This is a genomic window from Sphingomonas antarctica (genome assembly GCF_965137005.1).
GTDB classification, from domain to species: domain Bacteria; phylum Pseudomonadota; class Alphaproteobacteria; order Sphingomonadales; family Sphingomonadaceae; genus Sphingomonas_O; species Sphingomonas_O antarctica.
The window spans coordinates 53374-109164 of sequence record NZ_CBCRXM010000006.1 but is presented as its reverse complement, the minus strand read 5'-3'; the positions used below and the strand labels follow the sequence as shown (position 1 = coordinate 109164).

Genomic DNA, 55791 nt, shown 5'->3' with positions numbered 1-55791 from the left:
CGCGTAATTTGCTATCAATGGCGAGATCGAAGAGCGCTCGATCCCGCAGGCGACCTTCGCGGTCTAGAAAGAATCGAACCGCCCAAATTTGTTTTTGTGTGAGGGGGCGTTTGGTTCCAACAGCCTTGCCCACATTCCATGCGGGGCGGTTCTGTATGACTGGATCGTAGTGCGAGTGTCCCACGACGTTTCTCCACGGCCATGATTGGCCGCAGATACAACTCTTCCAGGTTTCGCCGGTTGGGCCCTTGCGAGCAACGCAGCCACCGGTCGAATGGACTGGCTTTGTCTTTCGAACAGAGCATTGGTCTGGGCATGCCCGCGTCGAGTCGGGCGCGCACCCGGTCCTTGGTCGACCGGGCTTCAGGTCGTGCGGAGGTGCATCGTGCGCCCTCGCAATGGAGACCTGTAATGACCGATAACTTCGACGAGGATCTTGCCTCGGCAGCTGTGACCACCCCGATGCGCGCCGCGCCGACCAAAGCCGCTACCGTGGCCAAGCTTCTTTCACGCAATCGCGGCGCCACCCTCACGGACATCATGACGGCGACACAGTGGCAGCCGCACAGCGCCCGCGCATTTCTTTCCGGCCTGCGAAAGAAAGGGAAAGTGCTCATCAAAGAGGCCCGGAAGGACGGCGAAACGTCTTACCGCACGGAAGCCTAGGCGTGGTCGCGCGGGAGTCATTGGCTGGCTTGGCGATGATGTCGCCACCCCAGCTGCGAGCAGAGTGGCGCCGCCTGCACCGAGGACGGCTGCTGCCCGATGGTTTGAGTGCTGATCTTGTCTGTCGTGCTGTCGCTTGGCGCATGCAGGAGCGCTGTCATGGAGGGCTCCCGCCTGCGCGTGTGCGCGAGCTCGCCCGCTTGGCAAAGCAGATTTGCGACGGGGGTGCTATCGAACTCGAAAGGGAGTGGACGGTGAAACCAGGTACGCGCCTGGTTCGACAATGGAGAGGTCGCACCTATCGGGTCCTCGCGCTTGATCACGGATTCCAGTTTGAAGATCGCAATTATTCCTCGCTGACACCGATCGCGCGCGAAATCACCGGAGCCGCTTGGTCAGGACCGCGCTTCTTTGGCTTGAAGCGACGAACCGGCCAGAACCTCGTCGCACGTGATGACGATGAAGCGTAAACACGAACCGGCAGCGAGTGGTGAGCTGCGCTGTGCGATCTACACCCGCAAATCGACCGAGGACGGACTGGAGCAGGCGTTCAACAGCCTCGATGCGCAGCGCGAAGCCTGTGCAGCCTATATCCTCAGTCAGCGTCAGGAGGGATGGCTGCCTTCGGCGGAGATATACGACGACGGCGGGTTCTCGGGCGGGAGCATGGATCGCCCGGCACTGAAGCGACTCCTGGCAGACATCCGAGCCGGCAGGATAAACGTGATTGTCGTCTACAAAGTCGATCGCCTCACACGAAGCCTCGCTGACTTCGCCAAGATTGTGGAGGTATTGGACGAGGCCAGAGCTTCGTTCGTCAGTGTGACACAGGCTTTCAATACGACCACCAGCATGGGGCGACTGACGCTAAACGTGCTCCTTTCCTTCGCGCAGTTCGAGCGCGAAGTGACGGGTGAGCGCATCCGCGACAAGATCGCAGCGTCCAAGGCTCGGGGTATGTGGATGGGCGGCAATGTGCCACTCGGCTATGAAGTTCGAGAGCGTAAGCTCATCATCGATCAAGATGACGCAGCGACCCTGCGCATGATCTTCGAGCGCTATCTCGCCCTTGGCTCGGTTCTGGCCTTGCAAGCTGAGCTTGCCGCTAATGATCTGCGTAGCAAGGTGCGTATCAGTCGGCATGGTCGCGCTTACGGCGGAGCTCAGTTCAGCCGCGGCTCGCTATATTTGATGCTGAGAACCGCATTTACCTCGGAGAGGTGACGCACAAGGGCAGGTCTTATCCTGGCGAGCATACCGGCATCATCGAACCGGCATTGTTCGCCAAAGTGGCGGCAATGATGGAGCAACATCGCGTCGATCACGACTGGGGTACCAACTCGACTGACCCCAGTTTACTGGCTGGCATCATCTGGGATGGGGAGGGCAGGCGGATGTCTCCAAATCATGCCACGAAGAACAGTCGCCGATATCGATACTATGTCAGCCGGATCGATCCGGCTGCGCCACCCAGCGTCGCATCGCGCGTGCCCGCAGGCGATCTTGAGGCGGTAGTAACTACACGGTTGCGCGCCCTTCTAGCGGCTGCGTTAAATGCCGAACCGGATGATGAATCAATTCAACGCGCAACCATATTGGATGCTCTGGCGACAGGAGCGCCGAACAAGCAGCGGGCAGCCCTGCTGGCCTGCATCAGTCGCATCACGATTTTTGAGGAAAGCGTCCGATTGGAGTTGAGCGCGACTGCCGTCGCGCTCCCCGAAGTGTCTACGATCGAAGCTCGACTTGTCCGGCGTGGCAAAGAGGTGCGCCTGGCACTTGCGCCGGATGCCGGCGGTGATCGCCTTCAAGATGCATCGCTGATCAAGCTGATCACCAAAGCGAATGCCGCTCGGGTGGCGCTCGATCGCTGCGAGCATAAGACGCTGGCCGAACTCGCAGCCGAACAGGGCTACACCCGCGATTATTTTACGGTGTTGCTCCGCCTCAGCTATCTCGCCCCGGATATTACGGCTGCCATTCTTGATGGACGGCAGCCGGTGCAGCTCAACCGCCAGCGGCTGGCCCGAGCCGCAAACCTGCCAGTTGATTGGCAAGCTCAGCGCGAGATGCTGGGATTTGCCTAACGCGATCGCCCCAGAAGCGCACTGTGATGCGCATCGCATCCGCCGACCTTCAAAACGCCCTCTAGATAAAAACAGCTGCGATCAGCCATCATGCCAGAGCGGCATTGGTCTCTCGGCACGGCGACCGATGTAAGGCACTCGCAAAATGGCGCAGATCTGCGCCATTCTTGGGCCTACGCCGGATTGGATTACTGCTCACCTGAGCAAATACAGAAAGAGTGGTGCCCAGGGACGGGGTCGAACCGCCGACACTGCGATTTTCAGTCGCATGCTCTACCAACTGAGCTACCTGGGCGTACCCTGCGGGCCGCGTTCGCCAAAGCGAGACGCGCGCCATTAGCGGGGGCGGGAAAGCCTGTCCAGCACGGGTCGTCCACGCCGTCCGATGCCAGGTGATTCACACGGATTCACAAGGCCCAATCCCATTTTTTTCGCGCCGTCATTCATCGTCATCCTCGTCGTCCGGCTCAATCGTCCAAATGCTCGTAAAATCTGGTTTTTCAAGCACCTCGCCAGTTGCGCGAAGCCGATATGATCCCGCTTGGGCGGGCAAGAAGTTTCGCGTGTCTGGTGGAAGAAAGAAGCTCTCCCCTGAGCGTGAGTCCCCTAGGGCCAAGTTTATTCCTTCCGCATCTGCCCGTTCAACGATTCCAAAGAATTGCTCTTGCGTATCGCCGGTAGCCGCTCGGCGAGTAATGCCGACGAGCACAACTGATCCAAGCAGCTCCGCAGCAAACCCGTCGCTCCATTCAGGTTTCTCGTCGCCCATGCAGACAACCTATGCTCACGGCGGCATTCCAGCAACGACCGCTAACCACCCAATTCCAGACCTTAGCGCCCCATCGTGAGCAACCCGCGCGTCCCGGCACTTGATCGGAGGTCAGCGCCCGTCCTTGACCGCGCGGGCGATCGCCCGGCCGTAATTGGTCTTGCTGAACAAATCGGCCCGCGCCATCGCCTGGGCCTCGGTGATGAAGCCCTGCTGGAACGCGATTTCTTCGAGGCAGGCGATCTGCATGCCTTGGCGGTGCTGGATCGTGCGGACGAATTCCCCGGCTTCGAGCAGGCTGTCATGCGTGCCGGTGTCGAGCCAGGCGTAACCGCGCCCCATCTGTTCGACGTACAAGTTGCCCGCTTCCATATAGAGGCGATTGAGGTCGGTAATCTCATATTCGCCGCGCGCCGAGGGTTTGAGGCTCGCGGCATAATCGACGACGCGGTTGTCATAGAAATACAGGCCGGTAACGGCGGCGTTGCTCTTGGGATTGGCGGGCTTTTCCTCGAGCGACAAAGCCTTGCCGTTCTCGTCCAATTCGACGACGCCGTAACGCTCCGGATCCTCGACCTGATAGCTGAACACCGTCGCGCCTTCGCGCCGCGCGGTGGCGCTGGCGAGCAACGCGCCGAGCCCCGCGCCGAAAAAGATGTTGTCGCCCAGGACCAGCGCCACGCGGTCGTCGCCGATGAAGTCGCGACCGATGGTGAAGGCTTGCGCGAGCCCGTCGGGGCTCGGCTGCTCGGCGTAATTCATGTTCAGCCCGAACGCGCTGCCGTCGCCGAACAGATTGCGGTAATTCCCCAAAAATTCGGGGCTGGAGATGATCAATATGTCGCGAATGCCCGCGAGCATCAGCACCGACAGCGGGTAATAGATCATCGGCTTGTCGTAGATCGGCAGCAGCTGCTTGTTCACCGCCAGCGTCGCGGGGTGGAGGCGCGTGCCGCTGCCGCCCGCGAGGATAATGCCCTTCATGCTTTGCGTCCGATCAATTCGTCGAGGATGTCGTCGAGTGCGTCCTGCCACGGGCGCGGCGCGATGTGAAAATCGCGGGTGAAGTCTGCGGTGTCGAGTTGCGACCAGGCGGGGCGCGCGGCGGGGGTCGGGTATTCGGCCGTGGCGATGCCGTTGACCTGCGCCGACGGACCACCACGCGCGGCGCTGCCGGCGAAGATCGCGCGGGCGAATTCGGCCCAGTCGGTCTCGCCCGCATTGGCGAAATGCCATGTGCCGGAGGACTGGCCGGCGGCGAGGGCGACGGTGACGGCGACCACACCGGCGGCGAGGTCGGCGGCGGCGGTCGGCGCGCCATGCTGGTCCGCGACCACGCCGAGTTCGTCGCGCGTTTCGGCAAGCCGCAACATGGTCTTCACGAAATTATTGCCGTGCGCGCTGACCACCCACGCCGTGCGGACGATGGCGTGACGCGCCCCGCTCGTCCGCACCGCCAGTTCGCCGCCGAGTTTCGACGCGCCATACGCGTTGCGGGGATCGGTCGCTTCGCCGGGGCGCCGCTTGCCCGGGGTCGCGCCGTCGAACACATAATCGGTCGAAATCTGGACGATGGGGATGTCGGCCGCTTTGGCCGCGGCGGCGAGTGCTGCGGGGGCGAGCGCATTGACCGCCCAAGCGGTGACCTGATCGCTCTCGGCCTTGTCCACCGCAGTGTAAGCACCGCCCGACACGATCGCCGCATATGGCTGCGCCGCGACGGCGGCGGCAATCGCGGCGGTATCGGTCAGGTCGAGCTCGTCGATATCGATCGCGTGGACTTGCCAGCCTGCGGGCCATGCGGCGCGTTGCAGTTCGATGCCCAACTGACCCTTGCCGCCAGTGACGAGGACGGTGTTCACAGCGCGTTGATCCAGCCACCGGCCAACCATAAAACCGAAGCATGTCGCCCCTGCGCAGGCAGGGGCCTAGATAGACCCTCCACGCGCGGCTTCCCGCCGATAGGGGAAATCATCTGGACCCCTGCCTGCGCAGGGGCGACAGGGTTGTGTTGGGTCGCCATCAACCCGCCAAACCCCGCCGCGCCGCCGCCGCATGTTCCTCGATCAACCCGCGCCACCAGCCCTCATTCTCCAGATACCAGCGCACCGTCTTCTCGATCCCGCTCTCGAACGTCTCCTGCGGCTGCCAGCCGAGTTCGTCGCCGATCCGGCTGGCGTCGATGGCATAGCGTTTGTCATGGCCCGGACGGTCGGCGACATGGCCGATCTGCGCGGCATAGGACTGGCCGTCGGCGCGCGGGCGCAGCCGGTCGAGGATCGCGCACAGCGTCTGCACGACCTCGATATTCTGCTTCTCGTTATGCCCGCCGATATTATACGTGCGGCCGACCTCGCCGCGCTCGAACACCGTGCGCAGCGCGCGGACATGATCCTCGACGTACAGCCAGTCGCGCACCTGATCGCCCTTGCCGTAAATCGGCAGCGTATCGCCCGACAGCGCCTTGGCGATGACCAAAGGAATCAGCTTTTCGGGAAAATGATACGGCCCGTAATTGTTCGAACAATTGGTGATGAGCACGGGCAGGCCATAAGTATGGCCCCAGGCGGAAACCAGGTGATCGCTGCCGGCCTTCGACGCCGAATAGGGTGAACGCGGGTCGTAGGGCGTGTCCTCGGTGAACAGCCCCGTGTCGCCGAGCGAGCCGTAAACCTCGTCGGTCGAGATATGGTGAAACCGGAACGCCGCCTTCGCGTCCCCTTCTAACGTCTGCCAATAACGCCGCGCCTCGTTGAGCATGTTGAACGTGCCGACCAGATTGGTCTGAATGAACGCGCCCGGCCCGTCGATGGAGCGGTCGACATGGCTTTCGGCGGCGAGGTGCGTGATCACGTCGGGGCGGAAATCGGCGATGGCGGCGGCGACCGCGTCCGCATCGCAGACATCGCCGTGGACGAAGTGATAGCGGTTGCTGCCCGCCACCGGCGCGACGGTCGACAGGTTTCCGGCATAGGTCAGCGCATCGAAATTGAGGACGTGATGGTCCGAATCGTCGATCAGATGGCGGACCAGCGCGGAGCCGATAAAGCCGGCCCCGCCGGTCACGAAAATGCGCATCTAAATCTCCAGCGGCGTCAGTGGACGGCCGTCATAATCGAATGGCGACGTCCAGCCGGCAAGGCGCGGCAGCCCGGCGTCCTTGGCCGACAGCTCGGGCGTCGTGCCCGCCGGCAAGGGCCAGTCGAACGCGATGTCGGGATCGTCCCAGGCAATGCCGCCGTCATTCGCCGGGGCATAAGGCGCGGACACCTTGTAGGTCACTTCGCAATCGGGCTCGAGCGTCACGAACCCGTGCGCGAAACCCACGGGAACGAACAATTGGCGGCCGTTTTCGGCGGTGAGCTCGGCGGCGACCGATTCGCCATAGGTCGGCGACCCGCGCCGCACGTCGACCGCGATGTCGAGGATACGGCCGCGAATGCAACGCACCAGCTTGGCCTGTCCGAACGGGGGCGTCTGAAAATGCAGGCCGCGCAACGTGAAGGCGGGCGCCGAATAGGAGTGATTGTCTTGGACGAAGCGGCACGTGATGCCCAGCGCGTCATACGCCGCCTCGCTATACACTTCGGTGAACCATCCGCGCGCATCGCCGAATCGCTTCGGTTCGATCAGCCGCACAGGTCCGTCAGTCGCAATCATCGATGCCCATTCCCCGGAAATCGCCCCTAGTCCGCGGCCCTTATGATTCCTACCCCGCGCGTCGCTCGATGCGGTTTGTCCCAGCGTGGGACGGTTCGGGGTTAATAGATCGAAAAGTCAGGTTGGAACGTAACCCAGCCAGAACTATTTAAAGAATAACGAAAAAAACGAATCTACGGGGTCGCACCACATGAAAAAATATTTACTCGCCGCCGCCGCTCTGACCGCGCTTCCTGCCGCCAACGCCAGCGCTACGACGATCATCATCTACAATTGGTCGATTGGTGCCAATTTGATTGGCGGCGTTACGGTCACGACGCCCGCGATCAGCCACGGCGCAATCTACATCAACCAGTTCCATTATACTGGTCACGACACGAACGGTAATGTGTTCGACCAACTGACCAACTGCGTCGATCTCGAACATTATGTCGCGACGGGGACATACACGCTCGGTTCGATCAGCTCGCGCATTCCCGACCTGACCAAGCTGCGCCAGATGCTGACGTTCATCGGCACCACCACCGGTATCGTCGCCGGTGACAGCGGTCAGCAGAAGAACATCGATGCGGCGGCCATGCAGCTGGGCATCTGGGAAATCCTCTATGAGGGCGGCAATTCCAACTATAACGTGACCAGCGGCAACTTCCGCTCGTCGTTCGCCGGCTATGTCAGCCAGGCCGATTTCTCCGCCGCGCAGACGCTGGCGAACAGCTGGCTGGGCAACACCACCAGCGGGTTGTGGACCGCCCCCGCCGGCAAGACGCTCGGTTATCTCACGAACCCCAACCTCCAGAGCCAGGTCTATCTGCGCGACCTGGAACAGGGCGAAAAGGGCTTGGGCGGCGGCCCCGGCGCGGTCCCCGAGCCTGCCAGCTGGGCGCTGATGATCTCCGGCTTCGGCCTGGTCGGCTGGACCTCGCGCCGCCGCCGTGCCGGCCACATGGTACGCGCTTTAGCGTAGTCCCCTCATTCCCCGCGCCTTGGGCTACTCGGCGCGGGGGGTGAACTTCGACTTGGCGGGCAACATCGGCTTTCAAGATCGCGCGCCCCGTGCCATGCGCCCGCGCGTGGCAAAAAGCGTCGGACGGAACGCCGTCTATAATTTGATCGGATCGGCATTGCCGCTGGCGTTGAGCCTGGCGACGGTGCCTGTATATTTGAAACTCGTCGGTCCGGACCGTTATTCGGTCTTGGCCATCGCGTGGCTGTTCCTCGGCTATTTCGGACTCTTCGATCTCGGGCTCGGCCGCGCCACCGCGTATCGCATCGCCGCGCAAAAGGATGCGCCGCCCGAAGACCGCGCCATCACCTTCTGGACCGCGACACTGATCAACCCGATGATCGGGGTGATCACCGGCGGCATCTTGTGGATCGTCAGCCACTGGTATTTCACCGGCGTGTTCAAGGTCGATGCGGCGTTGCGCCCCGAGATTCTCGCTTCGGTGCCGTTGCTCGCATTGTCGGTGCCTATCGCAACGCTGACCGGGACGCTGACCGGAACGCTGCAGGGGCGCGAACAGTTTTTGAAGATCAACATGATCTCCGTCACCTCGACCGCGTTGTTCCAGCTCCTGCCGCTGTCGATCGCGTATTTCCATGGGCCGTATCTGCCGCTGTTGCTTGGGTCGGCGACGTTCGCGCGGTTGCTGGCGGTGGCGTGGTTGTGGTGGGAATGCCACCGCGAAGTCGGCCGTGGGTTCGCCCCGCGGATCAGCCGCGAGCGGTTCAACGACCTGATCGGCTATGGCGGCTGGGTCGCGATTTCGTCGCTGATCGGGCCATTGCTGGTGGTCAGCGACCGGTTCGTCATCGGCGGGGTGCTCGGGGCGCTGGCGGTGACGCATTACACCGTGCCGTTCCAGTTGGTTCAGCGCATCCAAATCGTCCCTTCCGCCATCACGTCGGCACTGATGCCGCGCATGTCGGGCAGCGATGCGGCGGCGCGCGAGCGGCTGGGCGATATGGCCGGGCGCATATTGGAGGCGTTGCTGACGCCAGGACTGCTGGTGGCGATCCTGCTGTTCGAACCGGCGATGAAATTGTGGGTCGGCAGTGGCCTTGGCGGCGAAATGGCGCCCGCGGGCCGCGTGATGATCGTCGCGTTCTGGGTGTTTGCGCTGTCGAGCGTGAAGATCACTCTGCTTTATTCGTCGGGCCGTCCGCGCGCGGTCACGACGGCCTATGCCATCGAAATTCCGCTCTATTTCGCGGTGCTGTTCGCGGCGATGCACGGTTATGGCCTGATGGGCTGCGCGTTCGCCTTGCTGTTTCGCTGCGGCATGGATCTGGTGGTGCAGGGCTGGTTGTTCGAAAAACGGCTGCCGGGCCTGCGGACTTTCACCAATTTTGCGCTGTTGATGGTCGGGACATCGGTAGCGGCATTGATGCTGACGACGCCGCGGCTGGGGGCGGTGCTGGCAGGGGTATTGGTTATCGCTTCGGCGATCCTCGCGGCGCGCAGCCTGCCCGCCGAGGCGCGGACGATGGCGCTGGATATCGTCCGGCGCAGGCGTGCGGCATGACCCGGCTGGCGGATCGCGCGCTGATCCGGTTGTCGGGTGACGATGTGCGCGGGTTTCTGCAGGGGCTGGTGACCAACGATGTCGCGCGGCCGCTGCCGGTGTGGGCGGGGTTGCTGACACCACAGGGCAAGGCCTTGTTCGATTTTATCGTGTCGGCGGATGGCGAGGATTTACTCGTCGATTGCGAGGCGGATCAGGCGGCGGCGCTGGCCAAGCGGCTGACCCTGTACCGCTTGCGGCGGGCCATCACCGTGGCGGTGGTCGACGATCGCGCGGTGCATTGGTCGGCGGAAGGTGACGGCGATCCGCGCGTGCCAGCTTTGGGTCGGCGCTGGATCGGCGAGGCGGAAGGCGCCGATGTTTCGAGCAGCTACCGCGCCCACCGGCTTAGGCTGGGTGTGCCCGAAGGCGTGGCCGAATTGGGGCAGGACGCGACTTTGTGGCTCGAATGCAATGCCCGCGAACTGAACGGCGTGAGCTTCACCAAGGGCTGTTACGTCGGGCAGGAGAATACCGCCAGGATGCACCACCGCGACAAAGTGCGGCGGCGCGTATTGGTGCTGCCGGCGGGGACCGCGCCAAGCGAGCGCGTGCGGGCGAGTTATCCCGATCTGGGCCTCGAAGTCGCGCATATGCGGATGGAGGATGTGTCCGCCAATTTGCTGCCCGGTTGGGCGATTGAGGCAAGTTAAGTCACTGCAATTCCGGTCGTTTCACCCCCAGAACTTGGAACGCGGGGCCGACCCTGTCGTTATCTCACCAGGCATAAAGCCGATGGAGAGATGCAATGGGTGACCAGAACAATCAGGGCAACGACCCGCGGACCGGCGACAGCAATTCGGCGCAGAACGCCGGCAACACGACCAGCCAGCAGAATCAGGGTTCCACGGACCAATCGGGTTCGGGCTATGGCAATCATGGCGCGACGGGCCAGTCGGGGACCGGCAGCTCCGGCCAGCAAAACCAGGGCAATAACGGCATGCCCAATGACGATGAATCGCGCGGCGGTCCGCCCACCGGCGAACAGGTGGATGACGGCGGCAATTTCGGCGGATCGTCGAACGACACCGGCGGGCTGACCAGCGACCAGGGTGCGCGTTCGGGGCAGGGCGGCATGCAGCAAGACGCACAAGGCGCGGCCTCGGGCAGCGACATGGACGACGAGGACAGCGACAATTTGCAGGACCAGAATTCGTCCGGCGCCGTCTGAATTCGCACATAAGTAGACAAGCCAACGCCCCTGTGGTTGGGATTTCCGTCCCAACCACAGGGGTTTTACTTTGCTCGACAGGCTGAAAGAACTCGAAGACCGGCGTGAGGCCGCGCGCATCGGCGGCGGGCAAAAGCGCATCGATGCGCAGCATGCCAAGGGGCGGCTGACGGCGCGGGAGCGGCTCGACGTGCTGCTCGATCAGGGTTCGTTCGAAGAACTCGACATGTATGTCGAACATAATTGCGTCGATTTCGGCATGGAGACGCAGAAGATCTCGGGCGATGGCGTCGTCACTGGCTCGGGGACTATCAACGGGCGACTGGTGTTCGTATTTTCGCAGGATTTCACCGTGTTCGGCGGCTCGCTGTCGGAACGCCATGCGCAGAAAATCTGCAAGATCATGGACATGGCGATGAAAGTCGGCGCGCCCGTGATCGGCCTCAACGATTCGGGCGGCGCGCGCATTCAGGAGGGCGTGGCGAGCCTCGGTGGCTATGCCGAAGTGTTCCAGCGCAATGTGCTCGCCTCGGGCGTAGTGCCGCAACTGTCGCTGATCATGGGGCCCTGCGCGGGCGGCGCGGTGTATTCGCCGGCGATGACCGACTTCATCTTCATGGTGAAGGATTCGAGCTACATGTTCGTCACCGGCCCCGATGTGGTGAAAACGGTGACCAACGAGGTTGTCACGCAGGAGGCGCTGGGCGGCGCGGTGACGCACACCACCAAATCGGGCGTGGCCGACAATGCCTTCGACAACGACATCGAGGCGCTGCTGGCGGCGCGCGATTTCTTCGACTTCCTGCCCGAATCGAACCGTGCCGCAGCGCCCGAGCGGCCCACCGCCGATGCGTGGGACCGCCTCGAGCCCAGCCTCGACACGATCATCCCGGATTCGGCGAACCAGCCGTACGACATGCACGAAGTCATCCGCAAAACGGTGGATGAGGGCGATTTCTTCGAGGTTCAGCCGACCCACGCGACGAACATCATCATCGGTTTCGGGCGGATCGAGGGGCGCACCGTCGGCGTCGTCGCCAATCAGCCGATGGCGCTCGCGGGCGTCCTCGACATCAACTCGGCGAAAAAGGGCGCGCGGTTCGTGCGCTTTTGCGACGCGTTCGACATTCCGATCGTGACGTTCGTCGATGTGCCGGGTTTTCTGCCCGGCGTGGCGCAGGAGCATTCGGGGATCATCAAGCACGGCGCAAAACTGTTGTTCGCTTATGCCGAAGCGACGGTGCCGAAGATCACCGTGATCACGCGCAAGGCCTATGGCGGCGCCTACGACGTCATGGCGTCGAAGCATCTGCGCGGCGATCTGAACTATGCCTGGCCGACAGCCGAAATCGCGGTAATGGGCGCAAAGGGCGCGGTCGAGATCATCTTCCGCGGCAAGACGCCCGAAGAAATCGCCGAACGCACCGCCGAATACGAAGCGCGCTTCGCCAACCCCTTCGTCGCGGCGAGCAAGGGCTTCATCGACGAGGTCATCATGCCGCACTCGACGCGGCGGCGGGTGGCGTTGGGGTTACGGAAGCTGCGGAACAAGCAGTTGGAGAACCCGTGGAAGAAGCATGACAACATTCCGCTCTAGCGCATTTCTTGGGGCGTTGAGCATCGCGCTGCTGGCTTATATTGCCTACGAGCTTCGCCGATCTTTACGTCTCCGACATGTTCGCCTTGGATCTTATCTGATCTACCGAAACGATCATCCATCAATTTACTGGCTGATGGTCGGGTGGCTTGTCGCGATGCTCATGCTTGTCGTGATGATCGCTCTAGAGCTTGTCGCGGGCATTCAATCGAGGGTGTGGTTGTGAAACTCGGACGTCTCAACCATGTCGGCGTTGTCACCGCGTCGATGGACGATTGCATCGCCTTCTGGCGCGATACGATGGGCGCCGAAGTGATCCACGCGCCGTTCGACATGTCCGAACAGGGTGTGCGGATCGCGTTCGTCGATACGCCCGATGCAGATGGCGGCAACAGCGGCACGCAGATGGAGTTGATCGAGCCGTTGCCGGGCGGGGCCATCGCCGCGTGGCTGGAGAAAAATCCGGGCGGCGGGCAGCATCATCTGTGCTTCGAAGTGCCCGACATCCACGCCGCCAAGGCCGAGCTGGAGGCGATGGGCAAACGCGTCCTCGGTGAGCCGCGCATGGGCGCGCATGGGACGCTGATCTTCTTCGTCCATCCGCGCGACATGCAGGGGATTTTGACCGAATTCATGGAAACGCCGAAAGGCCATTAAATCCTCGCCTTGAGGCGAGATCGCAGGCGCGCTAGCGCCTGACGGAGTGGTGCCGGAAATGCGCGCGAAAGCGCGCGTCGGCTGCCGCCGACATTGTTGCACCACTCCGGCCCTACGGGCCACCTCGCCTCAAGGCGAGGATTTCAGGGGACCGTATGACCTATACCTCGATCACCCTCGACATCGCCGACGCCGTTGCGACGATCACGCTTAACCGCCCCGAACGCCTCAATGCCTGCGGCCTCGACATGGCCGACGAGATTTCGAACGCGCTGGATGAGGCGCGCGATGCGCGGGCGGTGGTGATTACCGGCGCAGGGCGGGCGTTTTGTTCGGGAGCGGATTTGCAGGCGCGCGGCGACCGCCCGGTCAATGGCGGCGAGGGCAGTTTTGCCGCGCTGACGCAGCACTATAACCCGCTGATGATGAAGCTGGCGCGGCTGAACGTGCCGATCGTCTGCGCCGTCAACGGGCCGGCGGCGGGGGTCGGCTGTTCGATCGCGCTGGCGGGCGATTTCGTGATTGCGGGGACAAGCGCGTATTTCCTGCAGGCGTTCGTCAATATCGGCTTGGTGCCCGATGGCGGCGCATCGTGGGTGCTGCCGCGCCTGGTCGGCAAGGCGCGCGCGACCGAGATGATGTTGCTCGGCGAAAAGATTCCGGCAGCGAAGGCGGCGGAGTGGGGACTGATCTACAAGACGGTCGATGACGCGGCATTGATGGAAGAAGCGCGAACGCTGGCGCTGCGGCTGGCGCAGGGGCCGACGGTGGCGCTGGGCGTGATGCGGCGAAACATCGCCATGGCGCTGGACGGCGATTTCGCGAGCGCCTTGCAGCGCGAAGCGGAGGGCCAGCGCATCGCTGGATCGAGCACCGATGCGATGGAAGGCGGCATGGCTTTTCTTGCCAAGCGGAAGGCTGCGTTCCAAGGGAAATAGGGTGAGCACAGAGCCCCCTATCGAGCGCAACCTGGGTGAGGATGCGGGAACCACCGTAACGCCGCGTGACGCCGCTCCGCCGGCTGGTGCGCCGACCATCGCCGCGTGGGAAAAGCTCGCCGCCAAAGAGGTCAAGGGCAAGGACCTGACCTGGCACACGCCCGAGGGCATTGCGGTCAAGCCGCTCTACACCGCCGAGGATGCGACGGTCGATCCGGGGCTGCCCGGCTTTGCGCCGTTCACGCGCGGCGTGCGGGCATCGATGTATGCCGGGCGGCCGTGGACGATCCGGCAATATGCAGGTTTCTCCACCGCAGAGGCATCGAACGCATTCTACAAACGCAACCTGGCGGCGGGGCAGAAAGGGCTGTCGGTCGCCTTCGATCTCGCCACGCACCGCGGGTATGACAGCGACCATCCGCGCGTCACCGGCGATGTCGGCAAAGCGGGCGTGGCGATCGACACGATCGACGACATGAAAATTCTGTTCGACGGCATCCCGCTCGATCAGATGTCAGTCAGCATGACGATGAACGGCGCGGTGATCCCGATCCTGGCGTTCTTCATCGTCGCGGGCGAGGAACAGGGTGTCCCCCGCGCCCAGCTCGACGGGACGATTCAGAACGACATTCTGAAGGAGTTCATGGTCCGCAACACCTACATCTACCCACCCGAACCGAGCATGCGGATCATCTCGGACATCTTCGGTTACACGTCGCGCGAGATGCCGAAGTTCAACAGCATCTCGATCAGCGGCTATCATATGCAGGAAGCGGGGGCGACGCAGCTCCACGAACTCGCTTTCACCATCGCCGACGGGCGCGAATATGTGAAATACGGCGTCGCTTCGGGCCTCGATATCGACAAGTTCGCCGGGCGGCTGAGCTTCTTTTTCGCGATCGGCATGAATTTCTTCATGGAGATTGCGAAGCTCCGCGCCGCAAGGGTGCTGTGGCACCGCGTGATGACCGGTCTCGGCGCGCAGGACGAGCGCAGCAAGATGCTGCGCACGCATTGCCAGACGTCCGGTGTGTCGCTGACCGAGCAGGACCCGTATAACAACGTCATGCGCACGACGATCGAGGCGATGGCGGCGATGTTGGGCGGGACGCAGTCACTGCATACCAACGCCCTCGACGAAGCGATCGCGCTGCCGACCGATTTCTCCGCGCGCATCGCCCGCAACACGCAAATCGTGATCCAGGAAGAAACGGGGATGACCAAGGTCGTCGATCCGCTGGGCGGCAGTTACTATGTCGAGAGCCTGACCCAGCAGCTTGTCGACGGCGCGTGGGACATCATCGAGCGCGTCGAGCGCGAAGGCGGCATGGCCAAGGCGGTTGCGGCCGGCTGGCCCAAGGCGATGATCGAGGAAGCTTCGGCGGCGCGCGCGGCGCGGGTCGATCGCGGCGAGGATGTGATCGTCGGTGTCAATAAATACCGCAAGGCCGATGAGGATCCGATCGACATTCTCGACGTCGACAACGTCGCGGTGCGTGAGGCGCAGATTGCGCGGATCGAACGGGTCAAGGCCGGCCGCGACGCGGCGAAATGTCAGGCGGCGCTCGATGCACTGCGCGAAGGCGCGCGCGGCACGGCCAATGTCCTCGAACTTGCCGTCGAATGCGCGCGGGCGCGGGCGACGTTGGGCGAGATTTCCTCGGCGATGGAGGATGTGTTCGGGCGCTATGACACCGTGCCGACGCCGGTGAAGGGGGTTTACGGCGGTGCCTATGCCGACGATCGCGCGTGGGACAATCTGATCGCGGGTGTCGCCGCGACCGAGCGGCGGCTGGGCCGCAAACCGCGCATGCTGGTCGCCAAGATGGGGCAGGACGGGCATGATCGCGGCGCTAATCTGGTCAGTTCGATGTTCGGCGATCTGGGGTTCGAGGTCGTCCCCGGGCCGTTGTTTCAGACCCCCGGCGAAGTCGCCGCGCTCGCGCTCGACAGCGATGTCGACGTCGTCGGCGCGTCGAGCCTGGCGGCCGGCCACAAGACGCTGATCCCCGAACTGATCGGCCACCTGCGCGATGCGGGCCGCGCGGACATCAAGGTCATCGCCGGCGGCGTCATCCCCGCGCAGGATTACGATTTCTTGCGCGAAGCCGGCGTGCAGGCGATCTTCGGCCCCGGCACCAATTTGATCAAGGCGGCGGAGGACGTGCTGCGCCTCCTCGGCCACAACATGCCGCCCGAGGGCGAACGGCTGGAGGCGGTGGAATGATGCGAACAGACTGGACCCGCGAAGAAATCGCCGCCCTCTTCGACCTGCCGTTCACCGAACTGGTGTTCCGCGCCGCCGAAACGCACCGCGCGCATCACGATGCGGGGGCGGTGCAGCGGTCCACGCTCCTCAGCATCAAGACCGGCGGGTGTCCGGAGGATTGCGGCTATTGCTCGCAATCCAAATTCGCCGACAGCGGCCTCAAGGCGACCAAGCTGATGGATGTGCAGGCAGTGCTGCAGGCCGCGGCGCAGGCCAAGGATCATGGCTCGACGCGGTTCTGCATGGGCGCGGCGTGGCGCAACCCCAAGGATCGCGACCTGCCCGCGCTCGTCAAAATGGTGCGCGGCGTGCGCAATATGGGGCTGGAGACGTGCATGACGCTGGGCATGCTCGAGCCGCATCAGGCGCGCGCCCTCGCCGATGCGGGGCTTGATTATTACAACCACAATATCGACACCTCGCCCGAGCGGTATGACGCGGTGATTACGACCCGGACGTTTGCCGACCGGATCGACACGCTGGAAACGGTGCGCGCGGCGGGGATCAATGTGTGCTGTGGCGGGATTGTCGGGATGGGCGAGACGCGCAGCGACCGCGTCGGGTTCGTCCATGCGCTGGCGACCTTGCCCGAACATCCCGAGAGCGTGCCCGTGAATGCGCTGGTGCCGGTCAAGGGCACGGTGCTCGGCGACATGCTCGCCGACACGCCGCTGGCCAAGATCGATGATCTGGAGTTCGTGCGGACGGTGGCTGTCGCGCGGATCACCATGCCGCTGAGCATGGTGCGGCTGTCGGCGGGCCGCGAAAGCATGAGCGAGGCGACGCAAGCGCTGTGCTTCCTCGCGGGTGCAAATTCGATTTTTACGGGGGATAAATTGCTTACGGCGGCGAATGCGGGCGACGACAGCGATGCGGCGCTGTTCGCGAAACTCGGGCTGCGGACGATGGCGGCGGAGCAGCGGCAGTTGGAGGCGGCTGAGTGAAGCGAAGGTCCGTATTTCAGTGGTTGGGTCTTACGGCCGCCATTAGCGCGGTTGTTCCGGGCTTGCTGTTCCTCTCGTTCATTCTTCGAATGGAACTGGTGGGCGACAAGCCAGCTGTAAGCGGAGCCGAACTGGCGCACGTCGAACAATTGCAGTGGGCGGTTCAACTCGGCTCGTTTCTGATCGGCGTGGCCGCCTTTGCTTGGCTCGTGCTCGTCGTTCTCAAAAGGACATAAGCGTGCTCAAAAAAATCCTGGTCGCCAATCGGGGCGAGATTGCGTGCCGGGTGTTCCGCACGGCGAAGCGCATGGGGCTGAAGACCGTTGCGGTTTATTCCGACGCGGATGCGCGCGCGCCGCACGTGCTGATGGCGGACGAGAGCGTGCGGCTGGGGCCTGCGCCGGCGGCGGAGAGCTATCTCAATCCCGAACTGATCCTGCTCGCCGCGCGCGAGACGGGGGCGGACTGCATCCATCCGGGTTACGGCTTCCTGTCGGAGCGCGAGAGTTTCGCCCGGGCGTGTGCCGATGCGGGGATCGCGTTTGTCGGGCCTCCCCCGAATGCCATCGCGGCGATGGGCGACAAGATCGAGAGCAAGAAACTGGCCAAGGCGGCGGGGGTCAATGTCGTTCCCGGTTTCCTCGGCGAGATTGACGGCACCGACCATGCCGTGCGGATCGCGGGCGAAATCGGCTATCCGGTAATGATGAAGGCCAGCGCGGGCGGCGGCGGCAAGGGCATGCGGCTGGCTTGGAGTGAGGCCGATGTCCGCGAAGGCTTTGAAGCGACCAAACGCGAAGGCCTGGCGAGTTTCGGCGACGACCGCGTGTTCATCGAGAAATTCATCGAAAGCCCGCGCCACATCGAGATCCAGTTGATCGGCGATCAGCACGGCAATGTGATTTACCTCAACGAGCGCGAATGCTCGATCCAGCGGCGCCACCAGAAGGTCGTCGAGGAAGCGCCTTCGCCGTTCGTCTCGCCCGAGATGCGCCGCAAGATGGGCGAGCAGGCGGTCGCGCTGGCCAAGGCGGTCGGCTATTATTCGGCAGGGACGGTCGAACTGATCGTGTCGGGCGCCGACACGACCGGCGACAGTTTCTACTTCCTCGAAATGAACACGAGGCTGCAGGTCGAGCATCCGGTCACCGAGGAAATAACCGGTCTCGATCTGGTCGAACAGATGATCCGCGTGGCGGCGGGGGAGGAGCTCGCCTTCACCCAGGCCGATGTGAAGATCCATGGCTGGGCGATCGAGAACCGGGTTTATGCCGAGGATCCGTATCGCGGGTTCCTGCCGAGCACGGGGCGGTTGGTACGATACGCGCCACCGGAGCAAGTCCTTCGAGACGCCGCTTCGACAGGCTCAGCGGCTCCTCAGGACGAACGGAACTTCAATCCATCCGTTCATGGTGAGGAGGGGCTGAGCGTAGTCGAAGACCCGTCTCGAACCATTCGCGTCCGCGTCGATGACGGCGTGCGCGAAGGTGGCGAAGTGTCGCGTTTCTACGACCCGATGATCGCCAAGCTGATCACCTGGGCACCGACGCGCGAGGGCGCGATCGATGCGCAGATCGCGGCGATCGACGATTTCGAGATCGAAGGCGTCGGGCATAATCTCGATTTCCTGTCCGCGCTGATGCAGCATCCGCGCTTCCGTTCGGGTGAGATCACGACGGGGTTCATCGCGGAGGAATATCCCGACGGATTTGCAGGCGCGCCGGCGTCGCCCGAACTGCTCGCGCAATTGGCCGCGATAGCCGCGTTTGCGGCGACGGCCGAGGCGGATCGCGCGCGGCGGGTCGATGGGCAATTGGGCGACCGGCTGCACCCGCCGGCTGACTGGCAGGTGCGGATCGGCGGGACGGACCATGATGTCGGCGTGTCGACCGATGGCATTGTCGTCGACGGCAAAGAACTGGACCTCGACCTCGAATATACGCCGGGCGACCGGACGGTGACTGCCGAACTGGACGAGGAAATGCTGACCGTTCGGCTGACCCGCACGCGCACCGGCTTCAAGCTGGGTGCGCGCGGCGCGTCGCATGTCGCGCGCGTGCTACCCGCGCATGTCGCGCCGTTGGCGACGCACATGATCGAGAAGGTGCCGCCCGACCTTTCCAAATTCCTGATCTCGCCGATGCCGGGGCTGCTGACCACGCTGCATGTCGCCAAGGGTGACAAGGTCGAGGCAGGTCAGCCGCTCGCGGTGATCGAGGCGATGAAGATGGAAAACATTTTGCGCGCGGGCAAATCGGGGATTGTCGCGACGGTCGATGCCGCGGTCGGTGACAGCCTCGCGGTCGATCAGGTCATTCTCGAGCTCGAATGAGAACCAAAATCAATGTAACAAACGCTATTGCGAGCGATTAGCAGTTGTGCCAGACAATCCCGCGATGGTTGTCTGCGTCTGCAACGCATTCGCGAAACACAGGTCCGCGCGGCGGCGCGTGACGGATCGACCCGTCCCCAGTGCGCCTACAAGAAGCTGGGGTGCCAGGTCCGCTGTGGCCAGTGCCTGCCGTTCGCGCGCGAGATTATTGCTGCGGAAGGCGCGGCTGCTTAGGCCGGAGCTTATTACGGGGAGCTGCGGGCATGAAGGGCGATCTCAAGGTCATCGAATATCTCAACGTGGCGCTCAAGAACGAGCTGACCGCGGTGAACCAATATTGGCTGCATTATCGCTTGCTCGATCATTGGGGTGTCGAGCGGCTCGCCGAATTCGAACGCCAAGAATCGATCGACGAGATGAAGCACGCCGACCGTCTGTCGGAGCGCATCCTGTTCCTCGACGGCTTGCCCAATTTCCAGCTGCTCGGCCGCCTGCGCATCGGCGAGTCGGTGGAGGAAGTCCTCAAGGCCGACCTCGCGCTGGAGGAAGAAGCGCTGCCGCCGTTGCGCGAGGGCATCGCCTATTGCGAGACGGTGCGCGATTTCGTGACGCGCGATCTGCTGACCGAAATTCTCGATAACGAGGAAGAACATGTCGATACGCTGGAGCGCCAGTTCGACATGATCCGCGGCATGGGCATCGAAAACTACATTCAGCTGCAGTCGAAACCCGCCGACACGATGGTGAGTTGACGAGCGCTGTTATAGTGCGGTAACACACCTTCGTCAGTGGAGAGACGTTGGTGAGCTTTCGGAACATATCATCCTGGGCGATCCGCAATCCGGTTGCGCCGATCGTGCTGTTCATCGCGCTGACGCTGGCGGGCCTGGTCGCCTTCCAGCGAATGCAGGTGAACAACAATCCGGACATCAGCTTTCCGCTCGTCCAGGTGACGGTCAGCCAGCCCGGCGCGGCCCCGCCCGAAATGGAATCGCAAGTGACGCAGAAGCTGGAAGCGTCGCTGCGCTCGGTCAACGGCGTCGACAGCATCTCCAGTCGCATTTCCGAAGGCACATCCTTCACATTCGTTGAATTCACGCTCGGCACGCCGGTCGATCGTGCGGTCAACGACGTGCGCGACGCCGTCGCCAAAATCCGCGGCGATTTGCCCGACGGCATCCTCGAGCCGCAGGTCCAGCGGCAGGATACCGATGGCGGCCCGCTCGCCTTCATTTCGGTCAGCGCCACCGACATGACTCTCGAACAGCTCAGCTGGTTCGTGGACAATAATATCTCCAAGCGTTTGCTGTCGGTCCCCGGCATGAGCCAGGTCAGCCGTTCGGGCGGGGTGACGCGCGAAATGCGCGTGATCCTCGATCCGGCAAAGTTGCAGGCGTCCGGCCTGACGGCGAGCCAGGTCAATGCGCAGCTGCGCGCGATCAACATGAACGGTGCGGGCGGCCGTACCGAAGTGGCGGGGTCCGAACAATCGGTGCGCGTTATCGGCAACGCGGCGGGCGCCCCCGAGCTGGAAAATGCCCGGATCAATGCCAATGGCCGTTCGGTCCGGTTGGGCGACATCGCGATCGTCCGCGACCTTTATGCCGAGCAGCGCAATCTGGCGAAAATGAATGGCCGTCAGGTGACGAGTTTTTCGATCGCCAAGGCCAAGGGATCGTCCGACGTGACGGTTTACGACGCGGCGATGGTCGAGCTGAAGAAAATCGAGGCCGACAATCCCAAGGTCCATTTCACCCAGTTGTTCACCACCGTCGATGACACGCGGCAGACCTATAAGTCGGCGATGGAAGCCCTGTGGGAAGGCGCGTTGCTTGCGGTGTTGGTGGTGTTCCTGTTCCTGCGTGACTGGCGTGCGACGATCATTTCCGCGCTGGCCATCCCGCTGTCGACGATCCCGGCGTTCTGGTTCATGTCGCTGATGGGGTTCACGCTGAATGGGATCAGCCTGTTGGCGTTGAGCCTGGTTGCGGGCGTGCTGGTCGACGATGCGATCGTCGAGATCGAGAACATCGTCCGGCACATGCGCATGGGCAAGACCGCTTACCAGGCGTCGATCGACGCGGCGGACGAAATCGGCCTCGCGGTGCTGGCGACGACGATGGCGATTGTTGCGGTATTCCTGCCGGTAGGCTTGATGCCGGGCATCAGCGGCCAGTATTTTCGCCAGTTCGGGCTGACGGTCGTCGTGGCGGTGTTGGTCAGCCTGGCGGTTGCGCGGCTGATCACGCCGATGCTCGCGGCCTATTTCCTCAAGTCACATGGCGAGTCCGATCATGGCGGGCGCGCCGTCGATGCTTATCTGCGCCTGCTACGCTGGACCATCGACACGTCGAAGGTTGTGGCGGTCAAGGCGGCGGGACGTCGCTGGCGGGCGCGATTTTATGATCATCGCTTGTGGGTCATGGGCTTGGCGGCCCTGACGCTGGTCGCGACGGTGATCAGTTTCATGACGCTCGATTTCGAGATCTTCCCGCCGCAGAATAATTCGTTCAGCCAAGTCCAGATCGCGATGCCGCCGGGCACGACGTTGAAACAGACGATGTCGGTGGCCGATCAGGCCGCGGTGATCCTCCACCGCGAGCCCGAAGTGCGCGACGTGTTCGAAGACGTGAATGTCGGTGATGGCAATATATTCGTGACGCTCAAGCCAGATCGCAAACGCAGCAGCGTCGAGTTTGAGCGCGAGACGGGTCCTAGGCTGGCGGCAATTGCCGATGCGCGCGTGACATTCCAGAGCCAGTCCGGTGGCCTGGGCCGCGATGTGACGTTGATGCTGGCGGGTAACAACCCGGTGCTCGTCGAAAAGACCGCGCGTCAGATTGTCGAGGAAATGCGCGCCACACCACAATTACGCGCGCCGCGCATCGACGGCGACCTGCCGCGCCCCGAACTGGTGATCAAGCCGCACCTCGATCTGGCGGCTGACATGGGCGTATCGACCTCTGCACTAAGCCAGACGATCCGCATCGCGACGCAGGGCGAGATCGACCAGAATGCCGCCAAATTCTCGTTGAGCGACCGCCAGATTCCGATCCGCGTGATGATCGACGAACGCGCGCGTGCCAATTTGTCGACGATCGAGAACCTGCCGGTGCCGACGCTCAGCGGCGGCAGCGTGCCGTTAAAGGTCGTCGCCGATGTCAGTTTTGGCGCCGGGCCTTCGGTTTTGCGGCGTTACAACCAGAACCGGCGCGTGGCGATTGGCGCTGACCTGGCGCCGGGCGTGGTTGGCAGCGGCAAGATCGTCGATAATCTGCCGACGATGAAACATTTGCCGGAAGGGGTCGAGCGCGTCAGTTTCGGCGACGACAAGATCCAGGCCGAGCTGGCAACCAACTTCATCACCGCCGTGCTGTCGGGCGTAGCATTGGTGTTTGCGGTGCTGGTGCTGCTGTATCGCCGTGTCCTGCCGCCATTCGTCAACATGGGGTCGTTGCTGCTCGCACCGTTGGGCGGCGCATTGGCCTTGCATCTGTTCGGCTTCTCCGCGTCGATGCCGGTGATGATCGGGGTGCTGATGCTGTTCGGTATCGTCGCCAAAAACTCGATCCTGCTGGTCGATTTCGCGCTGGAGGAAATGGACAAGGGAATCGACCGCGATACCGCGATCATCGACGCCGGCCACAAGCGCGCGCAGCCGATCGTCATGACGACGGTGGCGATGGTCGCGGGCATGATCCCGACCGCGCTGGCGTTGAGCGAAGGCGGCAGTTTCCGTCAGCCGATGGCGATTACGGTGATCGGCGGGCTGATCGTTTCGACCATCCTGACGTTGCTTATCGTCCCGGCACTGTTCAGCCTGGCGGTGGGCATCGAGGCGCGGATCGGGCCGAAGCTCAAGCGGCGGTTGACGACGGGCGGCGAAAGCGCGCCACGGCCGGTGGCGCTGCCGGCGGAGTGACATTCAGCGCTTGGGCGGTGCCTCGCGCTCGACATATGCCAGCGCATTGCGTCGGACGAGCATGCGGTTCTTGCGCGGATCGATAGCGAGGTCGAACAGGCCGATCAGGTCGATGCCGATGAGCCCGTCTCCGCCGAAATCCTTGCGCGGTTCACGCGGGTCCATCGCGGTGTAGGCAAGTTCCTCGAACCGGTACGGGCCAATTTGCAACGCGTTGGCGCGCATCACGCGGCTGGGATAGCGGGAGCGACCGCCAAAGCCGGCGGTCAGCACTTCGGTGAAAGGCCGGTTGCCTTCGAACAGTTTGAATTTGGCAACCGTCTGCGGGAATAGGAGTAAATTGCGCGGCGCGCCGGTGTCGAGCATGAGGCGTAGCGGTGTGCCTTCGAAGGTGGCATCGACGAAAATGCGATCGGACTGATCGCCCGGCAGCCGCTGAAGGCGCGTGGGCAAGGGCTTGTAACCCGCAAGTTCGGGCAATCCGTCGAGATAGAGCGACCATTCGCCCTTCACGAAATCGAGCGTCGTCGGATAGCCGGTCAACACGCCCGCCGCGAGCAGCCCGGCAACGTCCGCGCGCATACCGCGGCCGAAATCATAGCTTTCAAAGGTCATCAATGGCTGGCGAACGATCCCGCCGACGATGACGTCGCGCGCGATATGCATGCTCATGAATGTGGATTTGGCGCCCAAGCCACCGCCTTGAGTGTTGCCGAAGGCGGCGAGTTTCAATCGAGCGGCGATTTCGGGGCGAATCTTGTTCTGCGTCGTGCCGGTGTCGATGACGAACAACAGCTTTTCGCCGTTGATTTGCGCCGAGGTGAACAGGCGTTGCCCATCAAGCGCGATGCGCCCGACCAGCGGCGGACGCGGAACGCCGGCGGCGCGGAGCAGTTGCGGTGTGGCAAGGAGCGGAGCGGCGGCGAGCAATGTGCGGCGAGTCGGCATGGCCTCAATGTTAGGATGCAGCCCACGCCCTGGTCCAGCAGGCGATTGCCGCTTCGATATCCGCCGTCAACCGCGCGTGATCGTTACCGATGACCAAGCCCCACAAGCGATCCTGATGCAGCCCAGCCTGGCACAAGGCAGCAAACTGGCGCGCGGCGATCATCGGATCGCCCGGGCGCACCCGGCCATCGGCCATGGCCGTCGTCAGATAGGCCGCCAGCTTGGCTTTGCCGCGTTTTGGGCCGCGTTCGAAAAACAGCGTGCCGAGTTCGGGAAAGCGTCCGGCCTCCCCCGCGACGATACGGTGCAGGTCGATGATTTCGGGGGTGCCGACGATCGCCATGATGGATTCGGCAAACTGGCGAAGGGCCGCGGACACCGGCAGTGTCGCATCGAGCGGGACGTCCAACGCCTCGCCGAATCGTTCGACCAGATCGTCGACCACGGCCGCGAACAGTTCCTGCTTGGATGGGAAATAGGCCCACAATGTCGTCTTCGATCCGCCGACACGCGCGGCAACCGCCGACATTGTCGTCGCGCCATAGCCGTGCAGAAAAAATTCGGTGCGTGCGGCTCCAACGATGGCGGCACGTTTGGCTGAAGGCTGATCACTGGAAGCCATATAGGTGATACTATCAAGTATCATTGCAATTGACAACTTATCTGCCACGCGTCATTGATAGCGAAAGTGTACTGGATAGTACGGCGAGGTCGGATTGCGTATCTCACTCACATTATTTGCGACAGCGAGCGTATTGCTGGGCGGGTGCGTGCCGCGTCTCGGTCCTGCGCCGGCGATCAACGCCGTTGCGCCTGGCGAAACCGCGGCAACCCTGGCGACCCGGCCTGGTATTGCCGTCGACGCTGCCTGGTGGACCAATTTCGCCGACCCTCAGCTCGATGGCTTGATCGCCGAGGCGCTCGCCGGTTCGCCGGATGTCGCTTCCGCCGCGGCGCGGGTGTCGCAGGCCGAGGCGTTGGTACAGCAGGCTGGCGCGGCACAAGCGCCTTCGCTGAGCGTCGATGGCGTCGTCGGCGGCAACAAGCAGAGCTATAATCTGGGTATTCCGCAGCAGTTCGTCCCGCGCGGCATCATCTCCACCGGTCGCCTGACCGCGACGTTCGGCTTCAACCTCGATCTGTGGGGCAAGCAGCGCGCGGCGGTTCGCGCGGCGCGCGGCGACGCGGCGGCGGCGCGGCTCGATGCCGATCAGGCGCGGCTGATGTTGTCGACCGAAGTCGCCAATGCCTATGCCGAATTGCAGCGTGATTTCGCGCTGGCGGCGACTGCGCGCGAGGCGCTGGCGCTGCGGCAGGAGAGTTCGCGGCTGGCCGGATTGCGCGTGTCGGGCGGGTTGGACAATCGTGGTAGTGGTGCCCAGGCCGAGGCGCGCGCCCCGGCGGCGGAGGCCGATCTGCAGGCTGCCGAGGCCGCGATCGTGCTGACGCGGCACCGTCTTGCCGTTCTGGTCGGGCGCGGACCTGATCGCGGCGAGACGATCGTGGCGCCCGCGATGAAGCCCTATGCGATCGGCATTCCGGTCAATGCGGGCATCGATCTGGTCGGGCGGCGTCCCGATGTGGTCGCGGCGCGGGTCCGGACCGAAGCCGCGGGAGAACGGATCAAGGTCGCGAAGGCGGACTTTTATCCCAACATCAATCTGGGCGCAGTCGTCGGGCTGCAATCGCTGGGCCTGTCGAAGCTGTTCGACAGCGGATCGGCCTATGGCAACGGCGGTCCCGCGTTCAGCCTGCCGATCTTCGACGGCGGGCGAATTGCCGGGCGGTATCGCGGCAGCCGTGCCGATTTCGATCTGTCGGTGGCAAATTACGACCGGACGCTGCTGACGGCATTGGGTCAAGCGGCGGACGCCGTCGCGACGCTCGACAGCGTCGAGGCGCAGCTCACCGAACAACGCCGCAGCGCCGCCAGCAATGGCGAAGCGGCGCGTATCGCCCGGCTGCGTTACACCGGCGGGCTGAGCAACCAATTGGTCGCGCTGACCGCCGAAGACTCACTGGTCGTCAGCCGCCGCGCGGTGGCCGACCTCGAAGGTCGCCGCCTGCTGGCGCAGGTCGCGCTGATCCGTGCCCTTGGCGGCGGATATGTTTCGAATGGAGCTCGATAATGGCTGACGCCAACCCCCAGGAAATTCCCGCCGCGGCCGAGGACGATACCGCCGCCGACAATGCGGCGCGGACCAGCAAGCGCAGGCGCCTGTTCGTGATTTTCGGCATTGTCGTGCTGGTTGCGGCGTTGGTTTACGGTGCGTGGTATCTCCTGACCCAACGCGGGCGGGTGCACACCGACAACGCCTATGTCGGGGCGGACAGCGCGCAGATCACGCCGTTGGTCCCAGGGCCGGTAGCGCAGGTTCGCGTCAGCAACACTCAGACGGTCAAGGCAGGCGATATCCTCGTCGTGCTCGACGACAGCGACGCCAAGGTTGATGTCGCTACGGCGGAAGCCGCACTGGCACAGGCGCGTCAGAAATTCGGTCAGGCCAGCGCGACGGTAACGTCGGCGGGCGGCAAGCTCGAAGCGCGCGATGCCGACATCATGCAGGCACGCGCGCGGTATGCCGAAGCGGTGACCGAAGCGGCCAAGGCGCGCGGCGATTTTCAGCGGCGCCGGGCCTTGCAGGGCACGGGTGCAGTGTCGGGCGAGGAAGTTGCGTCGGCGCGCGCGGCCTATGACGCGTCACAGGCGATGCAGGCGACGGCAGCTGCCGGCGTCAAAACCGCGCAGGCCAATCGCGCCTCGGCGGCGGGTGATCTTGAGGCACAGACCGCGTTGGTGCGCGGGACAACCATCGCCACCGCGCCCGATGTGGCGGCGGCCCGCGCGCGGCTGGACGCGGCCAAACTCAATCTTGCGCGGACGGTGATCCGCGCGCCGATCGGCGGTGTGGTGACCAACAAGATGGTTCAGGTCGGTCAGCGGCTGGCGGCCGGCGCGCCGATCATGACGATCGTTCCGACCAGCGCGGTCTATGTCGACGCGAATTTCAAGGAGAGCCAGTTCACGCGCATCCGCATCGGCCAGCCGGTCGAGGTGACCAGCGATTTTTACGGCAGCGACGTGGTCTATCACGGCAAGGTGGTCGGGCTGGCTGGCGGGACGGGGGCGGCATTCGCGCTGATTCCGGCGCAGAACGCCACGGGCAACTGGATCAAGGTGGTTCAGCGCCTGCCGGTGCGGGTTGCGCTGAATGCCAAGGAAGTCCGCGACCATCCCCTGCGCGTCGGGCTGTCGATGGATGCCGTGATCGATACGCGCGGCAACTGACATGGCGCGCGCGGCACCCGCCGAGAAAAAGGCGATTGTCGAACCGCTGGCCGGCGGGCGGCTGATCCTCGGCGCGTTCGCGCTGGCGCTGGCCAATTTCGTGGTGGTGCTCGACACCACCATCGCCAATGTCAGCGTGCCGCACATCGCCGGCGGGCTGGCTGTATCGCCGACGCAAGGCACCTGGGCCATCACCAGCTATGCGGTGGCGGATGCGATCAGCGTTCCGTTGACGGGATGGCTTTCGTCGCGATTCGGCAGCGTGCGCTGGTTCATCGTCTCGCTCACCGGGTTCGCCATTTTTTCGTTCCTATGCGGTGTATCGACCTCGCTCGGCATGCTAGTCGCATTCCGGGTGCTGCAAGGTTTGTCCGGCGGACCGCTGATGCCGCTCAGCCAAACGTTGCTGTTGCGGATCTTTCCCAAGGAACGTGCGGGCATCGGCCTGGCGATCTGGGCGATGACGACGACCAGCGCACCGATCGTCGGCCCGATCCTGGGCGGGCTGATCAGCGACAACTGGACCTGGCCCTGGATATTTTTCATCAACCTGCCGGTCGTCGTGATCTGCATCGTCCTCGTCCGGTCGATGATCAGTCGTTACGAAACACCGGTGGCGAAGGTCGGGATCGACATTATCGGCCTGATCCTACTGGTGGTGTTCGTCGGCGCGTTTCAGATCATGTTAGACACCGGTCGTGAGAACGATTGGTTCAGCTCGAGCTGGATCGTCGGCTTGGCAGTCATTGCGGCCATTGGCTTTGGCGCGTTTTTGATCTGGGAATTCACCGCCGAGCATCCGATCGTCGATATCCGCGTATTCCGCTATCGCGGTTTCAGCATGGCAACGATGGCCATGAGCCTGGGCTATGCGGCGTTCTTCTCATCGGTCGTGCTGACGCCTTTGTGGCTCCAGCAAGTGGTCGGTTATACCGCCACCAATGCCGGTTATGTTGTCGCGTGGGTCGGGGTGTTCGCGGTGTTGGGATCGCCGGTCGCGGCGCGGCTGATGGGCAAGAGCGATGCCCGCGTCATGATCAGCGCCGGGCTGTTGTGGATGGGTTCGACGGCCGTGCTGCGGACTCACTGGACGATCGGCGCCGATTACTGGACGCTGGCGATGCCACATTTGCTTCAGGGCATCGGCATGCCGTTCTTCTTCATCGGTCTGACGGCCCTGGCGCTGGGTAGCGTCAAGCCAAATGAGACGGTGTCTGCAGCCGGCCTGATGAGCTTTTGCCGGACATTGTCGGGGGCGGTCGGGACAGCCCTGGCGACCACGGCGTGGGACGACGCGGGGCGTGTGTCGAGAAGCGAATTGGTCGGGAAGCTCAACGATCCAGCGGGAGCGATCGCAACCCTACAAGCCGCCGGTGGGACATACGAGCAGGCCCGAGGCAGCCTCGACCGGCTGGTTGAAGGGCAGGCGGCAACACTTGGCGCGATTCACGTCTATTGGTTATCAGCGTTGGTGTTCCTGATCGCGGCAACGTTGGTCTGGATAGCGCCGAAGCCGCGCGCCAATGTCGACATGGGCGGCGGGCATTGAGGGTTGCCGTTCGCGAAGCGCTTCGCTAGTGGCGCCGCCTGCCTCGCGCACTCGTGCGATCGGTCGGGGAATAGCTCAGCCTGGTAGAGCACTGTCTTCGGGAGGCAGGGGCCGGAGGTTCGAATCCTCTTTCCCCGACCAACGCGCGTTTCGCATGCGAGCAGCGTAGCAGCGAGCAAGTCGAAACGCGCGCGGCCAGCGCGGTTCGCGGCGACTGACGACGTGGCTTTGCCGCGGCGCCGTTATTGCCGCGCCGCCACGCTCTTCTCCCGCATCGCCTTGAACTCGGTGCCCGGGCGCCAGTCCGGCCAGTCGCGGCTGTTCGCGAGGCTGCTGCCGATACCGTAGAGCAACGCCACATCCTGCGCCGCGCCGCGCAAATCCCAGCTTTGTTTCCACACGTCACACGCCTGGTGATAGCATTTCATATAGTCGGTCAGCCACGCATCGCCCGCCGCGCGGCCGCCGGTGACGAGGTCGTGTCCGCCGCTCATCCCCATTAGCAACAATGATGGGACGCCGCGCCGCGCGAAGGAAAAATGGTCGGCGCGGAAGAACAGCCCGCGTTCGGGGAGCGCTTCGGGCGTGATCGTCCGGCCCTGTTTCGTCGCGGCAGCGGCGACGCGATCCTCGAGATCGCTCTGGCCGTTGCCGACAAGGACGACATCGCGCGCCGGTCCGGCCGTCTGGAGCACATCCATGGTCAGGTTCGCGACGGTCTTGTCGAGCGGGTAGAGCGGGTGTGCGGCATAGTGTTCCGAACCGAGCAGCCCGCGTTCCTCACCCGTCCAGGCGGAGAACAGCAAGGTCCGCTGGGTTTTTGGCCCCTTGGCGAAGGCCCGCGCGAGTTCGAGCACGCCCGCGACGCCGATCGCATCATCGGCGGCACCCGCGCGCACCGTTCGCCCCGTCGCGTCGGGGCTGCCGACGCCATAGGCATCCCAATGCGCGCCGAACATAATCGTCTCGTCCGCGTGAGCCGTCCCAGCGATCTTGCCGATCAGGTTGCGGCTTTGCACATGGTCGGCCGCAACCGGCGCATCGACCGACAAGGCCGCGCCGGAGAGCGGGACGGGGCGGAAATCGGCGCGACGCGCGGCGATGCGGAGCTTGTCGAGATCGAGTCCCGATTTCGTGAAAAGAGTGCGCGCGGCTTCGCCTTCGAGCCAGCCTTGCAGCAGGACGCGATAATCGCCGGGCGCGCGGACGATGTCGTAATTTTCGCCCTGCGGCGCGATGACCGTCGACCAGCCATAGCCAGCGCCGGCAGTGTCGTCGACGATCAGCGCGGCAATGGCGCCACGGCGGGCCGCTTCTTCATATTTGTACGTCCAGCGGCCGTAATAGGTCATCCGCTTGCCGCCGAATGTGTTGGCGACGGGTTCGCCCGCCACCGCCTCGAAATCGGGATCGTTGACCAGGAATATCGCGACCTTGCCCTTCAGGTCGACGCCCTTGAAATCGTCCCACTGGCGTTCCGGGGCGTGGACGCCATAGCCGACGAATACCAACGGCGCCTTGGCGATGGTCAGCCGCGAGACGTCGCGCACCGTGCTGAAATACGCCTGTTGGGACTGGTTGAGCGCGATGGTGCCGCCCGGCGTCGCAATCGATATCGTCGCGGGCGAACCGATGCGCGTGCGGATCAGCGGCACGGTCTGGACGAACGTGCCGTTCTCGCCCGCGGGTGCCAAGCCGGCCTTGGCGAACTGGTCGGACAAATAAGCGACGGTCTTGTCTTCGCCCGGCGTGCCGGGTGCGCGACCCTGAAAATCGTCGGCGGCGAGGGTGCGGACGACATCCGACATGCGCGCCGGATCGATCGGGGCGCTATTCTGGGCGGCGACAGGCATCGCCGTCAGTAGGAGGGCGGACAGGATCGTGACGTTTTGGCGGGACATGGCCGGCTCCATCGGTTGCCGCATCACCTCCGCGCGATGGCGGCGTGATTGTCAATGAATTCAGCGTGATCCACGTTCGACGAAACTGTGAGTGCTTGAGATCGTTTCACTTGGCGAACCATGGACACGCACATTGCCCCGAAGCCCGCACTCATCGCCGGTGTGCTCGAAGCCGCGCTGCTGTACGCGCTGATCGCCGGGTTGGGCTTTTCGGTGCCGGGGGCGCAAACGATCGGCGAGACGCTCAAGACGTTCGACATGACGCCGCCGCCCACGCCGCCGCTGCCGCCGCCTCCGCAGCAGAAGTCGGGTCGCACCGAAGGGGCCGCTGCGCCTGCGGGACTACGCGCAAAGGCGAGCGCGATCGTCGCGCCACCGCCGCCGATCCCGTTGCCACCGCCGCCGATCGTCGCCGCCCCGGTCGCAGGGGTAGGCACGCAGTCACGCCAGGGGGCCAGCGATGTGGACGGGGGCGGCACCGGCGCGGGTGGGGTCGGCGACGGCTTTGGCAGCGGCGGGCGGGGGTTTGGCGATGGTGGTGGCGGCCGCGAGTGCGGCGGGAATTGGCGTAGCGCAGCGCCGTGCCAGACCGGCGGCGACATTTCATATAACGATGTCGGCAAGGGGATCGAGGATCCTGGCGACGGACTTGATATGGAGATTGAATTCGAGATCGGGACCGACGGTCGTGTCCGTGAGTGTGAAGTGACCAAGTCGAGTGGCTACCTAGGCGCCGATGATAATACATGCCGAGTGGTCGAGCAGCGATTTCGCTATCGCCCTGCATTACGCAACGGGCAGCCTGTGACATCGTTGATGAGTAAGCACATGTTCCTCGAGGCCATCGTTGAACCAGTGAGGAGGTAGCGCCGCGGCAAAGCCGCGTCGTCGAACCTCGGCTTTGGCGAGGTCGGCCGCGCTTGGCTGACGGGCGAATAGCTCCGCTATTTCGTGCTCATCCTGCGCGCTGGGGCGGCAGGATTCGAACCTGCGAATGGCGGCATCAAAAGCCGCTGCCTTACCACTTGGCGACGCCCCATCGTGCGCGAAGCGGCGCTCTTAGCTAGGCAGTCCGTTCAAAACAACCGCTTGAGCCAGCCATGCGGATCGTTCGATTGGCCACGCTGGATCGCGACCAGCCGCTCCCTGAGCGCCTGGGTTACCGGCCCCGGCCCGCCATCGCCGATGATAAAGCTGGTGTCGCCATCCACCACCTTGCCGATCGACGTCACCACCGCCGCAGTGCCGCAGGCGAAGGATTCGCGCAGCCGCCCGCTGGCCGCATCGGCCTGCCACTGGTCGATGGCATAGCGCTCCTCACGCACCACCACGCCCTCGTCCCGCGCCAGGGTCATCAGCGAATCGCGGGTGATGCCGGGGAGGATCGTGCCGTCGAGCGGCGGGGTCAGGATCGAGCCGTCGTCGAACACGAAGAAGGTGTTCATGCCGCCCAGTTCCTCGACGAAACGGTGTTCGACCGCATCGAGGAACACGACCTGGTCGCAACCGTGTTCGATCGCTTCGGCCTGCGCGACGAGGCTCGCGGCATAATTGCCGCCGCACTTCGCCGCGCCCGTGCCGCCCGGGCCGGCGCGGTTGAGGTTGCGCGATACGCCGATGGTGATCGCCTTGGGTGCGCCCTTGAAATAGCCGGCGACCGAGGAAGCGAGAACGAGGAAGCGGTATTCCTTCGCCGGGCGCACGCCGAGGAACGCCTCGCTCGCGAACATGAACGGGCGCAGGTAGAGCGCGCCCTCGGGTCCGGCGGGGAACCAGTCGCGGTCGGCCTTCACCAACGCCTCGATCGCGCCGATGAACAAGTCGTCGGAGACCATCGGCATCGCCAGCCGCTCGGCCGATTTGCGGAAGCGCGCGGCATTGGCGTCGGGGCGGAACAGCACGGTGTCGCCTGTTTCGGTGCGATAAGCCTTGAGGCCTTCGAAAATCTCCTGCGCATAATGCAGCACGGCGGCGGCGGGATCGAGGCTCAGCGGCCCGCGCGGCATGACCCGCGCCGAATGCCAGCCGCGCCCCTCGGTCCATTCGGCGCTGGCCATATGATCGGTGAACACGCGGCCAAAGCCGGGTTCGGTGAGCATGGCTGCGCGATCTTCGGCACTGACGGGAGCGGAATTGGCCGCAAATTCGAAATCACTACCGTCCGCCATTGCCGTTCACCCGTCTCCGATGGTTGCCGCGGGCTAAGGCCGCTGCCAGAACTGGTCAACATGAGCGCAGTCCCGCCCGGCGCCGCCGCATCGCCCCTGTTCCTGCGCGAAGCCGAGGTGCGGCGCGGGATCGAATTGCTGTATTTCGGCGGATCGGCGCTGGTCGAGGCGGCGGATGCCGTGCTGGCGGAGGCCGGATTGGGCCGGGCGCATCACCGCGCGCTGTATTTGATCGGGCGGACGCCGGGGCTGACGGTGGGAACGCTGATCCGCCAGTTGGGCATTACCAAGCAGAGTTTGGGGCGGGTGATGAGCGAGCTGACCGCGCGCGGGCTGGTGGTGTCCGAGGGACATGAGGATGACGGGCGCAAGCGGCTGTTGCAGTTGAGCGAGGACGGCTTGGCGCTTGAGGCGAAACTGTTCGAACCGCTGCGCGCGACCCTCGCCAAGGGCTATGAGCGCGCGGGGCAGGATGCGGTGACAGGAATGTGGCGCGTGCTGGAAGGATTGGCGGCGCGTTAAATTGTTTCGGATGTGAATTGATTCATGCTGATTCATGCCTCCTTCAAGACTCAATCCGGCACCCGCGCCGGTTGAAATCATGAAGCGAGATCAAATACTTAGCTACAGCGCTTTTCAGAACAAAGCAAGAAAAAACGGCTTAGCCGCCCAGTTCTGCGTTGCGACGGGTCGCCGCCGCCAGGCACTCGGCGACCAAATCGTCGAGGCCGGTATCGAGGACGTTCAACCCTTCGCGCGTCGAGCCGCCCTTGCTGGCAACGCGTTCGGCCAATTCGCCGGGCGGCGTGCCATCTCCGCGGGCAAGCGCAAGCGCGCCTCCGACCGTGGCGAGCGCGAGGCGGCTGGCCTGTGCGGGATCGAGGCCGAGCGCTGCGCCGCCCTTCGCCAGCGCATCCACGAAGCGATAGGCAAAGGCCGGGCCTGAACCGGCAAGCGCGGTGACCGCGTCGAACAGGGTTTCATCGGGGACATGTTCGACGAGACCGAGTTGATCGAGGAGCCTGGCGAGGTCTGGCGCAATCGGCGCGTCGGATACGGTGGCGACGACGCCCTTGCCGAGCGCCACCGGCAGGTTCGGCATCGCGCGGACGATCGAACCCGCCTCGGGAAAATGAGCGCGCAGGCTGGTCAGTTTGGTGCCCGCAAGGATTGAAAGGACGATGCCGGTCGATGCCGCCTGCAAGCCGGGGGCAACGTCCCCCAGCATTTGCGGTTTGACGCCGATCAGCAGCAACTCCGGTGCCGGTTCGTCAGGAACGTCGCGGACCACCCGGACACCGGGAGCGACGGGCGCACCACTCGGACGGACCACCGTCACGTGTGCCGGATCGAGCCCGCAATCGAGCCAGCGGCGCAGCATCGCACTGGCCATGTTGCCGCACCCGATCAGCCAGATGCGGCGAAAGCTCACGCCTCGCCGCGCGTCTCGACCATCGCCGCGGTGAGCGCTTCCTTGGGCGACTTTCCGCCCCACAGGACGAACTGGAACACGGGATAGAAGCGGTCGAGTTCGTCCACCGCGACCTCGATCACCGTCTCCGCCTGATCAAGCGTCAGGCCCGCATCGCCGCCGAGCAGCAGCGCATGGCGGAACAGCAGCGTTCCGCCCTGGCCCCATAATTCGAAATGGCCGAGCCACAGCTGTTCGTTGACGATGCCGATGGTCTCGTAAATCGCCGCCTTTTGCGGGTCGGTGGCGCGAATATCCGGGAAGGCGAGGAATTGGAGGACATTATCCTCCTCGCGCCACACGCCGCGCAGTTCATACTGGCCCCAGGCACCCTGGGCCGAGGCCACGACCTCGTCATCGCTGACGCGCTCGGCGGACCAATTATGCGCCTCGAACCAGCTTTCGAGCATGTCGATCGGCGCCGCAACGGCGTCGTCGTCATCGATTACGGTCACGGCCATGGGTGGAGTGCTGGCCTTGTCTGGCGGCGGGTGCAAGCGCGGGTGGCGGAAAACTGTGGAAAAGTGCTCCCGAGTCCCCTCCCATCGGGAGGGGTGGTGAGCGCAGCGAACCGGGGTGGGCAGTGCATGCCAGCCCACCCCCGCTCGGCTTCGCCGTGTCGATGATCAGGTCGAACCTGCACCCGCAGGTTCTGAAACATCCGGGGGATGTTTCTCCTGATCATTCCCGGTGGGAGGGGACTTTGGTTCAGCCCTTGGCTTCGAGCGCGGCGATGCGCGCCTTCAGCAGTTCGGCCTCTTCGCGCGCGGTGGCGGCCATCGCCTTGACCGCTTCGAACTCGTCGCGGCTGACGAAATCGGCGCCGCCGATCCACGATTTGAACTTTTCGCGAAACTGGCCCTCGGCTTCGCGGCCTGCGCCGGCGAGCGTGCCCGCGGCGCCGTTCACGAATTTGCTGAAATCGTCGAAGAAGCGGTTTTCGGTCTGCATCGGTAAACTCCTCGTTCGCGAAAGGATGTGGGAAGTGCCTGGCCCCGCGTCAATCGCGGTGCGCGGCGATCAGGAATTCGACATTGCCTTCGGGGCCGGTGATGGGCGATGGCGTGATGCCCTCGACATGCCAGCCGGTTTCGACGAACCACGCGGCGACTTGATCGCAGACAGCTTGATGGACGGCCGGATCGCGGACCACGCCGCCTTTGCCGACAAGTTCGCGGCCGGCCTCGAACTGCGGCTTGATCAGGGCCATGCAGCGGCCCTGCGTGACGAAGGACAAAGGCCGTTCGAGGACTTTGGCGAGGCCGATAAAGCTGGCATCGCAGACGATCAGGTCGACCGGGCGGTCGATCTCGGTGGCGGTGAGGTGGCGCGCGTTGGTCTGTTCGAGGACCGTCACACGGTCGTCCTGGCGGATTTTCCACGCCAGCTGGTTGGTGCCGCTGTCGACCGCAAAGACATGCGCGGCACCGCGTGACAACAGCACGTCGGTAAAGCCGCCGGTCGAACTACCGACATCGATCGCGCTCGCCCCTGCCATATCCCAGCCGAAATGATCGAGCCCGCCCGCGAGCTTGACCCCGCCGCGCGACACCCAGGGATGATCGCGGCCCTTGACCGTCAATTGCGTGCCGGCGGGGAGCTGTTCGCCCGCCTTGGCGATGCGCTTGTCGCCCGCGAATACATTGCCGCTGAGGATCAGCGCCTGCGCCCGCGCGCGGCTTTCGGCGAGGCCCAGTTCGACGAGCAGTTGATCGGCGCGAGCCTTCATCCGACCGCCATTGCCCGTCCATGCCGCCAAGGACTAGTATCGTTTTGAAACGGGAGAGAGATCATGGCGGGATTGGCGATTGTCACCGGCGCGTCGGCGGGTCTGGGGGTCGGCTTTGCGGAAAGCCTGGCGGCGAAGGGGCATGATTTGTTGCTCGTCGCGCGGCGGGCCGACCGGCTGGACGATCTGGCGGCGAAGCTGCGCGCGACGGGCGTGAAAGTGGATGTGGCCGCCGCCGATCTGGGCGCCGAGGGTGGCGTCGCGGCGGTGGTTGCGGCGATCGGCGGGCGGCCCGTCGACCTCCTGATCAACAATGCCGGATCGGGATTGCGCGGCGACTTCGCCAAGCTGGATATCGCCGCGCAATCGGCAATGGTGCGGCTGAACTGTACGTCGCTGATGGAATTGAGCCATGCGGTTCTGCCGGGGATGATCGCGGCGAAGGCGGGCGGTATCCTGAATGTCGCATCGACCGCGGCGTTTCAGCCGGGGCCGTGGATGGCGGTCTATTACGCGACCAAGGCGTTCGTGCTGAGCTTTTCGGAAGCGTTACACGAGGAGGTCAAGCCGCATGGCGTGCGGGTATCGGCGCTTTGTCCGGGACCGACCAAGACCGAATTCGCCGATGTCGCGGGCATGGGCGAATCGGCGTTGTTCAAGATGATGGGCAGCGGCCCCGATCCGGTGGTGCGCGACGGGCTGGCGGCGCTGGAGGCCAATCAGGCGGTCAAGATTTCGGGCGCGATGAACTTCATGATGGCCGAGAGCATTCGGCTGACCCCGCGCGGGCTGGCGCGGTCGATCGCCGGGCGGCTGCAAAAGTCGCGTGCCGACGGGTAATTTGCCCCGACTCGCGTTGACAGGCGGGGCGGTTTTACGTAACGGGCCGCTTTCCGCGTGGGGAGTTCGCTCCTCGCGTCCATTCGCTTTGAAGAGAAGATGAGAGCCATGTTCGCAGTCGTGCGCACAGGCGGCAAGCAGTATCGCGTTGCCGCCGGAGACAAGATCGTCATCGACAAGATCGATGGCGAAGCGGGCGCGCGCGTCTCGCTGGGCGACATTCTGTTCACGGGCGGCGGCGATGCCGTGTCGTCCGTCGCGGCCGAAATCATCGCGCAGGCGAAGGGCGAGAAGGTTATCGTCTTCAAGAAGAAGCGTCGCCATAATTATCGTCGCAAGGCCGGCCATCGCCAGCAGCACACGATCCTCAAGATCCTGAGCGTCGGCGATACGCACGCCGAAGAAAAGCCCAAGGCCGCGAAGGCGGAAAAGCCTGTGGTCGAAGCGCCGGTCGAAGCCGCACCGGCCGTCGAGACGGCTCCGGTCGCTGCTGAAGCACCCAAGGCCGTGAAGGCGAAAGCCCCGGCGAAGCCCAAGGCGGCTCCGGCCGCTGCGGCCAGCGACGATGCGGTCGCCGCTGCGCCGGTCAAGAAGGCTGCTGTCAAAAAGGCGCCGGCTGCCAAGCCTGCGGCCGACAAGGAGTAATCGAGCATGGCACATAAAAAAGCAGGCGGCTCGACGCGCAACGGCCGCGATTCCGCAGGCCGTCGCCTCGGCGTCAAGAAATTCGGTGGCGAAGCCTGTCTGTCGGGCAACATCATCGTGCGCCAACGCGGCACCCGCGTGTGGCCGGGCGTGAATGTCGGCTGTGGTCGCGACCACACGCTGTTCGCGACCGCCGAGGGCCGCGTCCGCTTCCACCTCGGCAAGCTGGGCCGGAAGTACGTCTCGGTCGACGCGATTATGGCGGCTGCCGAGTAACATAGCGACCTCATGACGCGGGTCGCCCAAGGGGTGGCCTGCCGATCCGGTAACGGATCGAAAGGGAGACAAAGGCACCCCCTTTGGTCTCCCTTTTCTTTGTCTCCCGCACTGCCACCGGCCCGTCACACAGGCGGGTTAGGGGCGCGAGAGGAGAGACGATAATGTTCGCCAGGACCGACAGATTGCTGCTGAGGCCCGGCTGGGTCGAGGACGCGCCGCAGTTGCACGCCGCGATCGCCGATGAGGCGGTGGCCTATAAGCTGGCGCGTCTGCCGTGGCCGTATAGCTTGGCCGATGCCGCCGCATATCTCGGTCGCGAGCGCGGGCAAGGCGAAGCCGACTGCCTGATCTTGTTGCGCACGCCCGGCGCGCCGACGTTGATCGGCGGGGTCGGCATTGCGCGGCGCGATGGCGCGCCCGAGCTCGGCTACTGGATCGCGCCACATTATTGGAACCAGGGCTATGCAACCGAAGCGGCCACCGCCGTCGTCGCGATGGCGCGCGATTCGCTCAAGCTCGACCGGCTGACCAGCGGGCATTTCGAGGACAATCCGGCATCGGGCCGGGTGCTGGCCAAGCTCGGCTTCGCGGTGACCGGCGTCGAACCGCGCCACTGCCTCGCGCGTGGAACGAACGTGCCATGCGTGACCCTGGCCAAGGATTTGCGGGAGCGGGTGGCGGCGTGACGGAACCAAGTTCGGGCATGGCGGCTTAGAGCCTTATGCTCGAACACGTGCCCCATTGGCTTGGCCAGTTACTCCGCAATGCCCGCGCGGGGCATGACAAGCTCGTCATCCTCGACATCGCGCAAGGCACCCCGAAAATCGATCTGTCGTCGCCGGCATTTGCCGATGGCGGGCGCTTGCCCGAGCGATTTACGGCCGATGGCGCGGGGGTTTCGCCACCCCTGGTATGGGGCGTGCTCCCTGAAGGAACAGCCAGTCTCGCGCTGATCGTCGAGGATCCCGGCGCGCCGTTTCCCGATCCCATCAGTCATGCGGTGATGTGGCGTATCCCGCCCGAAACGCAGCATCTCGCCGAAGGCGCGATCGTCGCGGACGGCGCGGGCGATGCGGACGGCGATGTCGGCAAGAACAGCCGTCGCGCCGAGGGCTGGCTGCCGCCGGATCCGCCCAACGGGCATGGCGTACATGATTATGTGTTTCAGCTGTTCGCGCTGTCGTCAGAGCCCGAACTGGCCGCCAATCCGCAGCGCAAGGATCTGGTGGCGGCAATCACCGGCCGCGTGCTGGCAGCTGGTGTGCTCACCGGGACCTATTCGCGCGGCGAGGACGATGCGGGCAGGCCCGAGGCTGGTGGCGCGGTGGTCACGGCTTAGCGTCGTCCCGGCGAAGGCCGGGACCGCTGTCGATAGAGTGCGACCGTTGGTTGCGGCCCCGGCCTGCGCCGGGGCGACGATCAGGGGCGCGCGAAAACCATATACTCGCCGTCGTCCGGCAGGCGGGTGAAGCCGCATTTTTCGGCGACGCGTACCGAGGCGTCATTGCCCGGTGAAATGATGCAGCGGATTTCGCCGAGTTGCTGGCCATCAGCCCAGTCGAACACCGCGCGCATGAATTCGGTGGCATACCCCTTGCCCCAACTATCGGCTCCGAATGCCCAGCCGGCTTCGGGAAATCCATCGAGCGCGGGCACGCCCCGCTCGAAATAGGACAGCCCGCCGACCCCCGCGAGCGCGCCGTCGTCTTTCTGGAACGCCAGCCAATAACCGTAGCCAACCAGCGACCACAGTCCCACGATCTGGCAAAACTTGGTCCAGCTCGTCATGCGGTCGCGCGGTTGCCCGCCGATGAAGCTCGTGACGCGCTCGTCGCGCCACATCGCGGCATAGGCTTCGAAATCGGCGCGCGTCGCGGCGCGGAGAATGAGGCGTTCGGTTTGGAGAGTCGGGGCGATCATGCCCCGACCTTTAAGCCGCCAGTGCGGGCTGCGCCATGTTCGCCGCCGCATAATCGCTGTCATACGTACCGATCAACGCGCGGTCGTCGTGGTTCCACGGATGGAAACCGGGCAGGAAGAACGCGACCCAGGCGGGGAACAAGCGACGCATCACGCCGGGCGTGCCGACCAGATACCAGAACAAGCGTGCCTTGGCCTTGAAGCCGGTGATGCCGTCCTGTGCGAGCAGATCGAGCGTGCCGTCCCAGCGCTTCATCCAGAAGGTGCGGCTGACCAGCACCATCATGATCGCCTTGACCTTCCAGCGCTTGAACCGCGTCCAGTCCTTCGTCGCGTGCAGCCAAGTGTCGTACGCGACGCCCTTGTGCTCGATTTCCTCGATCGCGTGCCAGCGCCACATTTCCTTGAGTTCCGAATCGGACCCTTTGAACAGGTCCGATTTGAGCATCATGTGCGCCATCATCGCGGTGTAATGTTCGAGCGCCATCGTCACCGCGAGGTTGAGGATCGCCGGGCGATCCTTGGTCATTTCCAACGAATCGGCGACGATCTGTTCGAGGTGATCGATCTTGTAGCCGGCGTCCGACACGCGCTTGTTGAACGCGACGTGTTCGCGGCTGTGCATCACTTCCTGCGTGATGAACGAGCGGATTTCGCGTTCGAGCTTGGGGTCGGCGCCATCGCGGAATGCCTTGACGCTTTCGACGAAGAACGCCTCGCCGCGCGGGAAGGTGATCGACAGCGCATTGTGGAAGGCCGAGCCGATCGGGTCGCCATTCAGCCACCAGCGCTTTTGCGCCAGCGCGCGGCCGAAACGGCGGTCGCGCGGGGTGATGGTCAGGTCGCTAGGCGAATGGGACGCGGTCATCTAACAGACTCCTTATGCCGATCCGATACCATTACTGACATTGATGTCAATAGACCGTAAACGCCTGACCCCCGATGAAAGCCGCGACCGCGCGCTGGAGGCTGCGCGGCAGATTTTGCTCGACGAAGGGCCGCAGGCGGTGACGCTGAAGGCGGTCGCGTCACGCATCGACCGGACGCACGCCAATATCCTGCATCATTTCGGCAGCGCCGCGGGGCTGCAAAAAGCCTTGGCCGGAACCATGGCCGATCAGGTCTGCGCGACGATCGCGGGCGTGGTCCAGCAGGCGCGGCGGGGTGAGGCCGACCCGCATACGATCGTCGATCTGTGCTTCGATGCGTTCGACCGACAGGGCGCGGGGGCGCTCGCGATCTGGATGCTGTTGTCGGGGAATGAAGATGCGCTCGACCCGATCCTGGCGGCGATCCTGCGGCTGGTCGACGAATTGTCGGTCGACAATCAAGACGGATTGATCCGGCAGGAAACGCTCAACCTGGTGCTCATGGCGCTGGGTGATGCATTGCTGGGCAAACCGATGGCCGATGCGCTGGGCCTGCCGCGCGAAACCGCGCGGAATCTGGCCTATCAGCAACTGCTGGCAAGTCCCGGCCTGCAAGCGCGAATGGCCAAACCATAAAGGTGTGAACCCGGTCCGTAACGGACACAGCTTCGCGCGACGCGGCATATTTCGGCGATAAGCCACCGTTCCCAAAGGGGATTGGGGACGATGACGCGTCGGACGCGGGTGGCGATGATTTTGGTTGTGGGGCTGGCCGTCGCCGGCAGCGCCTTGGCATTGGCCTCGCGTCCGCCGGGGCGAACCTATTACGACACGCGCCGGCTGGTGATCCTCGCGCACGCGCGGCAAGTGCCCGACCCGGTGATCATCTTGGGCGACAGCATCGTCGATATGGCCGATTTGCCGCAATTGTGCGGCAAGACGGTGCTCAACGCGGGGGTCGCCGGCGCGCGTACCGAAGCCGTGGAATTACTTTCGCGTGAAGTGCTGGCGATCCGTCATCCGCAGATGGTCATCGTCGCCGTCGGGCTGAACGACGCGCACCGTGAAGCGCACACCAGCGATGGGGATTTCCTCGAAAAATATCGCGCCATCGTCGCGCGCGCACGCATGGTGGGGGCGGACGTCCGCATCACCACCATCCCGCCGGTCGGCCCGAGCGAGATGGGCCGCGCAGGTGAATTCGACCGCGCGCGGATCGTCGCGCTGAATGCCTTGATCCGCAAGATCGGTGTGCCGGTGCTTGACGTGAATGCGGCGATGGTCGGCAACGACGGCATCGAGCCGGCGACGCTGACCGATGACGGCGTCCACCCGAATGCGCGCGGCTATGGCATCTGGAAGCATGTGGTGGCACAAGCCTGCGCGGCATGAAATTTCGTGAAACCCGGTTCGACGCCAGCGGTCGCGTGGTGATCATCATCATCGTCATCGCCGTGCTGGTGATTATTGGTGCCGTCGTCGCCAGGTTGCTGCGCGGTCACGCATTGACCTGACGCAGCGGGTGGCGCGGCGCGGCCCCAGCGCCTAGGCGCAGCGCATGGCGTGCGACGATTTCAATCCCCATCCCGGCGTATCGCAGCGCGAGTTCATCGCGCTCGTCGCCGGCTTGATGGCGATCGGCGCGCTGGGCGTCGACATGATGCTCCCTGCCCTGCCCGCCATCGGCCGCGGCTTGCACGTCGCCGACGCCAATTCGCTGCAATATGTCATTGCCGGTTACACCTTCGGCTTTGGTGCCGGGCAGTTGATTTATGGACCGCTGGCCGACCGTTATGGCCGCAAGCCGGTGCTGGTGTTCAGCCTGGTCGGCTTCGTCATCACCAGCTTTATCGCCGCCGGATCGACGACGCTGACGATGCTGGTGATCGCGCGCGGGATCCAGGGGGCGTTTGGCGCATCGACGCGCGTTCTCGTGACCTCGGTGGTGCGCGATTGTTATAGCGGACGGACGATGGCCAAGGTGATGAGTCTCGCATCGATGCTGTTCTTCATCGTCCCGATCCTCGCGCCGAGCCTGGGTTCGGTGCTGCTGGCGTTCGGCCCGTGGCGGTGGAATTTCTGGGGGCTGGGCCTGTTGTCGGCGGCGATACTGGTATGGACGTCGCTGCGGCTGCCGGAAACGCTGGCGTTCGAAAGGCGGCGGGCGATTTCGCCAGCGTTGCTGATCGAGGCGTATCGCGCCACGCTCGGCAACCGGTTTTCGCTCGGCTATTCGGTCGGGGGCGCGCTGAGTTTCGGCGGGTTGCTGGGCTATATCTATTCGTCCGAACAAATCGTCGGAAACGTGTTCCGGCGGCCCGACGCCTTTCCCTATGTCTTTGCGCTGGTCGCGGCGGCGATGGGGGGATCGGTGTTTCTCAATTCGCGGCTGGTCGAGCGGCTGGGCACGCGCAAGCTGTCGCATGGCGCAGTGCTGGTCTCGATCACCGTCGCCTTGATCCACAGCGCGGTCGCGTGGTTCGGTTATGAAACGCTGGAGACTTTCGTGGTGCTGCAGGCGATGCAGATGGCGACGATCGGCCTGATCGGGTCCAATTTCTCCGCCATGGCGATGGAGCCGGTCGGGCATATCGCCGGGACCGCGGCATCGATTCAGGGGTTCATTTCCAACGTCGGCGGGGCGTTGGTCGGCGTGGTCATCGGACAGGCGTTCAACGGGACGACCGTGCCCATGGCGCTGGGCTTCGTCGCGTGCGGGACGATGAGCCTGATCATCGTTCTGATCGTCGAGCGCGGGCGGCTGTTCGTGCCGCACCATCCCGACCCGCGACCGGTTGCGCGGCCCTAACGGCGGATCACCGGCGGGGGCGCTCAGCCGCCTTCGATCGCGCGTTTTTCGGGCCAGTATAACCGCATCGTCAGGCTGAAACCGCCATTGGCCGGGGCGGGCAGCCAGTTGGCGTGCCTGGCCGCGCCGGGATCGGCCCGCTGGACATAGAGGTCCAGCGAGCCGTCGGCGTTGAAGGTCAAATCGTCGCGGTCGCCGATGGCGAAACGCTTGATCGGATTGGCGGCGAACAGCTGGCGTTCGTTATACAGCGTCAGCGACCAGAAGGCGCGTACGGGCGGCAGGTCGGCTTTGGCGAAATGGATCGTATAGCGTGCGTCGCTGGTGAACGGCTTGCCGCGGCTGTCGGTATTGGCGGTGGGATAGATCGCGTCGTCGGGCAAATTGGCCGCCAGCGCGAACCAGGCGATGCCCGCGCGGTGAAGATAGTCGGCGCCGTACGTGCCGATGCCCGCAACAGTGGTGCGCCAGCCGTTGCGCACCAATCCGGTGCTGACCATCGCGCCACGGATGCGCGGGGTCGCGCCGTCATGCGCGGCGGTGAGCGCCGCGCGCTGCGCATCGGTCAGGGCATTCCAGTCGAACTTTGCGCCCGGCACGATGCCGAGCCCACGCAGGCGTTGAAGCATCGGCGTGTCCATGTCGTGCGGGCGATTGGCGGCGAGAAGTTCGGCGGCGCGGGTGAAATAGGCTTGGGCGCTCATCGTCTCGACGGCCTCGAACGGCGGTTTGAACGCGACGGGGGGTGGAGGCTTGGCGGCAGCGGGCGCGGCGATGATCTTCATCCCGGCCTGAAACGCCCGCACCGCGGGATAATCCGCCGGGTCGTTGGTCTGGGTGCGGCCGAGCAGCCAGCCCTGATTGGTCGGGCTGCGCAGGAGCTCGACCCCGGCGGGCACCTTGCCTTGCCAATCCGGCGCGACGATCATCAAGCGTTGCGCGCCGGTGCCGGTGGTGCGCGATCCGGTCGCACCCCAGGTCTCGGTCCACGCATCCATCAGGTGCAGCAAATAATAGCGGCCACCGCTGTCGGGGACGTCGATGACCAATGGGCCGGCGGTCACGTCGTACCACAGGCTCGAATAGAGCGTGTCGGCGTTAGGCCGCACGATCGCCGCGAACTTCTCATCGGGAAAGGCCGGGCGGTGCGCAAATCCGTTGATCGCTCCGCCGAGCGGCGGCGGCGCGACCATCGATATCCGGCGCGTGAGGTCTTCGAGGATCAGCGGGTAGAAATAGATATAGGCGTCCTCCGCCGTCTCGTTGAGCAACGAGGCGGCGGCGGGCGCGACCCTTGGCGCGGCCAGCGCTGGCGTCGCCGAAGCGGCGAGCGCCAGCGCGAGGACGAGCGCGCGCATCATGCAGGCGCTCCGACGACCGTCTTCACCTCCATGAATTCCTTGAGGCCATAGACACCGCCTTCGCGGCCATTGCCCGATTGTTTGTAGCCGCCGAACGGCGCGAAGCTGTCGGGACCCCAGCTGTTGATCGTGACGAGACCGGCGCGGAGGCGCGGCGCGACCTTGGCGGCTTCGGCAGGATCGCCCGATATCGTCGCCGACAAGCCATAGGGCGTGTCGTTGGCGATCTCGATTGCTTGATCGAGCGTGTCGTAGGTCATCAGCGTCGCGACCGGGCCGAAGATTTCCTCATTGGCAATGCGCATGTCGGGCGTCACGCCGGTGAACACCGTCGGGCGGATGAAATAGCCGCGATTGACGTTGGTGGGGAGGCCGGTGCCGCCGGTCTCCAGCGTCGCGCCTTCGTCGATCGCCGACTGGATCAGCGACTGGATCTTGTCGAACTGCGCCTTGTTGACGACGGGGCCGATATGCGCGCCTTCGGTCAGCGGGTCGCCGACGGGGACGCTTTCGACGATCGCTTTCACGACCTGCGTCGCTTCGGCCATCTGGTCCTTGTGGACGAGGACGCGGGTCGGGGCGATGCAGCTTTGCCCCGAATTGGCCAGGACACCCTGGATCGTCGGCGGCAGGACTGCGGAGAGGTCGGCGCCGGGCAGAACGACGTTGGCCGCCTTGCCGCCCAATTCGGTGTGGACACGCTTGACCGTGTCGGCCGCGGCCTTGGCGATGAGGATGCCGGCGCGGGTCGAGCCGGTAAAGCTGACCATGTCGATGTCCGGGTGCGCGCTGATCGCCTCTCCCGTGGTCGGGCCGTCGCCCTGCACCAAGTTGAACACGCCCGCGGGGACGCCCGCCGCATGCATCACTTCGGCGAGAATGTGCGCACAGCCGGGGCATTCTTCGCTGGGCTTGAGGATCATCGTGTCACCCGCCGCGAGCGCCGGCGCGACCTTCAGCGCAATCTGGTTGAGCGGCCAGTTCCACGGCGTGATCATCCCGACGACGCCGATCGGTTCGTAAACGACATGCGCGTTGCCGAGGCGCTCGCTGAACTGAAAGTCCTTGAGCGTCTTGGCGGTGATGCCGAAATGGGCGAGACCAGCGAGCGATTGCGCGGTGGAGGCAAAGGAGACCGGCGCGCCCATTTCCTCGGCCATCGCACGCCCGAAATCGGGCACGCGCTTCTTATATTCCTCCGCAATGCGACCGAGCAGGGCGACGCGGTCCTCGACGCTGGTTTGCGAGAAGCTGTGAAATGCCTTGCGCGCGGCCTGTACGGCGCGATCGACTTCACCCTTGGTTGCGACCTTGATCTGCGACACCGCTTCTTCGGTCGAGGGCGAAATGACGTCGCGCACCGCGCCTTCGCCTGGAACCCAGGCGCCGTCGATATAGTGCTGCGTGTAATCGTGCATCGCAATCATCCTCTCACGTTTCGTTTGAGGACTTATTCGGCCACGTCGCGTGACTCCGCAAGCAGAGACTGTCGCCCCTGCCTGCGCAGGGGCGACATGGCTCGATTAGGTCTGTTCAGGCCTGATGGATCGCCTTGGTATTCAGATACGCGTCCATCCCCTCGCTCCCGCCCTCGCTACCGAAGCCCGATTCCTTGACCCCGCCGAATGGTGCGTCGGCGCTGGAGATGGCGAAGGTGTTGATGCCGACCATGCCCGATTCCAGCGCGTCGCCGAGGAGGTTCGCGCGGCGGCCGTTTTCGGTGAAGGCGAACGCGGCGAGGCCGAAAGGTAGGCGGTTGGCCTGTTCGATCGCATCGTCGAACGTTTCGAACGACCGCGTCACGGCGACTGGTCCGAAGGGTTCGTTGGACATGATGTCGGCGTGATCGGGAACGTCGGCGAGCAAAGTCGGCTGGAAAAAGAAACCCGCATCGCCGCGTTCGCCGCCCGCGAGCACGCGCGCGCCTTTGGCCCGGGCATCGTCGACCAGGGCACCGATGGCATCGGGGCGGCGGGTGTTGGCGAGCGGGCCCATTTTGGTGTCGGCCTGCAGTCCGTTGCCGATTTTCACGCTGGCGGTGCGATCGGCAAAGCCTTTGAGAAACGCGTCGTAAATGCCCGCCTGGACGTAAAAGCGCGTCGGCGACACGCAGACCTGACCCGCATTCCGGAATTTCTGCGGCACGACCATGTCGAGCGTCTTTTCCAGATCGCAATCGTCGAAGATCAGCACCGGCGCGTGGCCGCCCAATTCCATCGTGACGCGCTTCACGCCGTCGGCGGCGAGCTTCATCAGATGCTTGCCGACCGGGACCGAGCCGGTGAAGCTGACTTTGCGCACCACCGGCGACGCGATGAGGTGGCGGCTGACCGTGTCGGGCACACCGTGGACGATCTGGAACACGCCGTGCGGGAGGCCTGCATCGGCCAGCGCCCGGGCGAGCGCGGCGGTGCAACCGGGCGTCTCCTCGGGCGGCTTGGCAATCGCCACGCAACCGCTGGCCAGCGCAGGCGCGACTTTCTTGGCGAGGAGATAGAGCGGGAAGTTCCACGGGGTGAACAGTGCCGCGACGCCGACGGGTTGGCGGATGACGAGCGAACGCTGACCCGTCGGGCGGACGAGAACGCGGCCATAGAGCCGCTTGGCTTCTTCGGCATACCAGTCGAGCATCTGCGCCGCGCCGGCGACTTCGCCCTTGGCTTCGGCGATCGGCTTGCCCTGTTCCTGCGTCAGCGTGCGGGCGATGGCGTCGGTCCGGTCGCGGAGCAGCGCCGCCGCCTTATGCAGGATGACCGCGCGCTCGTCTGGCGACGTCGCCGCCCAGGGCTTGAAGGCGGCATCGGCGGCGGCGAGTGCCACGTCGAGATCGGCGGGGGTGGCGTGGGTGACTTCGGCAATGGTGTCGCCGGTCGACGGGTCGATCACCGCGCTGGCGTCACGCCCTTCGCCCGAGGCCCAGGCGCCGTCGATGAACAAGCCGAGTTCGGCGGAGTAATCGGTCATCGTCACGGTCCTTGTCCTGATGTCGCACCGTCCCTAGCCTCACTCGAAACGCAGGAACAGGCGGGAGAGATGCGATGAGCGACTGGCAGATCATGACCACGGGGCTGCGCTTTCCCGAAGGACCGGTGGCCTGCGCCGATGGCAGCGTGATCGTCACCGAGATCGAAGCCGGGCGGATCACGCGGTGTTTGCCCGATGGCAGCAAGGCGTTGGTCGCCGATGTGGGCGGCGGGCCGAACGGGCTGGCGTTCGGGCCGGACGGCAAGCTGTACGTCTGTAACAATGGCGGATTTCACTATATCGAGAGCAACGGGATGCTCGCGCCGCACGGCACCGCGCCTGACTGGATCGGCGGCAGCATCCAGCGCGTCGATGTGATGACGGGGGCGGTCGAGACGCTGTATTCCGAAGCGTCGAACGCCCCCTTACGCGGGCCGAACGACATCGTGTTCGATACGCATGACGGCTTCTGGTTCACCGATCACGGCAAGACATTTTACGACAAGCGCAGCCGCGACGTGACCGGCGTGTTCTATGCCAAGGCCGATGGCAGCGAGTGCCGCGAAGTCATTTTTCCGATGGAGAATCCGAACGGCATCGGGCTGTCGCCCGACGGCAAGACGTTGTTTGTGGCGGAAACCTATACCTGCAAATTGTACGCGTTCGATGTCACCGGGCCGGGCCAGGTCGGTGGCGGGGAGAGCCTGACCGCAAGCGGCGCGAAATTCCTCTATTCGCCCGAGGGGTATCGCTGGTTCGATTCATTGGGGGTCGAAGCGAGCGGCAATGTGTGCGTCGCGACAATCGGGCAGAGTGGGATCAGCGTCGTTGCGCCGGGTGGCGGGCTGGTCGAGTTCGTGGCGACCGAGGATGTGTTCACGACCAATATCTGTTGGGGCGGCGCGGATATGCGCACGGCCTATGTCACGCTGTCGGGGACCGGGCGGTTGGCCAAGCGGGAATGGGCGCGGCCGGGGTTGGAGTTGGCACATGAAGGGTAGCACGCGAGAGGAGGCCGTCACCCTGACGAAGGTCAGGGTCCATTTGCATTCGTTTGCGGACGGCGGGCGAATGGACCACGGATCAAGTCCGGGGGGACGAATTCTGATGAGCAAATCGCCCGTCACCCCGCCCTCCGAGCCGGGGTCCCGCTTACTGACTAGGCGGCCTTCGCCTTCAGCGACTTCGCCACCGCAAACCCGTGCTTCTCCAGCCCTGCCACGATCTTCTTCGCGCCTTCGAGGTCGCCCCAGAACATCGGGCCGCCGCGATAGACCGGCCAGCCATAGCCGTAGATCCACACGACATCGATGTCCGACGCACGCTGCGCCTTGCCTTCCTCGAGGATCAGATAGCCTTCGTTGACCATCGGGTAGAGCGTGCGCTCGATGATTTCCTCTTCGGTGATCGCGCGCTTGGTCGCGCCGGTCTTGACCGACCATGTGTCGATCATGCCCTGCACCTCGGCGCTGGGAGTGGGGCGGCGCTTGTCGTCGTAATCGTAAAAGCCCTTGCCGGTCTTCTGACCCCAGCGGCCCGCCGCAGCGAGTTCGTCGCGGAGGTTTTCGATGCGGTTGGGATCGCGGTGCCAGCCGATATCGACGCCGGCCAAGTCGCTCATCTGGAACGGCCCCATCGGCATGCCGAAATCGGTATGGACCTTGTCGATCTGTTCGGGCGTGGCGCCTTCCATCAGCAGCTTCATCGCCTCGACCTGACGCGGCATCAGCATGCGGTTGCCGATAAAGCCGTGGCAGACGCCCGCGACGACAGCGACCTTGCCGATCTTCTTGGCAATGCCCATCGCCGTGAGGAGCGCATCGGGCGCGGTCTTTTCACCACGGACGACTTCGAGCAGCTTCATCACGTTGGCGGGCGAGAAGAAGTGCATACCGAGCACGTCCTGCGGGCGGCTGGTGCTCGCCGCGATCTCGTCGACGTCGAGGTACGACGTGTTCGAGGCGAGGATCGCGCCGGGTTTGCAAATCTTGTCGAGCTTGCCGAAAATGTCCTTTTTGACGTCCATCGATTCATAAACCGCCTCGATGATCAGGTCGCAATCGGCCAAGTCTTCGAGCTTGAGCGTAGGGGTCAGCGCGCCCATCGCGGCTTCGACCTGTTCGGGCTTGATGCGGCCCTTGGCGGCGGTCGCTTCGTAATTCTTGCGCATCGTGCCGGTGCCCCGATCGAGCGCGTCCTGCTGCATCTCGACGATGGTGACGGGGATGCCGGCGGACAGGAAGTTCATCGAAATGCCGCCGCCCATCGTGCCCGCGCCGATCACGCCGACCTTGGCGATGGGACGCGCTTTCACGTCTTCGCCGATGCCGTCGATCTTGGCGGCCTGACGCTCGGCGAAGAAGATGTGGCGCTGTGCGGCCGACTGGCTGCCCATCATCAGCTTCATGAATTCGGCGCGTTCGAACGCGATACCTTCGTCGAACGGCAGACGGGTCGCGGCCTCGACGCAGCGGAGGTTGGCGGCGGGGGCGTCGAAGCCCTTGAACTTGCGGGCATTGGCTTCGGCGACGGCCTTGACGTCGTCGGCGGTGCCCTTGACCGGCAAGTCGCGCGACGGGCGGGCGCCCTTGGCGATGCACTCGCGGGCGAAGGCAATGGCATCGGCGGCCAGGCTGTCCTCACCGGCGAGCTTGTCGACCAGACCGATCTCGAACGCCTTCTTGGCGGAGACCGGCGTCCCCGACGAGCACATTTCGGCAGCAGCGGCGACGCTCGCCACGCGCGGCAAGCGCTGCGTGCCGCCCGCGCCGGGGAGCAGGCCGAGCTTGACCTCGGGTACGCCGATCTTCGCTGAGGGGACGGCGATGCGGTAATGACAGCCGAGCGTGACTTCGCAGCCGCCGCCAAGCGCAGTGCCGTGGATCGCGGCGATGACCGGCTTGGTCGCGGCTTCGATGGCGTCGATCACGACGTTGAGCATCGGTTCGACCGGCGGCTTGGTGAATTCGGTGATGTCGGCGCCCGCGAAGAAGGTGCGACCGTCGCAACGGATGACGATCGCCTTGACGCTGTCATCGGCCAGCGCAGCTTTCAACTCGCGGTCGAGGCCGATGCGAACCGCCGCGCCGAGGGCGTTGACCGGCGGGTTGTTCGAAATGATGACGGCGATGTCGCCGTCACGTTCGGCGCGGATGGGGTCGGTCATAACTGCTCTCCTAGAGTTGCCGTCATCCCGGACTTGATCCGGGATCCATTCGCACACTGCCGAAACGGAGGGCCAATGGACCCCGGATCAAGTCCGGGTGACGAATGAGTTTTGGGTTAGCGGGGAGTCACCCCGTCAAAGCCGAATACAACATCGTCTTGATTTCGCGGCGCACCGGATAGGCGCTCGATGGCATCAACTGGGTCATGAAAATCATGATGATGTCGTCGACCGGATCGACGAAGAAGCCGGTCGAGAACATCCCGCCCCAGTAAAAGTCGCCGGCATTGCCGGGCATCATCGTCGCCGCCGGATCGATCGTCACGCCGAAGCCTAGACCGAAGCCCGCACCGGCATTTTCGGCCTCCGAGAATAGCGATTTGCTGTGCTGGGTCAGGTCGCCGCCGCCGGGGAGGTGGTTCGCCGTCATCAGGCGGATGGTGTGCGGCGCGACGATGATCTGGCCGTCGAGTTCGCCGCCGCCCAGCAGCATGCGCGTGAAGCGGTGGTAGTCCGCCAAGGTGGAGACGAGGCCGCCGCCGCCCGAATAATAGTTCGGCTTGCGCGACCATGCGCTGTTCGCGCCACTGTCATAGGCCTTCATCCGCGTCTTCGGATCCCAGACATAGCAATCGGTCAGGCGATCAGTCTTGTCGGCGGGCAATTGAAAACTGGTGTCGACCATGCCGAGCGGACCGAAGATGTGCTTCTGGAAATATTCGGCGAGCGTCTGGCCCGAAATCTTCTCGACCAGCGCGCCGAGGATGTCGGTGGAGATCGAGTAATTCCACGCCGAACCAGGCTCGAACTCGAGAGGCAGCGCGGCGACGGTCTTGACGTATGTCGCCATGTCGGGCCCGTCGAAACGTTCGAACCCGCCCTTGCGGTAGGCCGCGTCGATGTTGCTGCGTTCCTGAAAGCTGTAGGTCAGTCCAGAGGTATGGCGCAGCAGATCGAGGATGCGGATCGGTTGAAGCAACGGCCGCGTAACGAACGGGGTGTTGCCGCTGCCAGAGACGAACGCGCCAGTGGTGGCGAATTCGGGGAGATATTTGGCGATCGGTTCACTGAGCGCGACCTTGCCCTGTTCGACCAACTGCATCACCGCGATCGAGGTGATCGGCTTGGTCATCGAGGCGATGCGGAAGATCGCGTCTTCCTTGAGCGCCTCGCCGGGTCGCGCGTCGCCGGAGACCCACAGATGCGCGATTTCGTCGCCGCGCCCGATCAGCAGTGCGGCATGCGGATAACGCCCGCCATCAATGTACTTCGATTGAAGATGCGCATCGATCCGCGCGAGGCGGGCAGCGTCGAAGCCGAGCGATTGGGGATCGGAAACGGTCAGGGTCATCGCGGCACGGCTCCGATGATGGCTTCGGCCTTGGCGAACAGAGCCGGGTCGATGGTCAGCCCGCTCGCCTTGGTATTGTCGCTGACCTGTTCGGGCCGGCTGGCCCCGACGATCGCGCTGGCGACGTTGGGTTGACGCAGCACCCAGGCGAGCGCGAATTGCGCCATGGTGCAGCCGGCTTCGTCAGCGAGCGGCCTCAATTGCTGAATCGCGGTGAGCAAATCGTCGCGCATGAATGCGCCCGTAAAGGTATTCATCGCGTCGTTGGTCGCGCGACTGCCGGCGGGGGGCGGGCTGCCGGGATGGTATTTGCCGGTGAGAAACCCCTGCGCGAGCGGCGACCAGACGATCTGGCTGATCCCGTTGGCGGCGCAGAGCGGGATGACTTCTTTTTCGATCTGCCGCCACAGCAGCGAGTATTGCGGCTGGCTGGAAACAAACTTGGTGACGCCTGAAATGGCCAGCGCATCGCGGATATTCTGCGGCGACCATTCGGAAAACCCGATGTGCCGCACCTTGCCGCTGTCGGCCGCGCGGGTCAGCGCTTCCATGGTTTCCTGCAGCGGCGTTTCGGGGTCGTAGCGGTGGCATTGGTAGAGGTCGATGTAATCGGTCTTGAGACGGGTCAGCGACGCATTGAGCTGCTTCTCGATCTGCGCGCGCGACAGGCCCTTGTCGGTGTCGGTCATCGGCCAGAACAATTTGGTCGCGAGAACATAGCTGTCCCGCGCGCGGCCCTTCAGCGCATGGCCGAGGAAGGTTTCGGCGGCGCCCTTCCCGTAAATATTCGCCGTATCGATGAAGTTGATGCCTTCATCGAACGCACGGGCGATGCAGGCTTCGGCGGCAGACGTATCGACGCCGACGCCATAAGTCAGCCAGCTGCCAAGGCAGATTTCGGAGACCGAAATCCCGCTGTCGCCAAGATCGCGATATTTCATTGCTTCTCTCCCATCCGTTCGCCCTGAGGAGCGACTGAGCCCGTCGAAGGCGCGTCTCGAAGGGTCGGCATCGCGCTCCGTGCTTCGAGACGCCGTTTCGACAAGCTCAACGGCTCCTCAGCACAAACGGGCTCGTGGGGCGTCATACCGCCGTCTGTCCTGTGAGCTGGCGGGTGACGGGGTGCGAGGAGCTGAGCCCGCCATCGACGGCAAGCGCTTGTCCGTTGACGTAGCTGGCTTCGGGGCTGGCGAGGAACAGGGCGGCCTGTGCAAGTTCTTCGGCCTGCGCGGCGCGTTTCAGCGGGTTGAGGCGGCCGACCTTGTCCATCACGCCCTTGTCCTTGGCATAATCGAAGGTGGGTTTGGTCATGCCGGTCTCGGTCAGGCCGGGACACAGCGCGTTGACGCGCACGCCCGTGCCCGTGAGCTGTTGCGCACTGGTCATCGCGAGGTTGATCACCCCTGCCTTTGACGCCGAATAGGCCGGGCCGCCCGCGCCGGAGCGGATGCCCGCGACGCTGGCGGTGAGGAGGATCGCCCCGCCTTCGTTCTGGTCCATCATTGCCTTGCCCGCATGCTTCACCATCAGCCATGGGCCGATGAGGTTCACGCGCAGGACTTCGGCGAAGAAATCGGGTTCCAGATCGAAGATGCCGTTCATCCCGCCCGACACGCCCGCATTCGCAAAGGCGATGTCGAGCCGACCGAATTTGTCGAACGCGGTGGCGACGAGTTTCTGGACGTCCGCCTCGACGCCTGCGTCGATTTCGAGCGCAACGGCATTGTCGCCGATCATCGCGGCGGTTTCATGGACGGCGGCAGTCTTGTCCCCGAGGACCAGTTTGGCGCCTTCGCTGGCGAACAATTTGGCCGAGGCGCGGCCGATGCCCGAGCCCGCACCAGTGATGATGGCGACCTTGCCGCTCAGACGTCCACTCATACCACCACCCCGCCATCCACCACGATCGTTTGCCCGGTCATGAAGCTCGACGCATCGCTGGCGAGATACACAGCCGCACCGGCGATTTCGTGCGGCTCACCGATGCGGCCGAGGCACGCGTTCGACGTCGAGGCTTTCAGGTTTTCGGGGTTTTCCCACAGCGCTTTGGCGAAATCGGTCTTCACCAGCCCCGGCGCGATCGAATTGATGCGCACGTTGCTGCGGCCATATTCGCGGGCGAGGTTCTTGGTCATCTGAATGTCCGCCGCCTTGGTGATCGCATAGGCCCCGAGGATCGGCGAACCGCGCAGGCCGCCGATCGACGAGACGATGACGATCGAGCCGGATTTGCGCTCCAGCATGGCCGGAGCGACCATCTGGATCAGCCAGTGTTGCGCGACGATATTGTTGTCGAGCGTCTTGCGGAGTTGCTCGTCGGTGATCGTCGCCATCGGCCCGTAATGCGGGTTCGACGCGGCGTTGCAGATGAGGACGTCCACCGGGCCGAATGCTGCTACGGTCGCGTCGACCATCGTCTGGAGCGACTCTTTTGCCGACAGGCTGGAGGCGATGGCGATGGCGCTGCCCGCATGTTTGGCGTTGATCGCGTCGGCGACCTTTTGGCAGTCCTCCAGATTGCGACTGGTGATCGTCACCTTCGCCCCGTGATCGGCAAGGGCATGGGCGATGGCCTCGCCGATGCCGCGTGAGGAGCCGGTGACGATGGCGACCTTGCCGGTCATGTCGAACAAATTCATGCGCCTGCTTTCTGTGCGAATTCCCATGCGCGGGCGGCGAGTGGTTCGACGCGCGCGCTCATGTCCTTGGCGTGAGCGGAGGATGCGGTCCCGATCTGCACGCGCTTTTTGATGCCTTGCAAAATGCCCGCGAGGCGGAAGTGATTATAGGCCTGATACCAGTTCATGTCGGGAACCCCGTCGCGGTCCGTCGCGGCGCAATAACGCGCGACCACTTCGTCGAGCTCGGGGATGCCGAGCGCCGCGCGATCCAAATCGGCGACGCCCGAGCGGCCGCCATTTTCGGTCACCCAGGCCATGCAGAAATAGGTAAAGTC

57 protein-coding genes, 3 tRNA genes and 1 pseudogene (2 of these 61 cut by a window edge) are annotated in these 55791 nt (G+C 64.3%); 34 read left to right on the top strand and 27 right to left on the bottom strand.

The genetic code is table 11. The features are described 5' to 3' along the window. Window positions 1-184 carry the start of a tyrosine-type recombinase/integrase gene (locus ACM9ME_RS08575; protein ID WP_415643042.1) on the bottom strand. The gene continues 449 nt to the left of window position 1, outside the view, so only the first 184 of its 633 coding nucleotides appear in the window; it begins with the start codon at window positions 182-184; its stop codon lies off the left edge, out of view. 227 nt (window positions 185-411) lie between these two features. Here ACM9ME_RS08575 and ACM9ME_RS08570 point away from each other — a divergent pair, with 227 nt between their 5' ends. The 4 genes from ACM9ME_RS08570 to ACM9ME_RS08555 are packed head-to-tail and all read left to right on the top strand — an operon-like array spanning window position 412 to window position 2753. Next, complete coding sequence (locus tag ACM9ME_RS08570; RefSeq protein ID WP_415643041.1) at window positions 412-666, top strand: DUF3489 domain-containing protein; 255 nt, start codon at window positions 412-414, stop codon at window positions 664-666. After that, on the top strand, window positions 555-1136 hold the full coding sequence (locus ACM9ME_RS08565; protein WP_415643040.1) for a DUF2924 domain-containing protein: 582 nt from the start codon (window positions 555-557) through the stop codon (window positions 1134-1136). Before ACM9ME_RS08570 ends, ACM9ME_RS08565 begins: the two co-directional genes overlap by 112 nt. Continuing rightward, a complete protein-coding gene (locus ACM9ME_RS08560; RefSeq protein WP_415643039.1) occupies window positions 1126-1890 on the top strand; it encodes a recombinase family protein in 765 nt (254 codons plus the stop codon). Before ACM9ME_RS08565 ends, ACM9ME_RS08560 begins: the two co-directional genes overlap by 11 nt. After that, the gene (locus ACM9ME_RS08555; protein WP_415643038.1) at window positions 1887-2753 is read left to right on the top strand and encodes a hypothetical protein; all 867 of its coding nucleotides are present in this window, start codon (window positions 1887-1889) and stop codon (window positions 2751-2753) included. Before ACM9ME_RS08560 ends, ACM9ME_RS08555 begins: the two co-directional genes overlap by 4 nt. A 219-nt stretch (window positions 2754-2972) precedes the next feature. Here the strand turns inward: ACM9ME_RS08555 and ACM9ME_RS08550 are convergent. The 6 genes from ACM9ME_RS08550 to rfbC form a co-directional block, all read right to left on the bottom strand. Continuing rightward, a tRNA-Phe gene (locus ACM9ME_RS08550) sits at window positions 2973-3048 on the bottom strand. A gap of 144 nt (window positions 3049-3192) precedes the next feature. Continuing rightward, window positions 3193-3522, bottom strand: a complete 330-nt coding sequence (locus tag ACM9ME_RS08545) for a hypothetical protein (protein ID WP_415643037.1) — start codon at window positions 3520-3522, stop codon at window positions 3193-3195. A 111-nt stretch (window positions 3523-3633) separates the two neighbouring features. Further along, on the bottom strand, window positions 3634-4506 hold the full coding sequence (gene rfbA / locus ACM9ME_RS08540; protein ID WP_415643036.1) for a glucose-1-phosphate thymidylyltransferase RfbA: 873 nt from the start codon (window positions 4504-4506) through the stop codon (window positions 3634-3636). Next, window positions 4503-5384, bottom strand: coding sequence for a dTDP-4-dehydrorhamnose reductase (gene rfbD, locus ACM9ME_RS08535; RefSeq protein WP_415643035.1), 882 nt, complete (start codon window positions 5382-5384; stop codon window positions 4503-4505). The genes rfbA and rfbD overlap by 4 nt, the downstream gene beginning before the upstream one ends. Before the next feature lie 160 nt (window positions 5385-5544). Next, window positions 5545-6600 carry a dTDP-glucose 4,6-dehydratase gene (gene rfbB / locus ACM9ME_RS08530; RefSeq protein WP_415643034.1) on the bottom strand — a complete coding sequence of 352 codons (1056 nt, stop codon included), beginning with the start codon at window positions 6598-6600 and terminating at the stop codon, window positions 5545-5547. Then, complete coding sequence (gene rfbC, locus ACM9ME_RS08525) at window positions 6601-7182, bottom strand: dTDP-4-dehydrorhamnose 3,5-epimerase (protein ID WP_415643033.1); 582 nt, start codon at window positions 7180-7182, stop codon at window positions 6601-6603. A gap of 190 nt (window positions 7183-7372) precedes the next feature. Here rfbC and ACM9ME_RS08520 point away from each other — a divergent pair, with 190 nt between their 5' ends. The 14 genes from ACM9ME_RS08520 (at window position 7373) to ACM9ME_RS08455 (ending at window position 23576) form a co-directional block, all read left to right on the top strand. Further along, window positions 7373-8146, top strand: coding sequence for a PEPxxWA-CTERM sorting domain-containing protein (locus ACM9ME_RS08520; protein WP_415643032.1), 774 nt, complete (start codon window positions 7373-7375; stop codon window positions 8144-8146). 40 nt (window positions 8147-8186) lie between these two features. Beyond that, window positions 8187-9707 carry a flippase gene (locus tag ACM9ME_RS08515; protein WP_415643031.1) on the top strand — a complete coding sequence of 507 codons (1521 nt, stop codon included), beginning with the start codon at window positions 8187-8189 and terminating at the stop codon, window positions 9705-9707. Continuing rightward, window positions 9704-10399, top strand: a complete 696-nt coding sequence (gene ygfZ / locus ACM9ME_RS08510; protein ID WP_415643030.1) for a CAF17-like 4Fe-4S cluster assembly/insertion protein YgfZ — start codon at window positions 9704-9706, stop codon at window positions 10397-10399. Before ACM9ME_RS08515 ends, ygfZ begins: the two co-directional genes overlap by 4 nt. 95 nt (window positions 10400-10494) lie before the next feature. Further along, entirely contained in the window at window positions 10495-10917 is a 423-nt protein-coding gene (locus tag ACM9ME_RS08505; protein ID WP_415643029.1) for a hypothetical protein, read from the top strand. 70 nt (window positions 10918-10987) lie between these two features. Beyond that, the gene (locus ACM9ME_RS08500; protein WP_415643028.1) at window positions 10988-12514 is read left to right on the top strand and encodes an acyl-CoA carboxylase subunit beta; all 1527 of its coding nucleotides are present in this window, start codon (window positions 10988-10990) and stop codon (window positions 12512-12514) included. Next, window positions 12495-12740 (top strand): hypothetical protein, encoded by a 246-nt coding sequence (locus ACM9ME_RS08495; RefSeq protein ID WP_415643027.1) that lies wholly within the window; start codon window positions 12495-12497, stop codon window positions 12738-12740. Before ACM9ME_RS08500 ends, ACM9ME_RS08495 begins: the two co-directional genes overlap by 20 nt. Further along, window positions 12737-13171, top strand: coding sequence for a methylmalonyl-CoA epimerase (gene mce, locus ACM9ME_RS08490; RefSeq protein ID WP_415643026.1), 435 nt, complete (start codon window positions 12737-12739; stop codon window positions 13169-13171). Before ACM9ME_RS08495 ends, mce begins: the two co-directional genes overlap by 4 nt. A gap of 155 nt (window positions 13172-13326) precedes the next feature. After that, the gene (locus tag ACM9ME_RS08485; RefSeq protein WP_415643025.1) at window positions 13327-14109 is read left to right on the top strand and encodes an enoyl-CoA hydratase-related protein; all 783 of its coding nucleotides are present in this window, start codon (window positions 13327-13329) and stop codon (window positions 14107-14109) included. A 97-nt stretch (window positions 14110-14206) separates the two neighbouring features. Then, on the top strand, window positions 14207-16336 hold the full coding sequence (gene scpA / locus ACM9ME_RS08480; RefSeq protein WP_415643100.1) for a methylmalonyl-CoA mutase: 2130 nt from the start codon (window positions 14207-14209) through the stop codon (window positions 16334-16336). Next, window positions 16333-17322, top strand: coding sequence for a biotin synthase BioB (gene bioB, locus ACM9ME_RS08475; RefSeq protein WP_415643024.1), 990 nt, complete (start codon window positions 16333-16335; stop codon window positions 17320-17322). Before scpA ends, bioB begins: the two co-directional genes overlap by 4 nt. Next, a complete protein-coding gene (locus ACM9ME_RS08470; protein WP_415643023.1) occupies window positions 17319-17558 on the top strand; it encodes a hypothetical protein in 240 nt (79 codons plus the stop codon). The genes bioB and ACM9ME_RS08470 overlap by 4 nt, the downstream gene beginning before the upstream one ends. Before the next feature lie 2 nt (window positions 17559-17560). Continuing rightward, window positions 17561-19654 (top strand): ATP-binding protein, encoded by a 2094-nt coding sequence (locus ACM9ME_RS08465; RefSeq protein ID WP_415643022.1) that lies wholly within the window; start codon window positions 17561-17563, stop codon window positions 19652-19654. Window positions 19655-19917: 263 nt separating this feature from the next. Continuing rightward, the gene (gene bfr, locus ACM9ME_RS08460) at window positions 19918-20406 is read left to right on the top strand and encodes a bacterioferritin (protein WP_415643021.1); all 489 of its coding nucleotides are present in this window, start codon (window positions 19918-19920) and stop codon (window positions 20404-20406) included. Window positions 20407-20456: 50 nt separating this feature from the next. Beyond that, window positions 20457-23576 (top strand): efflux RND transporter permease subunit, encoded by a 3120-nt coding sequence (locus tag ACM9ME_RS08455; protein ID WP_415643020.1) that lies wholly within the window; start codon window positions 20457-20459, stop codon window positions 23574-23576. 3 nt (window positions 23577-23579) lie between these two features. On the opposite strand, the gene ACM9ME_RS08450 is transcribed toward ACM9ME_RS08455, so the two are convergent. Next, a complete protein-coding gene (locus tag ACM9ME_RS08450) occupies window positions 23580-24524 on the bottom strand; it encodes an aspartyl protease family protein (RefSeq protein ID WP_415643019.1) in 945 nt (314 codons plus the stop codon). Window positions 24525-24534: 10 nt separating this feature from the next. Beyond that, a complete protein-coding gene (locus tag ACM9ME_RS08445; RefSeq protein ID WP_415643018.1) occupies window positions 24535-25146 on the bottom strand; it encodes a TetR/AcrR family transcriptional regulator in 612 nt (203 codons plus the stop codon). Between the two features lie 94 nt (window positions 25147-25240). On the opposite strand from ACM9ME_RS08445, the gene ACM9ME_RS08440 reads away from it, so the two are divergent. The 4 genes from ACM9ME_RS08440 (at window position 25241) to ACM9ME_RS08425 (ending at window position 29503) form a co-directional block, all read left to right on the top strand. Further along, window positions 25241-26653 carry an efflux transporter outer membrane subunit gene (locus tag ACM9ME_RS08440; protein ID WP_415643017.1) on the top strand — a complete coding sequence of 471 codons (1413 nt, stop codon included), beginning with the start codon at window positions 25241-25243 and terminating at the stop codon, window positions 26651-26653. Further along, window positions 26653-27813 carry an HlyD family efflux transporter periplasmic adaptor subunit gene (locus ACM9ME_RS08435; RefSeq protein ID WP_415643016.1) on the top strand — a complete coding sequence of 387 codons (1161 nt, stop codon included), beginning with the start codon at window positions 26653-26655 and terminating at the stop codon, window positions 27811-27813. Before ACM9ME_RS08440 ends, ACM9ME_RS08435 begins: the two co-directional genes overlap by 1 nt. A gap of 1 nt (window position 27814) precedes the next feature. Then, window positions 27815-29362, top strand: coding sequence for a DHA2 family efflux MFS transporter permease subunit (locus ACM9ME_RS08430; RefSeq protein WP_415643015.1), 1548 nt, complete (start codon window positions 27815-27817; stop codon window positions 29360-29362). A gap of 64 nt (window positions 29363-29426) precedes the next feature. Further along, window positions 29427-29503: transfer RNA gene (locus ACM9ME_RS08425), tRNA-Pro, on the top strand. A 101-nt stretch (window positions 29504-29604) separates the two neighbouring features. On the opposite strand, the gene ACM9ME_RS08420 is transcribed toward ACM9ME_RS08425, so the two are convergent. Beyond that, window positions 29605-31263 carry a M28 family metallopeptidase gene (locus tag ACM9ME_RS08420; protein ID WP_415643014.1) on the bottom strand — a complete coding sequence of 553 codons (1659 nt, stop codon included), beginning with the start codon at window positions 31261-31263 and terminating at the stop codon, window positions 29605-29607. A gap of 120 nt (window positions 31264-31383) precedes the next feature. Here ACM9ME_RS08420 and ACM9ME_RS08415 point away from each other — a divergent pair, with 120 nt between their 5' ends. After that, the gene (locus tag ACM9ME_RS08415) at window positions 31384-32130 is read left to right on the top strand and encodes a TonB family protein (RefSeq protein WP_415643013.1); all 747 of its coding nucleotides are present in this window, start codon (window positions 31384-31386) and stop codon (window positions 32128-32130) included. A 100-nt stretch (window positions 32131-32230) separates the two neighbouring features. Here ACM9ME_RS08415 and ACM9ME_RS08410 read toward each other — a convergent pair. Together ACM9ME_RS08410 and ACM9ME_RS08405 are read right to left on the bottom strand one after the other, a co-directional pair. Then, window positions 32231-32302: transfer RNA gene (locus ACM9ME_RS08410), tRNA-Gln, on the bottom strand. Between the two features lie 37 nt (window positions 32303-32339). Beyond that, entirely contained in the window at window positions 32340-33431 is a 1092-nt protein-coding gene (locus ACM9ME_RS08405; RefSeq protein WP_415643012.1) for a branched-chain amino acid aminotransferase, read from the bottom strand. A 60-nt stretch (window positions 33432-33491) separates the two neighbouring features. On the opposite strand from ACM9ME_RS08405, the gene ACM9ME_RS08400 reads away from it, so the two are divergent. Then, complete coding sequence (locus ACM9ME_RS08400) at window positions 33492-33953, top strand: MarR family winged helix-turn-helix transcriptional regulator (protein WP_415643011.1); 462 nt, start codon at window positions 33492-33494, stop codon at window positions 33951-33953. Window positions 33954-34092: 139 nt separating this feature from the next. Here the strand turns inward: ACM9ME_RS08400 and ACM9ME_RS08395 are convergent, their stop codons facing one another. From ACM9ME_RS08395 to ACM9ME_RS08380, 4 genes are all read right to left on the bottom strand, one after another. Further along, on the bottom strand, window positions 34093-34863 hold the full coding sequence (locus ACM9ME_RS08395; RefSeq protein WP_415643010.1) for a pyrroline-5-carboxylate reductase family protein: 771 nt from the start codon (window positions 34861-34863) through the stop codon (window positions 34093-34095). Then, window positions 34860-35363, bottom strand: coding sequence for a type III secretion system chaperone family protein (locus ACM9ME_RS08390; protein WP_415643009.1), 504 nt, complete (start codon window positions 35361-35363; stop codon window positions 34860-34862). The genes ACM9ME_RS08395 and ACM9ME_RS08390 overlap by 4 nt, the downstream gene beginning before the upstream one ends. Before the next feature lie 247 nt (window positions 35364-35610). Further along, window positions 35611-35853 (bottom strand): accessory factor UbiK family protein, encoded by a 243-nt coding sequence (locus ACM9ME_RS08385; RefSeq protein WP_415643008.1) that lies wholly within the window; start codon window positions 35851-35853, stop codon window positions 35611-35613. Between the two features lie 49 nt (window positions 35854-35902). Continuing rightward, window positions 35903-36631, bottom strand: coding sequence for a TlyA family RNA methyltransferase (locus tag ACM9ME_RS08380; RefSeq protein ID WP_415643007.1), 729 nt, complete (start codon window positions 36629-36631; stop codon window positions 35903-35905). 63 nt (window positions 36632-36694) lie between these two features. Between ACM9ME_RS08380 and ACM9ME_RS08375 the strand changes: the two genes are divergently transcribed. From ACM9ME_RS08375 to ACM9ME_RS08355, 5 genes and pseudogenes are all read left to right on the top strand, one after another. Continuing rightward, the gene (locus tag ACM9ME_RS08375) at window positions 36695-37471 is read left to right on the top strand and encodes an SDR family NAD(P)-dependent oxidoreductase (RefSeq protein WP_415643006.1); all 777 of its coding nucleotides are present in this window, start codon (window positions 36695-36697) and stop codon (window positions 37469-37471) included. Between the two features lie 108 nt (window positions 37472-37579). Then, window positions 37580-37906 (top strand): annotated as a pseudogene (gene rplU, locus ACM9ME_RS08370) (50S ribosomal protein L21); the annotation flags it as partial. 216 nt (window positions 37907-38122) lie between these two features. Next, a complete protein-coding gene (rpmA, locus tag ACM9ME_RS08365) occupies window positions 38123-38392 on the top strand; it encodes a 50S ribosomal protein L27 (RefSeq protein WP_415643005.1) in 270 nt (89 codons plus the stop codon). A gap of 164 nt (window positions 38393-38556) precedes the next feature. Further along, window positions 38557-39081, top strand: coding sequence for a GNAT family N-acetyltransferase (locus ACM9ME_RS08360; protein ID WP_415643004.1), 525 nt, complete (start codon window positions 38557-38559; stop codon window positions 39079-39081). A 35-nt stretch (window positions 39082-39116) separates the two neighbouring features. After that, window positions 39117-39734 (top strand): YbhB/YbcL family Raf kinase inhibitor-like protein, encoded by a 618-nt coding sequence (locus tag ACM9ME_RS08355; protein WP_415643003.1) that lies wholly within the window; start codon window positions 39117-39119, stop codon window positions 39732-39734. Window positions 39735-39814: 80 nt separating this feature from the next. Here ACM9ME_RS08355 and ACM9ME_RS08350 read toward each other — a convergent pair whose 3' ends face one another. Together ACM9ME_RS08350 and ACM9ME_RS08345 are read right to left on the bottom strand one after the other, a co-directional pair. After that, window positions 39815-40315 (bottom strand): GNAT family N-acetyltransferase, encoded by a 501-nt coding sequence (locus ACM9ME_RS08350; protein ID WP_415643002.1) that lies wholly within the window; start codon window positions 40313-40315, stop codon window positions 39815-39817. 10 nt (window positions 40316-40325) lie between these two features. Then, the gene (locus ACM9ME_RS08345; protein ID WP_415643001.1) at window positions 40326-41183 is read right to left on the bottom strand and encodes a metal-dependent hydrolase; all 858 of its coding nucleotides are present in this window, start codon (window positions 41181-41183) and stop codon (window positions 40326-40328) included. A 43-nt stretch (window positions 41184-41226) separates the two neighbouring features. Between ACM9ME_RS08345 and ACM9ME_RS08340 the strand changes: the two genes are divergently transcribed. The 4 genes from ACM9ME_RS08340 to ACM9ME_RS08325 all read left to right on the top strand — a co-directional run bounded on the left by ACM9ME_RS08340 (window position 41227) and on the right by ACM9ME_RS08325 (window position 43993). Beyond that, window positions 41227-41820 (top strand): TetR/AcrR family transcriptional regulator, encoded by a 594-nt coding sequence (locus tag ACM9ME_RS08340; protein ID WP_415643000.1) that lies wholly within the window; start codon window positions 41227-41229, stop codon window positions 41818-41820. 90 nt (window positions 41821-41910) lie between these two features. Continuing rightward, window positions 41911-42576 carry an SGNH/GDSL hydrolase family protein gene (locus ACM9ME_RS08335; RefSeq protein WP_415642999.1) on the top strand — a complete coding sequence of 222 codons (666 nt, stop codon included), beginning with the start codon at window positions 41911-41913 and terminating at the stop codon, window positions 42574-42576. Next, window positions 42573-42698: a hypothetical protein gene (locus ACM9ME_RS08330; protein ID WP_415642998.1), complete on the top strand. Its 126-nt coding sequence runs from the start codon at window positions 42573-42575 to the stop codon at window positions 42696-42698. The genes ACM9ME_RS08335 and ACM9ME_RS08330 overlap by 4 nt, the downstream gene beginning before the upstream one ends. 44 nt (window positions 42699-42742) lie before the next feature. Then, window positions 42743-43993 (top strand): multidrug effflux MFS transporter, encoded by a 1251-nt coding sequence (locus ACM9ME_RS08325; RefSeq protein WP_415642997.1) that lies wholly within the window; start codon window positions 42743-42745, stop codon window positions 43991-43993. Window positions 43994-44016: 23 nt separating this feature from the next. Here ACM9ME_RS08325 and ACM9ME_RS08320 read toward each other — a convergent pair whose 3' ends face one another. The 3 genes from ACM9ME_RS08320 to ACM9ME_RS08310 all read right to left on the bottom strand — a co-directional run bounded on the left by ACM9ME_RS08320 (window position 44017) and on the right by ACM9ME_RS08310 (window position 48318). Further along, window positions 44017-45354 carry a DUF1254 domain-containing protein gene (locus tag ACM9ME_RS08320; RefSeq protein WP_415642996.1) on the bottom strand — a complete coding sequence of 446 codons (1338 nt, stop codon included), beginning with the start codon at window positions 45352-45354 and terminating at the stop codon, window positions 44017-44019. Beyond that, on the bottom strand, window positions 45351-46772 hold the full coding sequence (locus ACM9ME_RS08315) for an aldehyde dehydrogenase family protein (protein ID WP_415642995.1): 1422 nt from the start codon (window positions 46770-46772) through the stop codon (window positions 45351-45353). Before ACM9ME_RS08315 ends, ACM9ME_RS08320 begins: the two co-directional genes overlap by 4 nt. 115 nt (window positions 46773-46887) lie before the next feature. Beyond that, complete coding sequence (locus ACM9ME_RS08310) at window positions 46888-48318, bottom strand: NAD-dependent succinate-semialdehyde dehydrogenase (protein WP_415642994.1); 1431 nt, start codon at window positions 48316-48318, stop codon at window positions 46888-46890. 74 nt (window positions 48319-48392) lie between these two features. On the opposite strand from ACM9ME_RS08310, the gene ACM9ME_RS08305 reads away from it, so the two are divergent. Then, complete coding sequence (locus ACM9ME_RS08305; protein WP_415642993.1) at window positions 48393-49319, top strand: SMP-30/gluconolactonase/LRE family protein; 927 nt, start codon at window positions 48393-48395, stop codon at window positions 49317-49319. A 158-nt stretch (window positions 49320-49477) separates the two neighbouring features. On the opposite strand, the gene ACM9ME_RS08300 is transcribed toward ACM9ME_RS08305, so the two are convergent. The 6 genes from ACM9ME_RS08300 to ACM9ME_RS08275 all read right to left on the bottom strand — a co-directional run. Further along, entirely contained in the window at window positions 49478-51484 is a 2007-nt protein-coding gene (locus ACM9ME_RS08300) for a 3-hydroxyacyl-CoA dehydrogenase NAD-binding domain-containing protein (RefSeq protein WP_415642992.1), read from the bottom strand. A 127-nt stretch (window positions 51485-51611) separates the two neighbouring features. Next, entirely contained in the window at window positions 51612-52835 is a 1224-nt protein-coding gene (locus tag ACM9ME_RS08295) for a serine hydrolase domain-containing protein (protein ID WP_415642991.1), read from the bottom strand. Continuing rightward, window positions 52832-53776 carry an aldo/keto reductase family protein gene (locus ACM9ME_RS08290; protein WP_415642990.1) on the bottom strand — a complete coding sequence of 315 codons (945 nt, stop codon included), beginning with the start codon at window positions 53774-53776 and terminating at the stop codon, window positions 52832-52834. The genes ACM9ME_RS08295 and ACM9ME_RS08290 overlap by 4 nt, the downstream gene beginning before the upstream one ends. A gap of 142 nt (window positions 53777-53918) precedes the next feature. Next, entirely contained in the window at window positions 53919-54716 is a 798-nt protein-coding gene (locus ACM9ME_RS08285; RefSeq protein ID WP_415642989.1) for an SDR family NAD(P)-dependent oxidoreductase, read from the bottom strand. Continuing rightward, a complete protein-coding gene (locus ACM9ME_RS08280) occupies window positions 54713-55474 on the bottom strand; it encodes an SDR family NAD(P)-dependent oxidoreductase (RefSeq protein WP_415642988.1) in 762 nt (253 codons plus the stop codon). The genes ACM9ME_RS08285 and ACM9ME_RS08280 overlap by 4 nt, the downstream gene beginning before the upstream one ends. After that, window positions 55471-55791: the end of a phosphotransferase family protein gene (locus ACM9ME_RS08275; protein ID WP_415643099.1), read on the bottom strand. 660 nt of this gene lie beyond the right edge of the window; 321 of the gene's 981 nt are visible here — the last part of the coding sequence; its start codon lies beyond the right edge, outside the window; the stop codon is at window positions 55471-55473. The genes ACM9ME_RS08280 and ACM9ME_RS08275 overlap by 4 nt, the downstream gene beginning before the upstream one ends.

Coding starts and splice junctions, on each gene's coding strand:
- ACM9ME_RS08570 (WP_415643041.1), top strand. CDS start 412: ATGACCGATAACTTCGACGAGGATCTTGCCTCGGCAGCTGTGACCACC.
- ACM9ME_RS08560 (WP_415643039.1), top strand. CDS start 1,126: ATGAAGCGTAAACACGAACCGGCAGCGAGTGGTGAGCTGCGCTGTGCG.
- ACM9ME_RS08545 (WP_415643037.1), bottom strand. CDS start 3,522: ATGGGCGACGAGAAACCTGAATGGAGCGACGGGTTTGCTGCGGAGCTG.
- rfbA (WP_415643036.1), bottom strand. CDS start 4,506: ATGAAGGGCATTATCCTCGCGGGCGGCAGCGGCACGCGCCTCCACCCC.
- rfbB (WP_415643034.1), bottom strand. CDS start 6,600: ATGCGCATTTTCGTGACCGGCGGGGCCGGCTTTATCGGCTCCGCGCTG.
- rfbC (WP_415643033.1), bottom strand. CDS start 7,182: ATGATTGCGACTGACGGACCTGTGCGGCTGATCGAACCGAAGCGATTC.
- ACM9ME_RS08520 (WP_415643032.1), top strand. CDS start 7,373: ATGAAAAAATATTTACTCGCCGCCGCCGCTCTGACCGCGCTTCCTGCC.
- ygfZ (WP_415643030.1), top strand. CDS start 9,704: ATGACCCGGCTGGCGGATCGCGCGCTGATCCGGTTGTCGGGTGACGAT.
- ACM9ME_RS08505 (WP_415643029.1), top strand. CDS start 10,495: ATGGGTGACCAGAACAATCAGGGCAACGACCCGCGGACCGGCGACAGC.
- ACM9ME_RS08495 (WP_415643027.1), top strand. CDS start 12,495: ATGACAACATTCCGCTCTAGCGCATTTCTTGGGGCGTTGAGCATCGCG.
- ACM9ME_RS08485 (WP_415643025.1), top strand. CDS start 13,327: ATGACCTATACCTCGATCACCCTCGACATCGCCGACGCCGTTGCGACG.
- bioB (WP_415643024.1), top strand. CDS start 16,333: ATGATGCGAACAGACTGGACCCGCGAAGAAATCGCCGCCCTCTTCGAC.
- bfr (WP_415643021.1), top strand. CDS start 19,918: ATGAAGGGCGATCTCAAGGTCATCGAATATCTCAACGTGGCGCTCAAG.
- ACM9ME_RS08450 (WP_415643019.1), bottom strand. CDS start 24,524: ATGCCGACTCGCCGCACATTGCTCGCCGCCGCTCCGCTCCTTGCCACA.
- ACM9ME_RS08445 (WP_415643018.1), bottom strand. CDS start 25,146: ATGGCTTCCAGTGATCAGCCTTCAGCCAAACGTGCCGCCATCGTTGGA.
- ACM9ME_RS08435 (WP_415643016.1), top strand. CDS start 26,653: ATGGCTGACGCCAACCCCCAGGAAATTCCCGCCGCGGCCGAGGACGAT.
- ACM9ME_RS08430 (WP_415643015.1), top strand. CDS start 27,815: ATGGCGCGCGCGGCACCCGCCGAGAAAAAGGCGATTGTCGAACCGCTG.
- ACM9ME_RS08420 (WP_415643014.1), bottom strand. CDS start 31,263: ATGTCCCGCCAAAACGTCACGATCCTGTCCGCCCTCCTACTGACGGCG.
- ACM9ME_RS08415 (WP_415643013.1), top strand. CDS start 31,384: ATGGACACGCACATTGCCCCGAAGCCCGCACTCATCGCCGGTGTGCTC.
- ACM9ME_RS08405 (WP_415643012.1), bottom strand. CDS start 33,431: ATGGCGGACGGTAGTGATTTCGAATTTGCGGCCAATTCCGCTCCCGTC.
- ACM9ME_RS08400 (WP_415643011.1), top strand. CDS start 33,492: ATGAGCGCAGTCCCGCCCGGCGCCGCCGCATCGCCCCTGTTCCTGCGC.
- ACM9ME_RS08390 (WP_415643009.1), bottom strand. CDS start 35,363: ATGGCCGTGACCGTAATCGATGACGACGACGCCGTTGCGGCGCCGATC.
- ACM9ME_RS08385 (WP_415643008.1), bottom strand. CDS start 35,853: ATGCAGACCGAAAACCGCTTCTTCGACGATTTCAGCAAATTCGTGAAC.
- ACM9ME_RS08380 (WP_415643007.1), bottom strand. CDS start 36,631: ATGAAGGCTCGCGCCGATCAACTGCTCGTCGAACTGGGCCTCGCCGAA.
- ACM9ME_RS08375 (WP_415643006.1), top strand. CDS start 36,695: ATGGCGGGATTGGCGATTGTCACCGGCGCGTCGGCGGGTCTGGGGGTC.
- rpmA (WP_415643005.1), top strand. CDS start 38,123: ATGGCACATAAAAAAGCAGGCGGCTCGACGCGCAACGGCCGCGATTCC.
- ACM9ME_RS08360 (WP_415643004.1), top strand. CDS start 38,557: ATGTTCGCCAGGACCGACAGATTGCTGCTGAGGCCCGGCTGGGTCGAG.
- ACM9ME_RS08355 (WP_415643003.1), top strand. CDS start 39,117: ATGCTCGAACACGTGCCCCATTGGCTTGGCCAGTTACTCCGCAATGCC.
- ACM9ME_RS08350 (WP_415643002.1), bottom strand. CDS start 40,315: ATGATCGCCCCGACTCTCCAAACCGAACGCCTCATTCTCCGCGCCGCG.
- ACM9ME_RS08345 (WP_415643001.1), bottom strand. CDS start 41,183: ATGACCGCGTCCCATTCGCCTAGCGACCTGACCATCACCCCGCGCGAC.
- ACM9ME_RS08340 (WP_415643000.1), top strand. CDS start 41,227: ATGTCAATAGACCGTAAACGCCTGACCCCCGATGAAAGCCGCGACCGC.
- ACM9ME_RS08335 (WP_415642999.1), top strand. CDS start 41,911: ATGACGCGTCGGACGCGGGTGGCGATGATTTTGGTTGTGGGGCTGGCC.
- ACM9ME_RS08330 (WP_415642998.1), top strand. CDS start 42,573: ATGAAATTTCGTGAAACCCGGTTCGACGCCAGCGGTCGCGTGGTGATC.
- ACM9ME_RS08325 (WP_415642997.1), top strand. CDS start 42,743: ATGGCGTGCGACGATTTCAATCCCCATCCCGGCGTATCGCAGCGCGAG.
- ACM9ME_RS08320 (WP_415642996.1), bottom strand. CDS start 45,354: ATGATGCGCGCGCTCGTCCTCGCGCTGGCGCTCGCCGCTTCGGCGACG.
- ACM9ME_RS08315 (WP_415642995.1), bottom strand. CDS start 46,772: ATGCACGATTACACGCAGCACTATATCGACGGCGCCTGGGTTCCAGGC.
- ACM9ME_RS08310 (WP_415642994.1), bottom strand. CDS start 48,318: ATGACCGATTACTCCGCCGAACTCGGCTTGTTCATCGACGGCGCCTGG.
- ACM9ME_RS08305 (WP_415642993.1), top strand. CDS start 48,393: ATGAGCGACTGGCAGATCATGACCACGGGGCTGCGCTTTCCCGAAGGA.
- ACM9ME_RS08300 (WP_415642992.1), bottom strand. CDS start 51,484: ATGACCGACCCCATCCGCGCCGAACGTGACGGCGACATCGCCGTCATC.
- ACM9ME_RS08295 (WP_415642991.1), bottom strand. CDS start 52,835: ATGACCCTGACCGTTTCCGATCCCCAATCGCTCGGCTTCGACGCTGCC.
- ACM9ME_RS08290 (WP_415642990.1), bottom strand. CDS start 53,776: ATGAAATATCGCGATCTTGGCGACAGCGGGATTTCGGTCTCCGAAATC.
- ACM9ME_RS08285 (WP_415642989.1), bottom strand. CDS start 54,716: ATGAGTGGACGTCTGAGCGGCAAGGTCGCCATCATCACTGGTGCGGGC.
- ACM9ME_RS08280 (WP_415642988.1), bottom strand. CDS start 55,474: ATGAATTTGTTCGACATGACCGGCAAGGTCGCCATCGTCACCGGCTCC.